This window comes from Bacillus benzoevorans (assembly GCF_014207535.1).
In the GTDB taxonomy this organism is placed as follows: Bacteria; Bacillota; Bacilli; order Bacillales; family Cytobacillaceae; genus Bacillus_BD; species Bacillus_BD benzoevorans.
In genome coordinates this window covers 115,344-158,842 of record NZ_JACHGK010000012.1, presented here as the reverse complement: position 1 = coordinate 158,842, position 43,499 = coordinate 115,344, and the positions used below count along the sequence as shown (strand labels likewise).

At 40.7% G+C, this 43,499-nt stretch carries 39 protein-coding genes and 1 other RNA gene (1 of these 40 only partly in view); 15 read left to right on the top strand and 25 right to left on the bottom strand.

Annotation, left to right across the window (positions count from 1 at the left end):
• Window positions 1-147: 147 nt before the first annotated feature.
• Window positions 148-1,533, bottom strand: a complete 1,386-nt coding sequence (locus HNR53_RS16325; protein WP_184527923.1) for an MDR family MFS transporter — start codon at window positions 1,531-1,533, stop codon at window positions 148-150.
• Between the two features lie 356 nt (window positions 1,534-1,889).
• On the opposite strand from HNR53_RS16325, the gene HNR53_RS16320 reads away from it, so the two are divergent.
• A complete protein-coding gene (locus HNR53_RS16320; RefSeq protein WP_184527921.1) occupies window positions 1,890-2,084 on the top strand; it encodes a hypothetical protein in 195 nt (64 codons plus the stop codon).
• 328 nt (window positions 2,085-2,412) lie between these two features.
• Here HNR53_RS16320 and HNR53_RS16315 read toward each other — a convergent pair whose 3' ends face one another.
• From HNR53_RS16315 to HNR53_RS16305, 3 genes are all read right to left on the bottom strand, one after another.
• Window positions 2,413-4,500, bottom strand: a complete 2,088-nt coding sequence (locus HNR53_RS16315; protein WP_246439622.1) for a transglycosylase domain-containing protein — start codon at window positions 4,498-4,500, stop codon at window positions 2,413-2,415.
• A gap of 279 nt (window positions 4,501-4,779) precedes the next feature.
• On the bottom strand, window positions 4,780-5,712 hold the full coding sequence (locus tag HNR53_RS16310; RefSeq protein WP_184527919.1) for a hypothetical protein: 933 nt from the start codon (window positions 5,710-5,712) through the stop codon (window positions 4,780-4,782).
• 340 nt (window positions 5,713-6,052) lie between these two features.
• Window positions 6,053-6,331, bottom strand: coding sequence for a hypothetical protein (locus HNR53_RS16305; RefSeq protein WP_184527917.1), 279 nt, complete (start codon window positions 6,329-6,331; stop codon window positions 6,053-6,055).
• Between the two features lie 294 nt (window positions 6,332-6,625).
• On the opposite strand from HNR53_RS16305, the gene HNR53_RS16300 reads away from it, so the two are divergent.
• The 6 genes from HNR53_RS16300 (at window position 6,626) to HNR53_RS16275 (ending at window position 12,654) form a co-directional block, all read left to right on the top strand.
• On the top strand, window positions 6,626-10,261 hold the full coding sequence (locus tag HNR53_RS16300; protein WP_184527915.1) for a hypothetical protein: 3,636 nt from the start codon (window positions 6,626-6,628) through the stop codon (window positions 10,259-10,261).
• Between the two features lie 366 nt (window positions 10,262-10,627).
• The gene (locus HNR53_RS16295) at window positions 10,628-10,807 is read left to right on the top strand and encodes a DUF3896 family protein (RefSeq protein WP_184527913.1); all 180 of its coding nucleotides are present in this window, start codon (window positions 10,628-10,630) and stop codon (window positions 10,805-10,807) included.
• A 276-nt stretch (window positions 10,808-11,083) separates the two neighbouring features.
• Window positions 11,084-11,353, top strand: a complete 270-nt coding sequence (locus HNR53_RS16290) for a hypothetical protein (RefSeq protein WP_184527911.1) — start codon at window positions 11,084-11,086, stop codon at window positions 11,351-11,353.
• Between the two features lie 165 nt (window positions 11,354-11,518).
• Complete coding sequence (locus HNR53_RS16285; protein ID WP_184527910.1) at window positions 11,519-12,085, top strand: YitT family protein; 567 nt, start codon at window positions 11,519-11,521, stop codon at window positions 12,083-12,085.
• Window positions 12,086-12,160: 75 nt separating this feature from the next.
• Window positions 12,161-12,376 carry a hypothetical protein gene (locus HNR53_RS16280; protein WP_184527907.1) on the top strand — a complete coding sequence of 72 codons (216 nt, stop codon included), beginning with the start codon at window positions 12,161-12,163 and terminating at the stop codon, window positions 12,374-12,376.
• Between the two features lie 95 nt (window positions 12,377-12,471).
• Complete coding sequence (locus HNR53_RS16275) at window positions 12,472-12,654, top strand: small acid-soluble spore protein H (RefSeq protein ID WP_184527905.1); 183 nt, start codon at window positions 12,472-12,474, stop codon at window positions 12,652-12,654.
• Between the two features lie 106 nt (window positions 12,655-12,760).
• Here HNR53_RS16275 and HNR53_RS16270 read toward each other — a convergent pair whose 3' ends face one another.
• Both HNR53_RS16270 and HNR53_RS16265 read right to left on the bottom strand, forming a co-directional pair.
• On the bottom strand, window positions 12,761-14,410 hold the full coding sequence (locus tag HNR53_RS16270; protein WP_184527903.1) for a flavin-containing monooxygenase: 1,650 nt from the start codon (window positions 14,408-14,410) through the stop codon (window positions 12,761-12,763).
• Window positions 14,411-14,542: 132 nt separating this feature from the next.
• Window positions 14,543-15,484 (bottom strand): alpha/beta hydrolase, encoded by a 942-nt coding sequence (locus HNR53_RS16265; RefSeq protein ID WP_184527901.1) that lies wholly within the window; start codon window positions 15,482-15,484, stop codon window positions 14,543-14,545.
• 266 nt (window positions 15,485-15,750) lie between these two features.
• Here HNR53_RS16265 and HNR53_RS16260 point away from each other — a divergent pair, with 266 nt between their 5' ends.
• The 3 genes from HNR53_RS16260 (at window position 15,751) to proB (ending at window position 19,334) form a co-directional block, all read left to right on the top strand.
• Window positions 15,751-16,323, top strand: a complete 573-nt coding sequence (locus HNR53_RS16260) for a response regulator transcription factor (protein WP_221452360.1) — start codon at window positions 15,751-15,753, stop codon at window positions 16,321-16,323.
• A 156-nt stretch (window positions 16,324-16,479) separates the two neighbouring features.
• Complete coding sequence (locus HNR53_RS16255; RefSeq protein ID WP_184527897.1) at window positions 16,480-17,910, top strand: Na+/H+ antiporter NhaC family protein; 1,431 nt, start codon at window positions 16,480-16,482, stop codon at window positions 17,908-17,910.
• A gap of 299 nt (window positions 17,911-18,209) precedes the next feature.
• Window positions 18,210-19,334: a glutamate 5-kinase gene (gene proB, locus HNR53_RS16250; RefSeq protein WP_184527895.1), complete on the top strand. Its 1,125-nt coding sequence runs from the start codon at window positions 18,210-18,212 to the stop codon at window positions 19,332-19,334.
• Between the two features lie 133 nt (window positions 19,335-19,467).
• On the opposite strand, the gene HNR53_RS16245 is transcribed toward proB, so the two are convergent.
• Window positions 19,468-20,082, bottom strand: a complete 615-nt coding sequence (locus HNR53_RS16245) for an acetate uptake transporter (RefSeq protein WP_184527944.1) — start codon at window positions 20,080-20,082, stop codon at window positions 19,468-19,470.
• Window positions 20,083-20,587: 505 nt separating this feature from the next.
• Here HNR53_RS16245 and HNR53_RS16240 point away from each other — a divergent pair.
• Window positions 20,588-21,580 carry an NADPH:quinone oxidoreductase family protein gene (locus HNR53_RS16240; RefSeq protein ID WP_184527892.1) on the top strand — a complete coding sequence of 331 codons (993 nt, stop codon included), beginning with the start codon at window positions 20,588-20,590 and terminating at the stop codon, window positions 21,578-21,580.
• A 102-nt stretch (window positions 21,581-21,682) separates the two neighbouring features.
• Here HNR53_RS16240 and HNR53_RS16235 read toward each other — a convergent pair whose 3' ends face one another.
• Window positions 21,683-22,381, bottom strand: a complete 699-nt coding sequence (locus tag HNR53_RS16235) for a uracil-DNA glycosylase (protein WP_184527890.1) — start codon at window positions 22,379-22,381, stop codon at window positions 21,683-21,685.
• A 418-nt stretch (window positions 22,382-22,799) separates the two neighbouring features.
• Between HNR53_RS16235 and HNR53_RS16230 the strand changes: the two genes are divergently transcribed.
• Window positions 22,800-23,438 carry a nitrous oxide reductase accessory protein NosL gene (locus tag HNR53_RS16230; protein WP_184527887.1) on the top strand — a complete coding sequence of 213 codons (639 nt, stop codon included), beginning with the start codon at window positions 22,800-22,802 and terminating at the stop codon, window positions 23,436-23,438.
• A 76-nt stretch (window positions 23,439-23,514) separates the two neighbouring features.
• On the opposite strand, the gene HNR53_RS16225 is transcribed toward HNR53_RS16230, so the two are convergent.
• The 11 genes from HNR53_RS16225 to HNR53_RS16175 form a co-directional block, all read right to left on the bottom strand.
• Complete coding sequence (locus HNR53_RS16225) at window positions 23,515-23,979, bottom strand: hypothetical protein (RefSeq protein WP_184527885.1); 465 nt, start codon at window positions 23,977-23,979, stop codon at window positions 23,515-23,517.
• Between the two features lie 127 nt (window positions 23,980-24,106).
• Window positions 24,107-25,108, bottom strand: coding sequence for an LLM class flavin-dependent oxidoreductase (locus HNR53_RS16220; RefSeq protein WP_184527883.1), 1,002 nt, complete (start codon window positions 25,106-25,108; stop codon window positions 24,107-24,109).
• Between the two features lie 369 nt (window positions 25,109-25,477).
• Complete coding sequence (locus HNR53_RS16215; protein WP_184527881.1) at window positions 25,478-26,308, bottom strand: phosphate/phosphite/phosphonate ABC transporter substrate-binding protein; 831 nt, start codon at window positions 26,306-26,308, stop codon at window positions 25,478-25,480.
• Between the two features lie 263 nt (window positions 26,309-26,571).
• Window positions 26,572-27,687 carry an ABC transporter permease gene (locus HNR53_RS16210; protein ID WP_184527879.1) on the bottom strand — a complete coding sequence of 372 codons (1,116 nt, stop codon included), beginning with the start codon at window positions 27,685-27,687 and terminating at the stop codon, window positions 26,572-26,574.
• Complete coding sequence (locus HNR53_RS16205) at window positions 27,684-28,952, bottom strand: ABC transporter permease (protein ID WP_184527877.1); 1,269 nt, start codon at window positions 28,950-28,952, stop codon at window positions 27,684-27,686. The genes HNR53_RS16210 and HNR53_RS16205 overlap by 4 nt, the downstream gene beginning before the upstream one ends.
• A gap of 12 nt (window positions 28,953-28,964) precedes the next feature.
• Window positions 28,965-29,897: an ABC transporter ATP-binding protein gene (locus HNR53_RS16200; RefSeq protein ID WP_184527875.1), complete on the bottom strand. Its 933-nt coding sequence runs from the start codon at window positions 29,895-29,897 to the stop codon at window positions 28,965-28,967.
• A 152-nt stretch (window positions 29,898-30,049) separates the two neighbouring features.
• The gene (locus tag HNR53_RS16195) at window positions 30,050-30,682 is read right to left on the bottom strand and encodes a response regulator transcription factor (RefSeq protein ID WP_184527873.1); all 633 of its coding nucleotides are present in this window, start codon (window positions 30,680-30,682) and stop codon (window positions 30,050-30,052) included.
• 3 nt (window positions 30,683-30,685) lie between these two features.
• Complete coding sequence (locus tag HNR53_RS16190; RefSeq protein WP_184527871.1) at window positions 30,686-31,678, bottom strand: histidine kinase; 993 nt, start codon at window positions 31,676-31,678, stop codon at window positions 30,686-30,688.
• Between the two features lie 258 nt (window positions 31,679-31,936).
• On the bottom strand, window positions 31,937-32,158 hold the full coding sequence (locus HNR53_RS16185) for a hypothetical protein (RefSeq protein ID WP_184527869.1): 222 nt from the start codon (window positions 32,156-32,158) through the stop codon (window positions 31,937-31,939).
• 4 nt (window positions 32,159-32,162) lie between these two features.
• The gene (locus HNR53_RS16180) at window positions 32,163-33,092 is read right to left on the bottom strand and encodes a 4Fe-4S binding protein (RefSeq protein ID WP_184527867.1); all 930 of its coding nucleotides are present in this window, start codon (window positions 33,090-33,092) and stop codon (window positions 32,163-32,165) included.
• On the bottom strand, window positions 33,092-33,685 hold the full coding sequence (locus HNR53_RS16175; protein WP_184527865.1) for a hypothetical protein: 594 nt from the start codon (window positions 33,683-33,685) through the stop codon (window positions 33,092-33,094). The genes HNR53_RS16180 and HNR53_RS16175 overlap by 1 nt, the downstream gene beginning before the upstream one ends.
• 250 nt (window positions 33,686-33,935) lie before the next feature.
• On the opposite strand from HNR53_RS16175, the gene HNR53_RS16170 reads away from it, so the two are divergent.
• Window positions 33,936-35,219, top strand: a complete 1,284-nt coding sequence (locus tag HNR53_RS16170; protein WP_184527863.1) for an ATP-binding protein — start codon at window positions 33,936-33,938, stop codon at window positions 35,217-35,219.
• Window positions 35,220-35,340: 121 nt separating this feature from the next.
• Here HNR53_RS16170 and ssrS read toward each other — a convergent pair.
• The 3 genes from ssrS to HNR53_RS23480 form a co-directional block, all read right to left on the bottom strand.
• Window positions 35,341-35,538: non-coding RNA, 6S RNA (gene ssrS, locus HNR53_RS16165), on the bottom strand.
• Window positions 35,539-35,677: 139 nt separating this feature from the next.
• Window positions 35,678-36,523 (bottom strand): tyrosine-type recombinase/integrase, encoded by an 846-nt coding sequence (locus HNR53_RS16160; protein ID WP_184527861.1) that lies wholly within the window; start codon window positions 36,521-36,523, stop codon window positions 35,678-35,680.
• Window positions 36,524-36,949: 426 nt separating this feature from the next.
• Window positions 36,950-37,078 (bottom strand): hypothetical protein, encoded by a 129-nt coding sequence (locus tag HNR53_RS23480; protein WP_281391848.1) that lies wholly within the window; start codon window positions 37,076-37,078, stop codon window positions 36,950-36,952.
• Between the two features lie 420 nt (window positions 37,079-37,498).
• Between HNR53_RS23480 and HNR53_RS16155 the strand changes: the two genes are divergently transcribed.
• A complete protein-coding gene (locus HNR53_RS16155) occupies window positions 37,499-38,878 on the top strand; it encodes an amino acid permease (RefSeq protein ID WP_184527859.1) in 1,380 nt (459 codons plus the stop codon).
• A gap of 44 nt (window positions 38,879-38,922) precedes the next feature.
• On the opposite strand, the gene HNR53_RS16150 is transcribed toward HNR53_RS16155, so the two are convergent.
• Together HNR53_RS16150 and HNR53_RS16145 are read right to left on the bottom strand one after the other, a co-directional pair.
• On the bottom strand, window positions 38,923-40,182 hold the full coding sequence (locus HNR53_RS16150; protein WP_221452359.1) for a DUF445 domain-containing protein: 1,260 nt from the start codon (window positions 40,180-40,182) through the stop codon (window positions 38,923-38,925).
• Window positions 40,183-40,288: 106 nt separating this feature from the next.
• Window positions 40,289-42,526: a DEAD/DEAH box helicase gene (locus HNR53_RS16145; RefSeq protein WP_184527855.1), complete on the bottom strand. Its 2,238-nt coding sequence runs from the start codon at window positions 42,524-42,526 to the stop codon at window positions 40,289-40,291.
• A gap of 220 nt (window positions 42,527-42,746) precedes the next feature.
• On the opposite strand from HNR53_RS16145, the gene HNR53_RS16140 reads away from it, so the two are divergent.
• Window positions 42,747-43,361: a YitT family protein gene (locus tag HNR53_RS16140; RefSeq protein ID WP_184527853.1), complete on the top strand. Its 615-nt coding sequence runs from the start codon at window positions 42,747-42,749 to the stop codon at window positions 43,359-43,361.
• Window positions 43,362-43,368: 7 nt separating this feature from the next.
• Here HNR53_RS16140 and cysC read toward each other — a convergent pair whose 3' ends face one another.
• Window positions 43,369-43,499, bottom strand: the 3' end of a protein-coding gene (gene cysC / locus HNR53_RS16135) for an adenylyl-sulfate kinase (protein WP_184527851.1). 472 nt of this gene lie beyond the right edge of the window; 131 of the gene's 603 nt are visible here — the last part of the coding sequence; its start codon lies beyond the right edge, outside the window — the gene reads right to left on this strand; the stop codon is at window positions 43,369-43,371.

The window sequence follows — 43,499 nt, the reverse complement described above, 5'->3', positions numbered from 1 at the left end:
CGGCAATGCACTACCTGTCAGCTATACACTTCCGCCACTGCGGCGTGTTCGGGACTTTCACCCGTTAGTCCGATGCGCTGCCAAGCGCACAAAGGGACAGTGATTGAAAACTGTCCCTTTTAGATCCTATGCTAAAAATTCTTGTCTTTAATTTTCGGTAGAATGACGGATAGCATTCTTTTCCTTGTTCACCGCTAAAAAACAAGTTACGGAAAAAGCCAGAACAGCCAGTACCACCAGAAACATAAAGACAGTGTGCAAACTAACTTCGAGTTCATGTCCATAGAGCCTATCGCTGAGCCAAAGACCCGAAACGGCGATACCAATGGTCTGCCCGAGGCTTTTCATTAAATTATGTGCACCCATTGCCGCTCCCCGTAAAGACCAATCTACAGCCGATTGAACGGCGACGGTAAAGGTTGTGATCACTAACCCGAAACCAAACCCGAGTACCGCAGATAAAAACATCATCCATGGTATCCCTGTTTCTGTAACCATTGCTGCTAACCCCATGCTTCCAGCGATGACAATGACCGTACCAACTAGCGCAAGTCTGGCAAAGGAAGTTTTCACTAACCATCTCCCTGTTAAAATCCCGGCAAGCGGCCAAGCTAGCGACATCGGCAGCATCGCCATACCGGAAGACGTTGCGTTTAAACCGGCAACTCCCTGGACCCATAATGGAATATAAAAGGTGGATACAACTAGAATAAAGCCCAGCAAAAATCCAGCAAGATTGGCGATATTAAGGATTCGAACCTTAAATAAAGTTAGCGGCAGCATGGGCTCTTTTGCCTTCTTTTCAATCCAAATAAATAAGACCATTCCAAAGAGAGCAATCATAAACAACAATAAAACAGTGGACGTCAGCTGTTTTTCATCTTTCAATAAAGTTAGTCCATACAATAACGACGTCATGCTGATAGCAAAAACAAAAATCCCGCCATAATCGATGCTGTGTTTTTTCTTTTCAATCTGTTCAAATAAAGAAACCCATAAAATCAATACGGAGACGATTCCAAAAGGAATATTCATGAAGAAAATCCAGTGCCAGGAAATCGTATCTACAATGAAGCCGCCAACAAGCGGACCGATAATGCCTGAGATCCCCCAGACACTTCCAATCAAGCCCTGGACCTTTCCCCGCTGTTCGAATGAAAAAATATCACCAATAATCGTAAACGGCAGCGTCGTCAACGCTCCTCCTCCGATTCCTTGCAGCAAGCGGAACAAGACAAGCTGTTCCATTGTCTGTGATAAACCGGACAAGGCAGAACCGGCTAGAAAAATAATAACCCCCGCCGTAAACATAATTTTTCTCCCATATAAATCGGCTAGTTTGCCAAATATCGGGATACTAATGACAGTTGCTAACAAATAAATAGATATGACCCATGTATATAACTGGCTTCCATGCAAATCGTCAGCTATTTTTGGCATCGCTGTGCTGACAATCGTTCCTTCAATGGCTGTTAAAAAAGTGGCAATCAATAACGATATGATGACCACATTCTGTTTTGTTTTCCTTTCCATACGTTCACCTTTCTTTATTTCAATTAATTCCTAAAACAATAGATGTTCTTCATTATAATAGATAAAGCTCTATAAGAATAGCAGATTGATTCTGTCGACCATTATTTACCTGATAAACTTTCCATCTGCAGATTAGAGCGTTGAGAAAGACAGCTGCCTCCGGTTCGGCTGCCGTCTGCATTCATTTATATTCATTGTGCAAACATAACAAACTTTTTGTATTTCATGAACTTTTTCTGACTTTTCCCTACCGTTTTGGGGATGAATTTCTCCTAATGTGTATTTACTATTGAATTTTCATTCAAGCTGGTTTACGCTAATTAAGATTTGAAAATTTCTTTTTTAGGTGAGATGCGATGGCTTTAACTAATCAGGAACTAGCAAATATGTACGTTAAATACAAACAGCAGCTTAAATATCATAAACAACGAGATTCATTTTATGACCTAAATAAATATATCGAAAGCAAAAAGTGCCTTTCGTTATTGAAAATGGAAATGAAAAAGCGTGGTATGAAGAAAAAGGTCGTAAAAAAATTAAGCAATTATTAGGTTTAGCCCCTTTGTTATACCTCTTTTTGTGTATGTAAATCTTTCACGGAAAGCACCATTAGAGTCGGCATTTGAGGAGATGAGTTTTTTTTGAAAGCACTGCTCAATCTCTCAAGCGATTCAAATGGTGCTATTATTAGTTTACATAATTATTTTATAGTGAATATATGTTTTCATTACTTATTTTAAATACAATGATGTGCATACAAAAAAACACTTGGAGCATTTTAGTATGAACTCCAAGCGTTAATCAGAATAGACAACCACTAATTATCCATGATTAATCCTACGACAACTATTTGGTCATCACGGCTGCTTGTCGATTTTGTTAGTCTTCTTCTTTCCCTTTCTTCTTTTCTTCTTTTTGTTTCTCTTCTTTTTCTTTTTGTTTCTCTTCTTTTTTCCGTTCTTTTTCTACTTCCTTCTGTTCTTTCCAGCTATCCCACCAATTGCTGCGTTCTTCTTTTTTCTTGGCATCTTCCTGTTTTTTCTTTTCTTCTTCTGCTTTCTTCTTCGCTTCTTCCTGACGTTTTTTCTCTGCGGCAAGCTGTTTATTCAAGTCTTTCTCAACCGCTGAAAGGTCAAACTCTTTTTGCGAAAATTCCTTAATCGACTGTGAGAAAACTTGCTGAAAGATTTTTGTAACCGTTGCTCCACTGGAGTCTGGCATAAAGTGATTTTCATCCGTTTTATCATAGCCCATCCAAACAGCCCCGACAATTTCCGGTGAGTAGCCAACGAACCAGTGATCTTTCGCTCCATTCTGTACAGCAAATGGAAGCTGTGTTGTACCTGTTTTGCCGGCAATTTCCCAGCCATCGACTTTCGCCTTTATTCCCGTTCCTTCTTCCACGACCCCTCTTAACATAAAGGTGATTTTCTGTGCCACTTGAGCGTCTGTGACCTTCACTGCATTAGTGTGCCATTTTCCAACCACTTCCCCGGCGGGATTTTCAATTCGCGTGATCGTATGCGCCTCTACTCTTAATCCATGATTGGGAAACACTGAATATGCCTGCGCCATTTGCAAGGGAGATACACCTTCGCTCATACCTCCAAGTGCTAATGCATATGTATAGTCCGCTTCCGTCAATGGAATTCCAAAACGCTTCACTGCATTTGTCCCTGATTGCAGCCCGATTTTATCCAACAGCCATACTGGCGGAACATTATAGGAGCGAATCAGGGCCTCATACATGGTCACTTCACCGCGGAAACGGCGGTCAAAGTTCATTGGCTCATAGCCATCGATATTAAGCGGTGAGTCCTGCAAACGATCAAATACCTCATAACCCTGTTCCAGCGCAGGTGTATAAACGGCCAGCGGTTTCATCGTTGAACCCGGCTGCCGCTTCAATTGTGTCGCCCGGTTAAAACCTCTGAAGGTATGCTCTCCTCGTCCGCCGACCAACGCGCTGATTCCGCCATCAGCTGGATCCAGGAAAACCGCACCTGCCTGAACGGTTTGGCCTGATGGGCTCGCTGGAAACATTTCCCCTTCTGCAAACACTTTTTCAGCAGCCTCTTGAATGACGGGATTTAATTCTGTATAAATTTTTAAACCGCCAGAGAGAATCTCATTTTCCGTCAGGTCATATTTTTCAATTGCTTCCGTGATAATATGATCGACATAATATGGATACTGTCCTTTATAATCATCCATCTCCCTTCCTTCTAAGACAACCGCCTCGGCCTCGGCCTCTTTTCTCTCACTAGCTGTAATGTAGCCTTCTTTTTCCATCAAGGAAAGAACAAGATTTCTTCGCTCAATCGCCTTATCCATATTTTTAAATGGCGAGAAAATACTCGGAGCTTTAATGATTCCGGCAATTAGCGCGGATTCCCCTAGTGTCAGTTCTTCGGCATCTTTGCCAAAGTAGGTTTGTGCGGCGCGCTGAATGCCCCAGGCCCCTTCACCAAGATAAATTTGATTTAAATAACGTTCCATGATCTCGTCCTTTGTATAGGTCCGTTCGATTTTTTTTGTGATAATGAGTTCTTTGATTTTTCGTTTATAGGTACGTTCATGAGTTAAAAACACGTTTTTTGCCAGCTGCTGCGTGATTGTACTTCCGCCTGCGACAATGTCCCCGCTCGTCATATTTTGAAACAAGGCTCTCATGATGCCAAAATAGTTAATTCCATGATGCTTATAAAAGAGCTGATCCTCTGTTGAAATGACCGCATGAATCATATCTTCTGGAATCTGCTTGATACCAACACCTTCGATTTTCGAACCTGTAATCTTGCTGGCCGCTTTCCCGTGTTGGTCATAAATGATCGTTGGCTGCGGCACCGCTTCCTCCAGCTTGCTGACATCAGTCCGCCAGATAAAGATATTTACTACGAGAAGTCCGACTATGAATAGTGCGGCACAGGCGGCGAATATCTTCACCCATAGACTTTTACTACTCATAGCCCCCCAAATTTTCTTCGCTGATTTTCGCTGTTGTCTTCTATCCATTCTGCCCACTATTGTTCCTACTTTCTTATTCATTACATGGATACATATTAAAAGCTTACATTCTTTCAACCTATCTATATTTTCGCAAAAAAAATAAACACCTAGCCATTTGGATAGACGTTTAAATATATTGATCAATCACACTCTTGTTTTCATATTCTATATACTACTTTAAATAGTTCGCAATGATCAATCATTTTATGGGGGTGCAAAACATCTCACCCAATTTTTTCATTTATTCAAGATGGTGCCATCAGTGCCAAGAACAGAAATAGAAATGGGTCCGGTGAATGATTTTTTAATTTTTTCATATTGCAGGAACTCATTCACTAATTTTTCAATCCGCTTCACCGTCTCTCTAGAGGATGTATCCGTACTGCTGAACGAAGTATTAATGATAATCGGATCCTTTTCACTTACGATTGTCACGGATGTGACAGGAAGTTCTTCCGTTTCCTTTAACCCTTTAACGACAGCCGGAATGAATTTTGTTCTCCAATCTACATTCCCATTATTGAGAAAATAAACGTCTGCTTTATCGGCTCTGAACCCTTTTTCAGCGGAAAGGCGATAAAACTCTTTCGCATATTGATTGATTTGATACGGGTCAGTAATTTGCGCCCCATTTACCGTAAAAGTCAAATCAAGAACCGCGATGCGGCCATCAGTAGCAGCAAATTGAATTCCGGGCTGAACAATCATTTGCTGGCTGCTGTTCATCTCTTGAAACACTGCTTTTGTGATATTGTCCTCCTCAATAAGTCTTGAAGTGTTATTGGTTTTATTCCAAAGTGGAATCACTTTAACAGTATATTCTGAATATTCACTTCCCTGTAGTGCCTCATACAGTGCTTTTTCAAGTTCAATCGCCATAGTGCTATACTTTTTCTCCGAAATCGGACGAATGACTAGAACTGCTTCCTTTGCTGTCCGATTAATGTTGAATTCATAGCCGTCTGGTTCTCCATATTTCTTGAACACTTTCTTGATAACAGAGGATTCAATCTTTTCCTTTAGTTCAAGTGTTTCATAATAGGAAATCAAATGATTTTCCCCGCTTGCTTTTGCCATTTGTTCAAAAGGTTTACTATTGGTTTGCTGCGAACTGCACGCCGTTACGAAAAAGAACAGACATAATCCAATTAATGCGGTTAATTTTCTCAAAAAATCATCCCCTATAGTTTTTCATAAAACCATTCATTTTATGTACTTCCTACAGAATTTCAGTTATCAGGAAAGAATAGAAGTAAATATTATGTCAAAGGCATCCCTCCTTCTTTACATGTAACTTACAAAATTTTCTATTCACAACTAAATTATAACATGTTATTTGTATAATTATTTAAATTTTTAGACAATTCTTATTTATTTCCGTTTATAAAACAAAACTGGTCCCTCCTGCTTTGGACATTCTGGGTAAATAAAAAGGGAAAAGTAACAGTCATCCTATTACTCCCCCCTTTTCAAATATCTCTGCTTCATCCTAATGAAAGAAGACAAACGACTATTTAATGCGCCACGCACTCCTCGGTTTATTCAACTCTGCAACTAAGTGATTTAATCTTTCTAAAGATGTTTTGATCTCATTTAACACAACTGTATGGTTTTCAATTGTTTCTTTCATCATGTTCAGTTCTTCTGAATGGTGGTCAATGGTTAATTTTAAGCTTTCCCAATCAATCGGATGAATTTGTACCTGCCCGCCTAAGGCTTCCTTTATCTTTTCGTTAACGTCTTTAACGAATTGTTGCTGAAAAATATTTTCAATTTCAATAATATCCATTTTGCTATGCTCCTTCCTTTTTCAAACAAGACATAATAGTATACGGAAAGGCATGTGTCCTGGTGAGGGCATTCTTTAAATAGGTACTACCTGTATTTATTTTTTTGTTCTGAATGATAACATGAAAAGAGACCAAATCATCCAAAAATTTAGCAAAGAACTACTTGAAAGAAAAAGGGGAAGGAATATAGATGAGTTGTCACTATTGCCTGTCGAAGTTTACGGAATTATATGATATCTTTTTCTTAGAAGGTTGGAAATTTTTATACAAAAATAACAAAGGGGGGTGCTTTTATGGTGGAGAGGGATTCACATTCACATGAACGCCGGAAGATCTTTAAGGAGGAACTAAAAGCGCTAAAGCATGAAAAGTATATTGATGAACTTGACTATAATCGGATGAAATACGCCTATAATCTTTATGTGCAGAACTTAGATAAAAATAAAGCTTCCATTGAAGTACCGGAAACAAGCGAAACAACAAAAGTGCTGCAGAATCCAGAACAATCCGAACTGCTAGTTATGGATCCGTTGAAGGAACTAATCCAAAAGTTGAAGGACAGCCAGCAGCAGGAAGCTGAAACTACTGCCATGAAAAAGCAGGCTGCTTTTTCTCAGATGGACAATGGACAAGGGGATGAAACGGTACCGGAATCATTCATACCTGAAGCAGAACAAGACAATCCAATTTCGGCGCCTGTCCAGGAAAAGCTAAGACCAGCTTTCACGAAGCAAGAGAAAAGCGCCGATCAGACGAGAGAAAGAAATATTACATGGGGTCTGATTTTAGGGGTGATCCTTCTCTTTATCGGCGGACTTGTATTTGGCACAAGCAACTGGAGTTCCATGAACAATCTGGTAAAAGTGATTATGGTGTCATTGGTATCGGTGGTTTTCTTTACCATCAGTTTTGTGGCCGGCAAATACTTCAAAATTACGAAAACAGCTTTTGCCTTTCTGACACTGGGCAGCCTTTTCTTACCGATCTCGCTCATTTCCATCGCTTATTTTGAATTGCTTGGACCGACGTTCTCCATGTATGGCGAAGGAAAATATCTGTTTGGTTTCGTTAGCAGCATGATCTGTCTTTCGTTATACTCCTATATTGCGGCCAAATATAGACACCGGTTATTCGTTTGGTTCTCATACTTAACGGCTACCATCGCTGCTGCCTATTTATTAGCACTTACTTATTTACCAAGTGACTTCTTCTATCTCGGAATGATGCTGTATAATGCCATGCTATTATTTGCCTATTACAAACTGAAAAACCACGAAAAATGGTCTGTTTTTACAAAAGAATTACCCGTTTATACCCAATTAAATTTAATTGTCAGTACGCTGCTGATGTTATTATTCTTTGAAAATGAAATCTTCTACAGCGTGAATATTCTATTGACGGCTGTTCTCTATATTTCAATGGTTTTTGTCAATAAAACAAAGCATTATCATATTGTTTTTACCCTGCTGTTTGTTTACGGCATCTATCAATTAATCGAAAACTCTGTGCTGCAGGATTTTGATTACCTCGGTTTTGCCTTGATTGGGATGCTGTACTTAGTTTTTCAGAAATATACGGGCAAGGAAGATGAGTTGACGAAAATTTTCCGCCTCACCAGCGGAATCATATCATTCTGCGCCTTCATTTTCATCAGTTATCAAGGATTGCTTCTGCGCTCTGATGAAGATTCATTCGTGTTATTGGCGGCCTATCTCATGATCGCGGTTAACTACCTTATCTTGGCCAATATGGCAAAAAAGGCCATCTTCCGTTATTTGGCGCCGGTATTCCTGATGGCAGCATGTTGGCAAAGCTATTATGTGTTACTGCCGGGTCTTGATGGCGGGGGCTTGGAAATATACTTATTTGCTTTTGCCGCTGGTTTGTTCTCCGGACTCTATCTTTTGAACAACTTTAAATATTTCACTATCATTAAGAATAGCAGTTTCATTGTTTCCATCGGCACAATGGCGCTCACGATCATCTCAACTCTTATTAATGAAGAATTAACTCAGACTACATTCCTATTATTTGCCTTCGGGGTGATTACTTTCCTCACCTACCGTCATACCGCGGACGACACGTTACAAAAGATTGCGGCATGGGTGAATCCGCTCAGCTGGGGCTTTGCTGTTATTACTTTATTTGATTATTTAAACAAAAGTTTCACTTTTTACCAGAGCCAAGTAGAAATCATTGGCCACCTGGCACTTGGCGGACTTCTTTTACTAGGCGTTAGTTATGTATGGAAAAAAAGAAACGAGACCGCACTTGATGTCAACACATTCTTAACAGGTGTTGCTCTTTATACATTGAGTATCCTCTCGACTCCGCTTGAGGGATATGATCATCCTTATTTAATATCAAGTATCTATTTCATCGGAATTGCGGTATATGTCTTGCTTGTGTATAAAATCAAGCAGCAGTTTCTGTGGATTTTTGTCAGTCTTACATCCCTCTTCTTTTTCATTTCCTTGACAGCAATCCTTGATAGGCAGATAAACTTAGTGCAGCAATGGCTGGTACTGTATAGTCTATTGATTCCGCTCTTTCTGCTGGCAGTTTATGAATTTATTGGGAGAAAAATTGATGCGTTAAAGCCTTACTTTTTCTGGACGGCACATGTTTATTTAGTTCCGGCATTCCTAATCTCGGTATTCTATTTATCATATGCTTCCTATCATCCGGTCATTCTATTACCAGCCTTAACTGTTTACATTTACAGTACACTGAGGCAAACAAAAGAATGGGAAATTAGATTATTCCTATATGCAGCCTTTACCGCTCTCCCGGTCATCTTTTATCTCCATTTCATCTATTACCGGATGGAAGATGTTCTGACCGGTGATTACTTATTCTTGATTGTGACCGGAATGATCACGATTGTATGGGCAGCGGCGGGTCTCACATGGAAAAGGCGGATAGACTGGTATTTGATCCCACAGGCTGTCATGGGGCTAGTAACTTTTCAACTTTTTTACGATGACGATGGTCTCATTCATCTAGGTCTATTTGCTGTTTATACCATCTTTACTTTATTCCTGCTGCACAAAAGAAACTGGAGAATCTATCAATGTATTCCATTATTAATGGCTGTCATTTACATGGTGGAATTCCTGCCGTCACTTGAAAAAATGATGCAGATTGCTTTAGTCGTCCTCGTATTTTTTGCCCATCATTTGTTTGGCAAGTTTACTTATAAAGAGATTGTGAAGAATGAAGGAAAACTGGCAATCGATTGGTATACTATCCTATCAGCGGCCTATATCCTCATTCTGTTCATGATCATTCCAGGATGGGAAATGCTGTGGCTGAAGTTAATTCCGGCATTACTCGTGGTGTATTATTTATTTATGCTGATAATCCGCTTCACAGAAGTTACAGCAAAACGGATCGTCAAAACACTGGCGGCCATTTCACTTTTATTGCCGTACTATACGATCTTATTTGAATTTGAATGGAACCAATATATTGTAACCGAACTGTTTGTCCTCCCGTACATTGCTTTAACCATTTTCTTAAGCAGGCGTACATGGCAGGATTATAAACAGGTGATGACTTTGGCGCAGACGATTGTCTTAGTGATCGTTACAATAATTTTGGTATTAGATGCGCTGAAAAGTAATACGATTTACGATGCGATCATTATCGGAGTCCTTTCTTTAGCATCTATCATCGGAGGTATGCAATACCGGATAAAATCTTATTTCTTTGTTGGTATCGCTGTCTTGCTGTTAAATGTCCTCCTGCAAACAAGGCCGTTCTGGGGTAATTTCCCATGGTGGGGATACCTCGTTATTGCAGGACTGACCCTAATCGGCTTTGCCGGCTTCAATGAATTACAGAAGCAGAAAAAAGACACGGATAGTAAATCCTTTTTTCAAAAGAAAAAGGAACAATGGATCAAGAAATTCAAAGATTGGGATTAAACAAAGAATTAATGCTTATCTTTATCATAATAAGAGGAAGTGCGGGTTTACCGTGCTTCTTTTTTTCGGCAAAAATGGGCATTCAGCAGCCATTTCGCTCATCATTCACTTTTTATAGGAATATGGCATTACTATTCTGCTATTCAAAGGAAATAAAGGTTCGTTTGCGCTATTTTTCACAATCTTTTTGCGAACTTTGCCATATATATGTCACAGATTTGCTACAACTAAGGTGCGCAAAACCTTTATTATCGAGTAAAATAAACATATAGAAATATTGTAAGCGTTTACAAGTGTTTTTATATATCATTCTCATTTCACAAACGTAATACCACCTAACTTTTGAAAAGAAAGGAATGTTGATCGATGGACTATCTAAATGTTATTGCCAAACTTGAAGAAAATAAAAGAAAATTAACAGAAAAACTAGAAGACAATACTCTTCCTAAAGAAGAATACGAATTGATTATGCACTCGATTGAAAACTATGACTATATTATTCAATTAACGGAAATGAATCACTTTGAACGTGGCTTTGCAGAGTAAAAGGAGTATTCATTTTGCTGATAACTAAATCAAATTTCCTTAAATTATAGTGGACCGTACATGAATCATTATGTAATGGACGGTCTATTTTAATGCTTAATAAAAGCATTCTTCCAACATACTCCCACCATCCTATCATATTTTAATGCGCTGCTAATTCAAAATAATCCCACACAGCAAAACATTGCCAGCATGCCAGAACACTCACTTGCAAATAATAAATTCAGAAGGTAACGATGGTTACTTTCCAAATTCCTCTTTATGGGAGTGTTTACATTGAATAATTGGGCGGATGCTCTTTTCAAATTATTTGGCAGAAGAAAAAAGAGCCGCGGGTTCTTATGGGCATCTTTAATTGGTTTGGGTGTCAGTGCTGCTGCTTACGGTTTCAAGCGAAAAGGAAATCGGAGAACAGACACTTCACTGGAAAATGTTTTGGATACTTTCCGCATGCAAAACAGCAGATTTACACCAGCTGCGGCTGGCACGGCTGAAATCGCAAACGAATATGTCCCCGTCGTACAGGATTTATTAGAAAAGAAATAAAAAGCATTCAGAGGCTTTGCATAAAAAGAGAAACTTCTCAAATGCAAGGTCTCTTTTAACTGGCATTAGAAAAAATATTTCCCTGCTCTTCTAAAATGCATGGCCTGTCACATATATTAGGACATCTCTAATTAGATTAAGGTGGTCCCTATTTTACATAAAACAATGGTGATTTTTATCGGCAGCCTGTTATTAGGCATTGGTATCAATGGATTTTTGGTGCCCTATCACTTAATTGACGGGGGCATTATTGGAATTGCCCTCATTATTCATTATTATTTTCATTTACCAGTCGGATTATTAATGGTGATTCTGAGTACCCCTTTAGGAATCTATACTTGGCTTCGCGAACCGGCCTATTTTTATAACAGTGTGATCGGTTTGTTCGTTTCTGCGCTGTTCATTGATTGGCTCGCCCCTTTAAAAGAGCAATTACAGATCCCTATTTTAGTCAGTGCGCTGCTGGGCGGCATTTTAATTGGCTTAGGCACGGGGCTGATGCTGCGTTATAAAACAAGTACAGGCGGCACTGATTTGCTGGCCCAATTCGTAGCTAAAGCTCTCTCGTTAAATATTGGTATTGTCATTTTCCTTATTGACGGCCTTATCGTAACAGCAGGACTCAGCTTTTTAGGGATGATAACCTTTATTTTCTCCTCTCTAACCATTTTAACTGTTGGTGTGACAAGCTCTCTTATTATCGGACGTCCGGACATGCGATTTAAAGCTTAGAAACGGTACATAAAAAGTACAGATTTCGAGAAGATATAACGGTGGTCAAAAATAATGTTTAAAAGGAGGATAAAAATGACACCACAAATTGATACAAACCAATTAAAGAGAGCAGAAGCAGCAATGGCACTTGGTAAAGGCCTCATTACAACAGCCATTCAGCAATCCGCGGCAGATCAATTACAATGTGAGGAAGCATTAAAACAAGCATCTGCTGAGATAGCGCAGGCCCAAACATTGATCAGCCAGGTTCAGTCATCCCTACAAACTCAACAACGGCCCACAGATTAATCATTAACATGAAAATAAGCAAACGGTACCTCAGCCAATATAATGAGATCGAGGATGAACAAAATGTTTTACCATAATAAAAGGAGCCTAGACCGATGAACATACAGCGGGCAAAAGAAATTACCGCTTCACCAGAAATGATCCATGTTACTTATAATGGAAAACCGATTTATATTCAAAATGTCGATGAAAATAACGATACAGCCAGAATTTATCCGCTCGATGATCCTTCACGGGAAAAATCAGTATCTGTATCGCAGTTAACAGAACAGCATTAAATTTATGGCAGGACCAATACAAATATGTATACCTTTTTAGACATAAAAAATCGAAAGAGCCTCATTCGCTCTCTCGATTTTTTATTAACGTAAACTTTCCATTAAATTAAACAACCGTATTTGAACCGGACGCCAACGCAAACCCTTCGTATCCTTTTTCCGCGATTTCATCACATAGCTCTCGGTATGGTCCATATCCGCCGAGATACATTAAGAACCCGCGCGGCTTGCCTTCAATATTGGCTCCTGTGTACCACGATTCCGTTTTCGTATAGAGCGTTGCTTCAGCCATCTCACGGCATTTTCTGCTCCATTCCTCTTCCGCTTCTTGTGTGGCTTCAATCGTATCCATGCCGGTTTCACGCATATGTTTAAGACAATCTGCCGTCCATTCCACATGCTGTTCAATGGCAACGGGCACATTGCCCAGTACAGATGGACTTTCCGGACCGGTAATCATGAACATATTCGGAAATCCCGCTGTTGTTAAACCTAAATAGGTCCGTACATGTGCACCATTTTCCCATTTTTGTTTCAGCGTTTCCCCGTCACGACCGCGGATATCCATTTTTAACAACGGTCCTGTCATCCCGTCATAGCCCGTCGCAAACACAAGAACATCGAGTTCATATTCCCTGTCCTCCGTCCGCACTCCTTTAGCCGTAATCTCTGCAATTGGTGCTTTTTTTACATCGACAAGGCTGACATTGTCCCGATTATATGTTTCAAAATAATTCGTATCCATTATCGCCCGCTTGGTACCGTAGTAATACGTTGGCATCAGTTTTTCCGCCGTCTCTGGATCCTTTACAATCTCCTTGATTTTGGAACGGATAAATTCAGATGCAGTAGTGTTTGATTCTTCGTTTGTCAACAGGTCTGGATAAGTAAAGAATAAAGCGGATCCTCCTTTTTCCCATGCTTCCTCATACACTTTTCGGCGCTCCTCGGGGGTATCATCTAAAGCGGAACGCTCAAAAGGTGCGAACGGGAGCCCTCCCAAAGACTCTCGCATTTTTCCGCGGATTTCCGGCAAATGATTCTTAACATACTGAATAAACTCCTCCTCTAATGGATGATTATTCGCTGGTACGGAGTATTGCGGTGTTCTTTGGAAAACGGTTAGATGTTCTGCCTCCTGGGCTATAACTGGAATCGTTTGTACACCGCTGGAACCTGTCCCGATTACCCCCACTCTTTTTCCTCTAAAATTCACCTTATGATGCGGCCAAGCCCCGGTGTGATACCAATCTCCTTCAAACTGCTCAAGACCCTTGAAATTCGGGATATTGGTCGCATTAATGGAAAGACAGCCTACTCCGGAAATAAAGTATGTTGCTGTTACACTCGTACCATCACTCAAGTGAAGGCGCCAGATATTCTCGTCCTCATCGAAATGCGCCGCTCTAACCTCAGTATTAAACTGGATGTCACGCCGCAGGTCGAGCCTATCCGCTGCAAAATTAAGATAGCGGAGGATTTCTGGCTGCTCCGGGAATCTCGAAGACCATGTCCATTCATTGTATAGTTCTTCCGAAAAAGTATAATTATAATAGACGCTCTCCGAATCACAGCGTGCACCGGGATAACGGCTCCAGTACCAGGCACCGCCTACCCCGTCCCCTTTTTCAATAACACGGGTTGAAAAACCTGCTTCACGAAGTAGATGGAGCATATACATTCCTGAAAATCCCGCTCCAATTACCAAACAATCAAAATCAGTCCCTGTTTTTATTGGCTGCTGTGAAAATGACATACCGCTATTCCCCCTTGATTATTAATAAAGCCTTGACTCAGAACCATTATCATTCATGACCATTTTTAAAACTTCATTAGCCGTTCGTGTAAAGGAAGTACAGCTGTTCTTCCTTTGTTTTTTCGGAATCCCTTATCGGACTGCCTGTCCCGCTTTTGTGAGAAATAAGGCAATATTCTCAATCGTGCCTTTTACCCGCTCTGGAAACACAGCCATATTGGTAAAATAGCCGTGGACCATTCCGGATTCTAAAGTGGATTTCACTTTTACCCCTGCCTCTATCAGCCTCTTCGCATAGGCAAGTCCCTCATCACGCAGAACATCATTTTCACAGACGATAACATAGGCACGCGGCAGGTTCGATAAATCCTCGGTCCTCAATGGAGAAACGTACGGATTTTTCGTATCTTCTTCATTGTCGATATAATAGTTGCCGAACCAAATCATTAAGTCTTTGTCGAGACCAAACCCGGTTTCAAACTCCCGATAAGATTTGCTATCATAGCTTAAATCTGTAACCGGGTAAATCAATACCTGTGCCGCAATAGGAGGTCCTTTTCGCTCTCTCGCCATTAAGGAAACGACTGCTGATAGATTCCCGCCGGCACTGTCGCCGCCAACCACAATAGCAGAAGCACTGCCGCCGATCTCTTCAGCATGTTCACTGACCCATTTCAAGGCATCATAGGAATCCTCAACCGGGATAGGAAACTTATATTCCGGTGCCAGCCGGTAATCAACAGAAACGACAATATGATTCGTTCTGTTTGCCAGCATCCGGCAGCTGGCGTCCGCTAGTTCGAGGTCACCAATGACCCAGCCTCCGCCGTGATAATAAATAAAGATCGGGAAAGGTCCTTGACCATTAGGCGTGTAGATTCGAATTTGGATTTCCTCATCATGGCTGACCGGGATCATTCTGTCCTCGATATTAGCCAAAGGCGCCAATTCTACTTCTACAAGCGGCATGGAAGCAAACATATCCCTTACTGTCTGCGGTTCTAATGACTGGAGAGCCGGTCCTTGATTAAACATCTCTAAATACGCTTTTGCCTGCGGGTCTAAATGAGCCATCAAACATCTCCCTTTCTTGAAAAAATTTTATTGATTTCAGAAGAAACTTCTTCTCAAATTCACAACCTTATCTTATAATTTTTAGTATATTTTGAATATTCCTAATTTTGTGTATACTATTCCCCCAAAAGGAGATGATCTGTATTTATTCAATGCATATGATTCAGGATGAACTTCGCAAGTTAGAATCTTTATCGAACCAAAAAGAAAAAATTTATCAAATGCTGAAGGTGTATCGGGAGCTCTTCCCCGTTGGTGACGCCTTTTTGTTTAGATATTCTCCTTTAGAACATTTAGGTGAAGGCATTATTGCTCTATCAGACTCCGGTTTCACCAATATTCGCGAAATACGCGATGATATCGAAACACTTCCTCTCATTTATTCCGCGATTCGCAATCGGAGGGCACAGTACAGCAGCGGAATGGAATACTTTTTAAACCACTCAAGTATCAGATATACAAGCCAATTTCCCATCGATTCATTATTAATTACGCCTATTTGCACCGGAAGTTATTGTATCGGCTATATTTGCAGCACGCAATTCCCACTGGATATGGAAATAGATGAAAGCGTTCTCTCCGCCATCACTTTATACGGCAGACAAGCAGGTCGACTGTTTCAGGAACACGGCATGGAAGAAGACAATGGATTGCTGCTAAGTAATCGGGAATTAGAAGTGATGAGACGAATTGCCCGTGGAGAGAGCACAAAGGAAATGGCAGGGAATATGAAGATCAGTGAAGTAACGGTTAAACAGTATGTAAAATCAGCGATGAAAAAACTGGGTGCGCTAAATCGCGCCCATGCAGTGGCGATTATTTTACAAAAAAATACATAATCAGATTGGGATGAACTCTTTAGCGGAGTTCATCTTGTTTATCCATCACTTCATCTGGAAATAGAACCATTATAAATTGGAAATACTAGAAAGATGAATATCAAATAATCGATTCATTTTAACAATAAAAATGATCCGTTTCAGGGGGAAGAGATTTTGGAACAAACATGGCTTTCACTGATCCCATTTGTTATCGTTATCGCAATGTCGATCTGGTTAAAGGATATCCTGCCCGGTCTGGTTGTCGGTCTGCTTGTTGGTTCGATCATTGTCACAGCAGACTTTTTAACGGGCACACAGCAGTCTATTACCTATATGGTCACCACTTTAGCAGATGAAACGAATATTAAAATTGTCAGTTTCCTCTATTTATTTGGCGGATTAGTCGGAATGATGAATATTGCCGGAGGGATTAAAGGATTCTCCGACTGGGTAGGAAACAAAGTGAAATCTGAACGCGGGCTTTTAGGGCTGATTTGGCTCACCCTCCCCTTTACCTTTATGATGCCAATGTTCCGGATTATGATGATTGGACCGATTATCAAATCACTGATAAAAAAGATGAATCTGCCAAAACAAAAGGTCGGAATGATGATGGATATTTCCACGGAGTCCGTTATTGTCCTCCTCCCGGTCGCGACAGCCTTTGTCGGCTTTATGGTAGCACTTGTTGCGGGAGGGATCCGCGGTCTCGATTTAGGAATGAGCGCATATGAAGTATTTCTATTAAGTATTTTGTTCGACATCTATGCGATTGTCATGCTCCTCATTGGCATTGGGCAAACCTTTTGGCCTTCCCGTAAAGCTAGGAACAAAGCCGGCGCAAAAACTGATCCTATACCCGATGAGGAACAGGAACATGAATTCCATCGCAGCGGCATTAACAAGGAATTATCCTTAGTAAAAGCACAGCCGTGGCATTTGATTGTTCCCGTCTTTTTGCTGCTTAGTTTAACCTTGTTATTATTATGGGAAGACGGGACTTCCCGTGGGGCGAAAACCATTTTTGCCGCTTTTTCCATGGCGGATGCCACCTTTGTGATGCTTTTAACCGTTTTCATTACTCTTATTTTCACGTTTATTTTTTATATCATCCGCAAACAGAAATTAAATGAAATTTTGTACCATTTTTATGACGGCGGAAATCAAATGATGCAGGCCATCAGCCTTCTCATCCTCATCTGGTCCCTCACGCTAGTCGCAGAGGATTTAGGATTCTCCGAATTTATCAGTACATCCCTAGGGGCGTTTTTACCGGCAAAGATGACACCGGCTGTGATTTTTCTTATCGGGTCTGTGGTCGGCTATTTTATTGGATCCTCTTGGGGAACGTGGGGGTTGTTTATGCCGTTGGGAATTGCTTTAGCCGTTTCAACCGGCGCCTCTATTCCGTTAACCATTGGGGCTGTTTTTGCCAGCGGTGCCTTTGGCGCCTTAACCTCTCCTTTAGGTGATACCACGATTACTACGGCATCAATTTTGGACATGGAACTAGTCGACTATGCCCAGTATAAACTAAAAGTCTCTGCTATCGGCGGAGTGATTTCGATTATTTTATATCTGGTGTGCGGTTTCTTCTTAATCTGAAGCTGGAGAAAGTCTCTGGCTTCATCATTTCTCCATTTGTCTTGGTTCCAAAAAAACAGGCAAACACCCGCTCTAACCTTGCTTGTCCGCTTGTCCTGAAAAACGGCATATATCGTCCTGAGCCATGATATTCTGGCCTGAGAGTTCATTACTACTACCTAATCCGCTAATTAATCTCATATCCTCACTAATTGGCTCATATACACATAATTTTCCTAATTTTCCTTGAATTCATTTTTGTTCATTGTTAGTATAGAAACTATGAAAATAAGAACACAAATACGAACAGGAGTGATGTGATGACTCCCAAAATAAAGAAACTGAGACTCGTCATTAAAATTGGCAGCAGTTCTTTAACCAGCCGAAGCGGTGAAATCAGCTGCAAAAAGATGGAAAAATTAGTGGATGAAGTCGTTTTTTTAAAGGATGCCGGTCATGAAGTGGTGCTTGTCTCCTCCGGTGCTGTGGCGGCAGGCTATCGCAAACTTGGCTGCCTCAATCGGCCTGATTCCCTTCCGGAAAAACAGGCAGCGGCATCAATCGGTCAGGGTTTATTGATGGAATCCTATTCAAAGCTGTTTATGTCCAATGGGTATGTGGCCTCGCAAATCTTAATTACAAGAAGTGATTTTTTAGATGAGGAGCGCTACACGAATGTCCGAAATACATTGAATATCCTGTTAGAACGTGGAATGATCCCGATTGTCAATGAAAATGATACCGTTACGGTGGATCGCTTAAAATTCGGGGATAACGATACCCTTTCCGCTAAGGTTGGCGGTTTGGTAGAGGCTGATCAATTAATCATATTATCGGATATAGATGGACTGTATAATGCAGAGCCATTTAAAAATCCTGATGCCGAATTACTAAAAAAAGTGACAGAGATAACGCCGGAAATCGAAGAGGCTGCCGGCGGATCCGGTTCTTCTGTTGGCACGGGCGGCATGAAGTCAAAAATTGAAGCGGCGAAAATTGCCTTTGCTTCAGGGGTCGCTTTGTTTTTAGGCAATGCCGGAACAAAGAACATTGTCAGAGATGCCGTATACGGCAGAGCAAGAGGTACTTATTTTGTCAAAGAGGAACCATGTTTAAATTTAAATCAAAAGAAAAAGTGGATTGCCTTTCACTCCTGCCCTGAAGGAGAAATTATGATTGATCATCCTGCTAAAAAAAGTATCGTAGAAAATGGTCAAGGCTTAAAACCCGCAGGGATTATCAATGTTTCGGGTCCTTTTGAGAAAGGTGCAGTCGTCCGCATCCATGATCTGTGTGGAAATGAAATTGGCTGCGGCGTTGTGAATATTTCTTCTGATGAATTGATGCAGATTGTTCTGCAGACATCAAACGGGGAAAATGGCACAACAAACGTCATCGACAGCAGCCAGATTGTCTGCCATGTCAATGTGCCTATCACCGTATAAACCAGCTGTTGAGAGACTTTTTGCGGAGAAACCGGATAATTATGTCCTTCATCAGGGCTCTGAATGAAAAAGCCAGGTACGCTATGTCACGGCCTGGCTTGACTTTTTTATTCACTTTTTACAGTCTCCATCATTACCCTTTTTTGATTATGCCGAGCGGTTTTCCCAGTGATAAAATCGTGCGTCCAAAGAAGCCATTTAAGAAAATAGCGCCGCATGCATAGAATCCCAAAAGAGCGATGGCAAACTCAGAATAAGCGCCAATCTTAGCAAATAAATCGTGATTAATGTCAAATGTTGCCAGTGCCAATGAAATAAACAATACATCAATTAGTAGTAAAATAGCAAAGAGCACTTTATTGACTTCCATTGCAGCCACTGTGATAAATAACGAAAAGATTAAGTAGCCTAAAAAAGCAAAAGCTAACTGCCGCGGATCAGATACCGGACCAAGATCGCCAAACCAGCCTAATCCAATTGCCCAATGAAAAGCAACTCCTGACCAAAACAAACCGTAAACACCTAAGGCGATCGCACCAAAGTAATTATTGTTTTTAAAATCAACAAGTGATGCCCAAATCTGCGCCAGCGATCCGAGAATAATCGCCCATGGAATGATATATGCCGTCCCTTCTGTCCAACCTAATTTTTGTGAAGATGCAACCAAAGTAACCATCGCTAATCCAAAAATACCCAGTGCCGTAGCATCTGACATGACTATTTTCGCATTAACCGAAACCGCTTTCATTTCTGAAATAGAAGTAACTTGAGACCGTGCCTTTAATTCTTTAGCTTCTGCCATCCATTCCAACCCCTAACGAAAGTAAAGTGTGCATCATACTGCTTATCTGTTTTTTCTGCAAAAAATGTTTTTTAGCCCCCTTTTTTTACAAAATGATGCAATATTCTGCCACTTCAGTATAGCTTAAATTTGTCAGATTTGGATGAATATTTTGTAATATTATTTATAATGTAAATTTTATGAATATTATACCGTCAATACTGATAAAACTTGTTCATATTCCAGTAGAAATAGGTATTTATCACTGAATTCGATATGATCGTTTCGAATACAATCATATGTTCACTTATCATTACTTAGTCAAATGCACTATACAAACTGCCAATTATCAGTAATAGATATTCTCATCCCCTTTCAAGGCGAACATCATTTAGGGATCGAAATGGCAAACAAAATTTGCTATATTTACATGTAGGCTTATTACTCTTATTTATGGTTTGGGGGTTCTTTCATGCAGGAAAAATTTAATGCATTAGTCGTTAATAAAACAGAAACAGATTTCTCCGTTCAGGTACAGCCGCTTTATTTCAATGATTTACCGAATGGAAATGTTCTCATCAAAGTGGTCTATTCCAGCATTAATTACAAAGACGGTCTCGCTGCGGCAGCAAACGGGAAAATTGTCCGCAGTTATCCATTTGTACCGGGGATTGATTTAGCCGGAACGGTCGTTTCATCTAATGATGCACGCTTTCGAGAGGGCGATAAAGTCATTGCAACCAGTTATGAAATCGGGGTAACCCATTTCGGCGGTTACAGTGAATACGCGCAAATTCCGGCAGATTGGATTGTCCCATTACCGGAAAATCTCAGCTTAAGAGAAGCGATGATCTATGGTACAGCCGGTTTCACCGCGGCACTTTCCATCGTTCGTCTTGAAGAAAATGGTTTAACCCCTGATAAAGGAAAAGTTCTCGTTACTGGAGCGACTGGCGGTGTTGGAAGTCTTGCCGCCGCTATGCTGGCAAAGCTCGGCTATCAAGTGACAGCGAGCACTGGTAAGGATTCGGAACATACATTTCTGACAGGATTAGGGGTTTCCGAAATCATTTCCCGTGATGAAGTGTTCGATGGAAAAATCAAAGCTCTGGATAAGCAAGTATGGGCTGCGGCAGTAGACCCAGTCGGGGGACAGACACTGGCAGCGATTTTAAGCAAAATAACCTATGGCGGCTCCGTAGCTGTCAGCGGACTGGCAGGCGGAACCGATGTCCCGGCAACTGTCTTCCCATTTATTCTTAGAGGCGTAAACCTGCTTGGCATTGATTCCGTCTACTGTCCGATGGAAATCCGGCAAAAGGTATGGCTGCGGATGGCAGCGGAATTCAAACCAGACAAACTGTCTAATCTGGTGCAAAAAGAAATTTCGCTGCCACAATTGCCTGAAGCACTGCCAACTCTTTTAAAAGGACAGGCTAGAGGACGCATCATTGTGAAGCTTTAAATCTCGGTGCCTGGCACCGAAAAAAGACAGATGTTCATCTCGGGTGGACAATAAGAGAAAGACTGTGCTGGCAGCAGCACAGTCTTTCTCTTATGTACGATTTTATTTTTGATACGCAAACCTTTCGGAGAAACCTGCCCTAAATTTGCGGACCCCGCCTTTTGCGGGATGTTCTAAATGCGAATTCGCTACTCCTATACGATCGAGCATATTCTTAGAATGCTGCCCGATACAGATAATTTCAATATTATCCTGGCACAAGTTTAATAGTTTTTTCAAATAATAAACTCCTTCTTCGAGTTCATTGGAACGAGGTGTACGATTGCTCAGCAATCCTTTTGCCTCATCGAAAGGATGAAAGGGAAAGATATTCCAAAGAATCATTTCAAATGGGTTCATATCATGCTCCAGAATGGCCTTCCACACAATCGTGGCCGTCTGTTCACTGAACCCAAGTTCACTCTGTGCTTTTTTGAATTCCGAGCACTCCGGATTACTGGTTCTAACACCTGTATTACCGGCAAAAACAGAATTGGAATGAATATCAGGATGATAACCGGTTACAATTCTTTCCGAAGTCATTGGAATCCCCGAGAATCGGCCTCCCTGGTACCCCATTGCTTCCGCTACAAAGAGAAAACGGGCACTTTTTATCCTTTGCTCAAGAAATCTTTGCAGCTGCTCTCTCCTGATTTTCGGCGCACTTATCCCAATATCATATTCATCGGTATATTCTCCCCATGGATTAAATACATCCACTGCCGCCATATAATCTTTTAATTCATCTATAAAATTTTTCACTGTCAACATCATCCCTCCCATTCTCATAACTTAAGACCATTACTCCAACAGCTCTTGGGCAAATTTGTGCAAGAAACATGGACTATGAGAATAATATTTTGAAAAATATAATGAAAACTCTACAGTTATTAAGTCAAAAATGAAAAATTTTCTTTTCAGACATGTATGCATAAGAAATTAAAATCATACTTTTCCATTTTATCATAATATTTTAAATTTTCATTATCAAATTCTTTTTTTCATTGATTAAACAGATAAAAATCTTCTGTTGTCATCTGCTATGCAACAACTTCGCCCATACTTCACAAAATCGTAACAGTTATCTCGCTTTTTCTAATACTATTGCAAGAAAAATTTCATTTTTATTACACAACTATTTGCTATATTTTTAGTGAAATAATCTAAGGGGGATACTTAAATGAAAAAATTTCTTCTTTTTTGCTTATCAGCCATGTTAGTAGCATTCTTTGCCGGATGCAGTGCTAAGGATTCAGCCACTGAGGATAAAAACGAAAAGACGGCAGCGACAACTGAAACGAAAACAGCAAAAACGGGGGAAAATAAAGAAGCTGTCACTGAAGCTGAACACAGCCCGCTTGAAGTACAGGCCGATACAGTCTGCGACTCTTGCAACATGAAGGTATATGAAAAAGACCATAAATTCGGTGTGTTCTCAGCACAAGGTGTGACACAGGATGGAAAGAACGTTTTCTTTGACGATATTGGATGTCTGTTAAACTACGAAAGAAAGAATGGAGAGGCACTAGCTGCTGAATGGATTCGTGACTATGAAACACTTGAATGGACTGAACAAGACAAGTCTGTCCCTGTTAAAACGAATTTAGAATCTCCGATGAAATGGGGCTATATTATGTTTGACACGAAGGAAAAAGCAGAAGCATTTGCTGCAGATGAAGCAAACAGTGCCCTAGTTCCTGAAATTACAGAATGGACTGTAGTGGATAATGCTGCAAACGGAAGATTCCAAATGAAAATGCAGGCGCAAAAACAAGCACAGCAAGGACAGGAAATGGACCAAATGCAAATGGGACATTAATCTTTTTAAAATGAGAAAGAACAGGACGTTTAAAGGTACTGAAAACAATTACCTTGAAACGTCCTTTTCCTTCTGGTTAATCCAAACGGATTCTCGGCTTTTGCAAACTTTCTTTAATGAACTGAAAAGCATACAGTACTAAAGCCCGTAACATATGTGTAATCCAGTACTGGAAATTTGATAATTTTTTTAATGAAAATATTTTATATCTCCCCATAAACTGAAGTCCAAAGAGAATAAATAAAAAATGAAGGATTTTATTGGAAATAAAGTAAGTTAAGAATTTGCCATAAGTCATTTTGAGGATCCAAATACTAGCCACCATATAAGGACCGAGAATCAAAAAATCCATACTATTAAAAAAAATCCCATGATAAAACTTCCACCACTTCCTCTTTTCACCAAAACTGTCCATTATTTTCGTAACAAGTGCAATAAATATTGCTGCCGGCATGAATCGTTTTAATGATTCTCGACCCACGAAGGGAATGGTTAACCAAGGTACTATCAATAATAGCAATAATATTTTTACATTTCTCATTTACACACCTCCGATAGTTTAGTATCTGTTTATTAATAATAATTATGCAAATTGTACCCAAAATAAAAAGCAGCTACCTTTTCATTACCTGGTAACTACTTTCGTTATTATTCGGTGAATGACCGCTTTATTTCCCTTCCGCCACTTCTTTTAATATTTCATAGGAGCGTTTTTGTTTTTCAGGATCATAAATGTAAGTGACCGCCATGATTTCATCCACATTATACTTGTCCAGAAATCTGGTCACCTGTTCCTGAATGGAAGTCTTGCTGCCCCGCAATGTCATACTGGACATTGACTGTGCCATTTCTTTTTCTGCCGGACTCCAAATTTGGTCCATGTTTTCCACAGGTGGACTTAACGGCATTTGTGAGCCACGGACAACATTGAGGAAAAATTGCTGCATCGTCGTTGATTCAAATTCAGCCTCTTCATCGCTTTCCGCACCAATCACATTCAGGCAGACAATGAAGTATGGCTTGTCAAGATATTGCGAAGGCTGAAAACGGCTGCGGTAAATCGAAATCGCTTCACCCATATACCGTGGAGCAAAGTGGGACGCAAAAACATACGGCAGCCCCAATTGAGCAGCTAAATAAGCAGAATCCGTTGATGAACCAAGAATATATATCGGAACATGGGTGCCGAGACCCGGATATGCCTTAACATAACCTTGTGCCTCATCAGGTCCGAAATACGTCAGCAGCTCCTTGACGTCATTGGGAAATGCATAAACAGAATCATGCTTTGACCTTCTCAGAGCACTTGCTGTCATCATGTCTGTACCCGGTGCTCTGCCCAGACCCAGTTCTACCCGGTTTGGATAAATCGTCTCCAACGTACCGAATTGTTCGGCCACTGCAAGCGGCGCATGGTTCGGCAGCATAATCCCTCCGGAACCAACTTTTATGCTTGTTGTATGCTCTAAAACATGTTTAATTAATATCGCTGTAGCCGAGCTGACTAGCGTCGGGGTATTATGGTGCTCCGCTACCCAGTATCGCGTATACCCCATTTTCTCAACAGTCTGTGCCAAATCAACCATCGCATCAATGGCTTCCTTTGCCCCCTGATGTTTTCGGATCGGTGCCAAATTCAGCACAGATAGGGGGATTTGTAATCTTGTCATGGTGCCTTTCCCCTTTCTTAAATCAAATCTTATTACTATTGTACCTGTTGCGAGAGGAGAAAAAAATGAATTTGCCTGCAAAGGACTGCCACATATAAAGAAGACTTCCATTAATAGGGGTTTTCCTGCTTCTCCCACTGATGGTTAGTCGCACTTATCACGCAGAGCCTGACTGATTTTTCTCAGTGCTAAAGCGCTATGAAAAGGTCTTGTCGGACCTTTACGGGCAGTTGATCTCCCCCCTATCTTCTTCGCATTTATTTCTCATAAGCCTGAGGTGGGTGTCTTACTGCCCGTAAGGGTGGGATAAATAAAAAAGAACAAGCAGATGAATTTGTATCATCCCTTGCTCTTTTTTCTATAAAAAAATCAAACCAGCTGCGGGTCTCTTTCGATCATTTTCAAAATCCGCATTGCTTTGGCCAAATCGTGATAGCCTTCATTCCCGGATAATACCCACTCGTTTAAGCCTTCCAGATCCATCATTTGTTTAATATCAGGCTGCTGCGGATCCATATTAAGCAGAATTTGTGTAAACTGTTCAGCCAGCTGACTATTAAAATTTGGAAGACACGTAAAATTACAGTTTGAATAACCCGGTGAAGTCCAAATGGACTTTAAGTTTTTCTTCCTAATTAGTCCTGTTTCTAACAGACGGATCCAGGTCGAGCAGCCGATCGCCCCGGCATCGGCCTCTCCTTTTTCAATCGCTTCAAGGACTGCCATTTCACTCGTTCCTGTATCTCCATGTTTGCCTATCTCGGTATCAAAACGGATAAGCGACAAATCGAGTTTCAAATTATATCCTTCTTTTGCCAAGTAGTACGAAGGCAGGATCGCTGCCTGCGCCGAATCCCGGCTTCCCAGCGCCACTCTTTTCCCTTTTAAATTTCTAATCGATTGGATCGTAGAATCCTCTCTGACAACCAGTTTCGATGTAAAATCCAGATCCGTATCCCGCATTCCCAGGTTTCTTGCTTTTCCTTTCGCTTTTTCCTGGACTTTAACATAAGCAACATTCGTATTCCAGGCAATATCGATAGATCCGTTCATTAAAGCTTCCACCAGTGCCTCATAATTAGAAAACAGTACATAATCCAAGGCATAGTTTTCTTTTTGAAAAGTCTCACGCATGATCTCCCAAATCGTAACGACCTTTGGTTCATAAGCGACCGCACCAACCATAACCGTTTCTATCATCTATTTTCTCCTTTCCTGATTGCAGACTAGAACATTATATTTGAGAAAAGTAAAATTATTACCAAATGATCGAACTCTTTCATTCATTGCAAAAGGCCTGACCCCGCGCTTACAAAACGCAAAGTCAGACCTTATTGATTCAATCAACAGAATTTAGTTGATTCAATGAAAAAAGCACCAAAACCCTCATTCCCCTACAAACTCATCCATCCATAGAGTGAAGCAAAGCTTCACGCTCTCCATAAGCACCTGAAATCTCAAAATTAAACATGGCGCCTTTCCATTAAATGGATACCAATACCAGTCATCACAACTCCCATCAAAAACAGAATGCTCATCGGAAAGAGGAGATCCTCAAATGGATAACGATAGACAACTGCCCCATTTAACAGCTCCATTCCATAGGTGACAGGATTGATTTTCGACAGTACCATCAGAAATTTTGATTCCACAATTTCAATTGGCCAGTACGCACCGCCGATCATGGCAGAGCTGACAGCCACAATGGGTAAAACCCCATTGAACTGCTGCGCATTTTTTACAACAGCCGTGATTAAAATCGAGAGTGCGACAATCGAGAACACATATGGAAGGAGCAGCAGACATACCTCGAATAACTTTCCGTTAAAATCCTCGCCCATGATAAAGCGGAAAATAATTAGGATTATCAGGATCTGCACATATCCGCTGAGAAAGCTAAAAATAAAATTCCCGAGGTACATTTCCCACTTCTTTACGGGTGATAAAATAATACGATCCCATAACCCGTCCCTTTTCTCTATTAATATCGATAAGACATTATAGGCAATCGTATAGATGACGAAAAATAAAGTAAATCCGAATAGCGTATGGTATCTTTGATCATATACAAAAGCCTCTGCCCCTTTAAAACTGTTTTTATCAATCTTAAACAGGGGTGAATCCTTTAAATTCTCCATTTCCCTATGGATCTCAGCCTTTTCATCTTTAGTCTTCGCGTTAGCAGCCTTTTTTATCAGTTCCTCTTGCATCGTTTCCATATAAGCTTCTCTTACCGTTTGCTGAATCATTTTCAAATTCGGTGTATCAACACCGACAACTATTTGAAAATGATCCTTTTGTAAATAGACGCCTGCCTCCGCCTTCCCGGTTTCAATCCGATCCCGCATCTCTTTCTCAGACATCCATTTTAGAATAAAAATGTCTGAGTTTGATAGTTTCTCTCCTACTTTTGATTGGCGGATCGCTTCATTTTCCGCAGAAACAGGAACCTGAATTGTATTTTCACTATGTGAACTTCCCAGCAGGAGGGCAAAGCCGATTGACATGACCGTCATGGAAATAAAAACCCATGGATGACGGACAAACATTTTACATTTGGCTAACAGGATCCCAATCATCCTTGAGCCCCCCTTTTCGGAAAGCTAAGTGCCGCCACAATCATTGCAGCGAGGGCAAATAGGATAAGAAAGATCATATATTGACTCAATTCAGCTATTCCGTCCCCTCTTAATATCTTTAAATAAGCTGACATGGTCGCACCATTTGGCGTAAAATCTCCTAAACGCTGAATCGGTTTAGAAAAATCCCCTATCGGATAAAAACTCCCGCCAACAAAGGACAGCAGCGTGACGATGATACTAGAAAAGAAGTTTGAAATCATTTCCGAATTTAAACGATAATTAATTGCCGTCAGCAGCACGGTAATCCCGCCAATCGCAACTGCGTAAGAAATCGTGATTGTAATGAATGATAGTAAATCATTCCAGCTTACGCCAAAAGCCAGCCAGGAAAAAGCAAAAATAAGCAAAAGCTGCAGCAGTGCAAAGATGGTACCAGAAAGAAAGACACCGAAGAAATAGACCCATCTTGACAAATTCCCTAATATCATTCGATCAAAAACATGGAGTTTTTTCTCCGTATAGGCAATTGTGCTAATGGCAGATGCAATGAAAAAGACATTCATGACAGCCATCCCGATCGCATAGTAACTTTTCGTGGAGACCGGTTCTTTTTGGTTGATTGTGATCATTTCGTCTGTAATTGCCGCAGCGGCCTTTTGCTGAATTTCTTCAAAATGAATTCCCTTCTGTCCAAGGTATGCTGACATGGTTAACTGCTTTTGAAACTGCTCAAGGATGGTGCTGACAACACTTGAACCAATCGGTGCCCCCTCATTTTGATAGATGGTTAATTCAGGGCGTGTACCTTTTTGCAGAATAATGGCCTGCAATGTTTCGTACGTAAAATTCTTCGGCACTTCGATTATTGCCGTATAACTATCATCCTGCAGAAGCCCTTCTTTTTCAGAAGCCTTTGCCTCTACAATTTCGATCATCTCTGCTAAATCGTCACTGCTAAAAACATCCTTTAATAGGCCGATTGGAGCAATCTTATCTGCATTCTTTTTTATTTCCTGAAGAACCTCAGCGGGCAGTCCGCTGTGATCAATCCTAGCAATAAATGACTCTATTTCCTCCGGTTCGTTACCATGCTCAATAAACGCAAGCTTGACATGGATCTCAGGACTCCCTCCGTCCATCGTTGAACTTAGTGCCGTGCCCAGTATGGCAATTAGCACAATGGGCAAACCAAGCAAAAGGAACAGTTGTACCGGATTGCGCCACAACATAAGGGCTTGTTTTTTTACAATCTGCCAAATCATCCTTTCTCCCCCTTAATCCCGCAATGCCCTGCCAGTAAGATGAAGGAAGACATCCTCAAGCGTCGGCGTCTTCACATTTACAGTAGTCAGTTCAACCCCTGTCTCTTCAGCTAGTTTGATGATCTGCGAAAAGAGGTTGATTTCCTTTGCGGTCATGATCGTCATTTCCTTCTCATCTATGTTCATTCGATTCACCATTGGCTGTTCTTTTAACGATTGAATAAAAGCGTCATTCCAGCGTTCCGCTTTAATGGTGATCGCTTTTTCTGAAGAAAGAATTCGTTTGATTTCCTCCTTCGTTCCCGAGGCAATTAAATTACCTTTATCCATGATGTAGATCCGGTTACAGAGGAATTCCACTTCTTCCATGTAATGGCTGGTATAAAGAACCGTCATTTGCTTTTCCGCGTTCAGCTTTTTCACTGTTTCTAAAATATAATTTCGCGACTGCGGGTCAATTCCGACGGTGGGCTCATCCATAATGATAAATTCCGGGTCATGCAAAAGTGCAACGCCAATATTGAGACGCCGCTTCATCCCGCCGGAGAAGGTCTTCACGATATCTTTCCTTCTATCTGTTAAACCAATCTGATCCAGTACTTCAGCGATTTTCCGGTTGAGCTGCTCCCCCTTTATGCGGTAGATTCGCCCAAAAAAGCGCAAATTTTCTTCAGCTGTTAAATCTGTGTACAAGGCGATTTCCTGCGGGACCACCCCGATGACCTTGCGGAGCGGCGCCGGATTTTTCAGGATACTTTTATTGTTAAAACGGACATCGCCGCTAGTTGGTTCTACTAAAGAAGTCATCATCGAAATCGCCGTTGATTTTCCCGCCCCATTTGGTCCAAGAAGCCCAACAATCTCGCCTTTTTCAATAAACATATTTAAATTCTTCACCGCAGAAATCTGTTTAAATGTTTTCGTTAAATCGACTAATTCAAGCATTCTTATTTCGCCTCCTAATCCTATCATACGATTTTATAATCCATGCACATACTGTCTGCAGTCATTTAATCACGAAAAAGATGTGACCTGCGTCACTTTTTCTATTTTGCAAAAGAAAAGCCCCCAAGAGGCTGGAAGGCTGTTACGTATGATTATTGAATATCATGTTTGACCGCATAAATAGCCAGCTGCGTTCGATCGCGCAGGTCTGTTTTATGCAGAATTTGCGTAATATGGTTTTTTACGGTACCAATGGACAAATGGAGAGTTTCAGAAATCTCCTTATTTGTCAGCCCTTCCCCGACAAGTCTTGTAATCTCCAACTCTCTTGGAGAAAGATCGACATCAATAGTTGGTTTTTCACTCTGTTGCAGCAGCCTGGGCATCACTTTGGCTGCTACTTCATCATGCAGCGTTAAACCGCCTTTCATACAGCTATATACCGCTTCCATTAATTTCGCCGCTTCAGACGTTTTTAACAAAAATCCATTGGCTCCATCCTTTAAGGCCTGCAGCGCATATTCATCATCGTTAAAGGTGGTTAGGATTAAAATTTTCGTATTCGGCCAGCGTTCTTTAATGATCCGGGTTGCTTCTATTCCGTTCATGACCGGCATCCGCACATCCATCATAATAAAATCAATGATATGCTTTTCCATGATCTCGAGCGCCTGTCTCCCATTTTCGGCTTCATGTGCGACCGTTATATTTGGGTCCTGCTCTAGGATCATTTTTAACCCTTGTCTAACGATGGATTGGTCCTCCACCAGCAGCACTTGCCACATTTCTTATCCCTCCCTGTTTGGAATGGTACCAGTCAAGACAAATTGATCCTCTGTTTGATACACTTCCAATGTTCCCTTTATTCCTTCAATCCGTGCTTTCATATTTTTTAAACCAAAGCCAAATGTAAAAGGCTTTGGCATGAATACACGATTGCTAATCATAAATTGGATGTCTCCAATTGCTGATTTTCCCAGTGTCACCTGTACCTCCCTTGAACCTGCATGGCGCATCGCATTGGTCAAGCCCTCCTGGATGACACGATAAAGCACAACACTTTTTTCATTATTTAAGGGCACTGAAAGGATTCCCTGTTTCATCGTAAACTGAACGGAAATATGGCTTTCCGCCTCCAGCTTGCGAATTAACTGGACGACGGTGGCAATCCCTTCATTTTCTTCCGTCTGCAGCGTTTTAACAGAGTGCCTGATTTCTTCGAGGCTTTCTTTTGCCATTCTTTTTAAATCATCGTAATCGGAATTTGGATGCTGCATGCTCAATATTTCCAGCTTCATTAACAAAGCGGTTAAACGATGACCAACGGAATCGTGGATATCGCGTGCCATCATGGTTCGCTCCTGAATCCGGGCGTCCCGCTCCCTTTCAAGATTCATCCGCTTTAGTTTGCGATATTCGCCTAACAATTCTCCATAGATTTCTTTTTGCTCCATCCGTTCATTTGCCATAGAATTGCTTTTCAGAACCAAGAACGAAACGAATAAGCTGATGAATGCCCATGGCAGCCATTGATTCGGGTCTTTCCATAATAAGAGAATAATGCAGAATACGTTTATAGCGGCATAAAATTGAAACCTTTTTTCATTAAGCGAATAAGTGGAATCAATCAATAAATAGAGCAAAATGAGCATTGTAAAGAAAACACTCTCTGTGAACAACAAACCAGTTGCTAAAGATATAATCGATAATAATAAATATAATAGCAGGGGTAATTCTTTTAACGATAATAAAAAATAAAAAGCGAGTGCCAGGGAAAACACGATGATTCCCCATGAAAGGCTGCTGCTATCAAGTCTTATCAAACATATCCATAAAACACAAAACACGCTAAAGCGAAGCCAAAAAATCTTCACAATATACTCCTCTCCGCTAATGCACAGCTTATTGCCAATTTAAAGTATATCATGAGTTGCAGGGGTGGAGGGAAGTTCTGTAAAAGTGAAGTTTGCCGCACTTTCGGAAGAGTCTTCCTAGTTGAAAAAATAGGGGGACAGCTCATCTGCTGTCCCCCATCATTTTCACTTTTTCTTTCCGAGACGTTTTCTGCTTGCTACAACAACAAAACCGGCAGCGGCAACAGCGGCAATCGAGCCGCATCCAAGACCGCAGGAACCGCATGCACCTGTACATGCAGCGCTTGCCGTTCCAGTCAAAGATGTGCCGACTGTTAACCCGGCTGCTCCAATTCCGGTAGAAATCGCTGCGATTTTTTTCTTAGTCTTAGAAATAGCCTCTTTCATCCTCTTAAACTCCTTTTTCTGCAGGATTTTGCTTGATAGGAACCTGCGGCACGATACTGCTGTCCCAGCCTCTCTCGCCAGTACCATAAGTAATGGCCTTTGTCGGGCAAGCTGCTGTACATTGGCGGCATGTTAGACAATGATCAATACTGTAGTTAATTTTATCTTCCTCTTTACGCAGCGCACCCATCGGACATGCTTTGACGCAGGATTGGCACTTCGTACATTTTTCACTGCTGTATTTGATTTTATATGTGAAGCCAAACATCGCTCCGAAACGATGAATGAAGCTTTGGAAGGCTCCTACCGGGCACATATAATTACAGTAACCGCGTCCTCCTTTGGCAAAAATCCCAAACAGGAAGAGCCAAAAGAAGGCGGTTAAAATTGCGGTTGAACTTAAGATCCCGACTTCGCCCCAAAAACCGCCCGTCAGCATCCGTTCAAAAAAACTATAACTGCAGTAAGAACATCCAAGCGAACCTGTTAATACTGGAGCAATGATAAATCCAGCGAGAAATCCATAGCGGATCGGCACCGGATTAACAAATCTCGTCCAATCAATTTTCCATTTATCCGGCCATAGCTTGCCTAAATATTCCGTAAACGCACCTGCTGCACATAATCGCCCGCAAAAGAAGGGACCAATGAGGAAAGCGGTTACCACCAACAGCAGCAAACTGATTCCTCTGGTTGTGAATAAATCTATTCCTTTTCCGCTCAATAGATCTGTGATCGGCATCCGTAAACATGTATCATGGATCGCTCCCTCCGTTCCATTTCCTAACAACCAGTTCAAACCCCGGTTAAAGACCGCAAATGGAGCATAAAATAAGAACACACCAAATAAATACCAGCCGCCCCGGCGAAGAAAAAAGTTCCGGGAATTCTTTTCCACTTTGCTTCGTTTTTTCTTTTTCCATAATTTCTTCATTAATGATGCCCCCCATGATTGCCGTATCCGGAACTCTTCTGAACATTCAGCTGCTTATAAGGATCTCCATACTCTGAGTTCACCACATGCACAGGTACACTGCTTAACAGCATCCCATCCTTCGGATCGATAAATTGAATTTCGCCGGAAAAGGCGACCGGTTTTTTTCTTAATTCTTTTGGAATTTCAGCTAGGAGCTCCATTTTAAAGCTTTCCCCCGGCTTCAGTTTATCTTTTAGTTTAAAGGTATTTTCGTCATACTCTACTTCTGACAATGTAAGCTCCACATCCCCTGGAAAACCCTCTAAGACCACTTGCACATCCAAGTCTGCTTTACAGTTGTTCAGAATGCCTGTTGGTCCGTGCCCATTAGCGATTTGCACCATTCCCGGCTGTACGAGACTTTTCGGCATCCCCTGCGCAGCTAAATCAAGCACAATCGGAGCATTATTCTTATCAGGAATCTTCGCTTCAAACTGTGCCTTCTCCGCAGAAACCGTATTTTTATACATCCCTGCTCCTAATGCAAAAATAATGGCTAAAACAAAGAGAAAGCTTGCTGTAATGATGGATATTGCTCTTTTCTTTTTCAACTTTTATCCCCCATTTATTGATCTATGAATTCATTTTGAGTTTACATAAGACATGTGATATCCGAATGGAAAATTTATGGGATTTGTATGAAGTAGTTGAAAAATTTTAACTATTTTTTCATGGAAGGAGAAACCCTGCTGCACAAGGCAAAAGGGTTGAAGTTTGTCGAAAATAGAAGAATCATTCATTCTCTTAATTGTGTCGGATCTGTGATAAAATACATCTATTATTTCACTTAGGAGTTTTCAAATGAATGAGATTTTGATCAATGTTTTAATTCTATTGGTCGTACTGCTGATCACACAGCATTTATTAGAGGTATATCCGAAAAAACTATCCTGTAGACACGTGAGTATATACACTTTTTTTGCCGGTTTAGTGGCGATCTTTTTTTGTATGACATTTCCTTTTACTGTAAATGAAGGCTTTAATGTCGATATCCGGATTGTCCCCTTTATCATTGCCGGCTTGTATGGCGGTCCCATTGCCAGTGTTGGATTGTACTTATTTATCGTTTTTTACCGATACTTATTAGGCATCGATATGGGATTTTGGGGAACCATCATTAATTATGGATTAATCCCGTTTTGGACACTGCTTTTTTATAAGAAATTTACCCACTCTGGAAAAAGTGCAAAACTGCTGATCGCATCCGGTTTCGTCCTATTCAATTTCGGATTCAGTTTTTATATCTACCATTATGTCTTTCTTTCCAATACTCCTTTCCATATCACTTTATTTGGTGCAATCTATAAAATTACCTGTATCGTGATTAGTATTCTGACAATTGAAAGAATCCGGACGAATCACCAAATCAGAAGAAAAGTCATTGATGTGGAGAAAATGGAAATGGTCAGCCATTTAAGTGCCTCTATTTCCCATGAGATTCGCAATGGACTAACCGGAGCAAAAGGGTTTATGCAGCTTTTAAAGGAAAATGAAGAGGATCTGCTTAAGAAAAAATATATCGGAATTGCTTTAAAGGAATTAGAAAGATCGGAGACAATCATCCGGGATTTCCTTACTTTTGCCAAACCGGCACCAGAAAAAATTGAAACAATCAATATGGAACACCTTATTGAATATGTAATAGAATTAATCAGTCCCCTTGCCCGCATGAACTCTATTGTCGTGAATAAAAGTCTCTCCCCCTTTTGGATTTATGGTGAAAAGAAAATCATCCAGCAGGCCTTTTTAAATTTTATGAAAAATGCGATTGAAGCGATGCCTGACGGTGGAACATTAGAAATCGGAATGAGAAAACATGATGATTTAATGGAGATTAAAATTAAAGATACCGGTATTGGAATGGACCAAGATCAAATGGAGAGATTAGGGAAACCTTACTTCACGACAAAAGGACAAAAAGGTACAGGTCTAGGGATGATGGTGGCCTACCGGGTGATTGAGGATATAAAAGGGAAAATTTCCGTTATGAGTGAAAAAGGAAAAGGCACTACTTTTACCATTGATCTTCCTATTTCAGCGGAAAATAGCGAAATTGATACAAATATTACTCATATAGCACTTTAATCATAATCTAGTATTCTAAACAATGAACCCCGCTCAAAAGCGGGGTTCATTGTTCCAGTCTATCATCAAATCCAATACAAAAAAACCAGCCCCCGTTTGGAAACTGGCTTGGTATCAGTTTGAAAGAGCCGCTTTTGCCGTATCATTATACTAAGAAAGTTTTAAACCACCACTCCTAAAAGTGGGTGTTCTCAAGAAACACTCCTGCATGCCCTCCCTGACTATAGTCAGAGGTTTGTCATTCATGTTCCGATGTTAAACTCCCTGTTACAGCTTAAAGGTTAAAACTTAATTATCGTTACGTACAACGCAGCTTGTATTCTTATATTAATAAATTATCACGATGCTTTCAACGGTAATCGTTTCCAACCTTATTGGTTACTATATCCAAGTTTCCATTGCGACCGCTTTTTTGGTCAATGGTCAGAGAGATCTTTCACTTCTATCTACACAGAAAACTATTTTGTCATTTTAAAAGCATCATTAATTGCATTTTCTATTTTATGTTTGTTCATCTGGGCTTTAACATATTTTTTTGTCACATTGATGTCCCTGTGACCAGCGAGGCGGGATACCGTTTCGATATCGACATGATTATCAATCAGTCTTTGACAAAATGTATGTCTTAATTTTTGCGGATTTACATCATATTTTTTGAGCATATATTGCACAGCCCTTTCGGTTAAACGCTCTCCTACATTTGAAATAAATACGGCTTCATGTGAATGAGACTCGAGATACAATTCCAAATACTTTCTGGCCTCTTCTGACAGAGGAACAATCCGATCTTCCTCATTCATTTTGCGGATTCGCAATTCATGCTTCTCTATATCAATATCCGATCGGTTTAGATTGCACAACTCCGAAATTCGAACCCCTGTATGCAGCAGCACGTATACAATCGTGATATTACGAAGGTCTCCGTCTGCTTGCACACTTTTAAATAACTGCGTATATTCTTTAGCAGACAGTGTTTCAATTTCATTGTTTTTTTCAACAGGTTTCATATCTAGGGCAAAAGTAAGCTCGGGTCTTTTTAAAAATTTGGCAAACGTCCGGATGACACCAATCGTCTTATCGATAGTTGTCACACTCTTTTGCTGCTCTTCTAAATAATAGATATAGGATTGGATATCCGACTTTTGTAATTGCTCAATCCCTGATCCCTTCTCTTGAAGCCACTCTTGATACTTCTCTAACTCACGTCCATACGTTTTTACCGTATTGGGTGATTTCTTTTGCTCTTCTAACCAAATGCAAAAATCAAGAATCAGCGGAATAGCTTCAGAAGAATTTTTTTTCAATTTTGAAACCTCCTAATTATCAATTGGCAATATAATTATAACTAATTTCCTATAAGAAGTAAACTTCGACGAAATCTCCAGAATCTGGGCATAAAGTTCTTCTTTTCACCTAACAAATCCTATCGTCCCAACTGCCGCCACTCCTGAAGTCTAATGATAAACATGGCGGATGAGGACAAATCTTTTTACTATTATAGCTTATTTCCACTGTATTTTTCAAATATTTAGAATAATATAAAATTATTTTTGATTTTTAGCGATATTAAAAAATTATTTTTTGAGTAGTGATATTTTCTCTGCTGCGAGAAATCCCTTGCACACGTTCTATATGTAGTTAATAAGGAAATCCTTTTTTAGCCAGCTTTCGATGAAAAATAAAAACCATACGTGATTTTTCAACGTATGGTTTCGCCGAACTTCCTTTTATTATTTAATTCTTTGCAGCTTTTTTCTTACTTTGTCTTGATCCGGCTGTGTCGATCCATCTAACCAAAAACCAAAGACCGCAACAAAAAGGATCGGAATCAAGAAATTGAGAATATAAATGAAATTCATTTTACCCACCTCCAAATAATGAAAACAATGTCTTAAAACCATTATTGCCCCAGAATCTTTATGATAAACTTGCATGTTAGTAGTATTGTTTGAATATTCTAATAATTATATCTATCATAGCACAACCTATGAAATCTTTGCATCTATTTTGTTCACAAAACGTTCAAAATTTTATTTCATTATCCTCTTTAACTTAATTTGATAGATCTGCTAGTTTGTCTCCTCCATTACTTCCAGATATTCTAAAATAATTCATTTAAAGCTGCCATTTCCCTTTCCGTTTCACATTGACACAGAGATAAAATATGATATATTGAGATAGTAATTCTTCACTACTTAAAAGCGTTTAATTACATTAGTAAATGAGATTTTTTATTGTCACAGTTTAATAGTAGATAAAAATAACAGGGTGTGAAGCTCATGAGTGAAAATCAGCATGATTTAAAAAGAGGTTTAAAACCTAGGCATGTTCAGTTCATTGCCTTAGCAGGGATGATCGGAACGGGTATTTTTAAAGGAAGTTCAGAGACATTGAATATGGCCGGCCCAAGTGTTGTGATCGCTTATATGATTGGCGGTCTGCTGCTGTTTATTGTTATGGCGGCATTAGGCGAGATGGCCACTGTTTATCCTAATTTAAATGTGCAGCATCTTATTCATAAAGCATTTGGATTTCAGCCATCCTTTATTGTCGGTTGGCTTTATTGGATCAACTGGGTCGTGGTAACCGTGGTCGAATTAATCGCCGCCGGAAGCTTTTTGCAATATTGGTTTTCTGATGTTCCGTTATGGCTATTAAGTGTCCTTTGTGCAGCAGTGATCATAGGCATTAATCTCTTTGAAGTAAAAAACTATGGAGAGATGGAGTTTTGGTTTGCCAGCATTAAAATCTTTACTTTAATTGCCTTTATTATTTTAGGAGCTCTGATTCTTTCGGGTGTATTCCCGGCATCCTCTACTGTCTCTGTGTCGAATTACACAGCACATGGCGGCTTTTTCCCAAATGGAATCGGCGGTATGCTGGGTGCCTTTTTAGTTGTGATGTTTTCATATGGCGGGGCTGAATTAATCGGAGTAGCGGCAACGGAAACGAAAGACAGCGAAAAGGTCATCCCTAAAGTCATTAAAAGCACCGTATTGCGTGTCATTCTCTTTTACGTTTTGCCTATTCTCATTATCTGCGGGATTATTCCTTGGGATCAAGTGAACGGACAAGATAGTCCTTTTGTACAAGTCTTTAGTTTATCTGGAATTCCGGCCGCGGCACACATGATGAATTTCGTCCTATTAACTGCCGTTTTATCAGCAGCGAATTCCGGTATTTATGCAACTTCTCGAACATTGTTTACGATGGCGCAAAACAAAGAAGCACCAGCGATGTTTATGCAGACAAGCAAAAAAGGTATCCCGCTTAATGGCATTATTTTAACCACTTTATTCATCTTGTGCGGCGTATTCTTAGCCTATATCACACCGGATCAAGTAATTGGCTACTTGATGTCGATACCAGGATTTACAGTTTTAGTTATCTGGATCGGAATCTGCTGTGCCCAGATAAAACTTCGCCCGTATTACCCGCTTAAACCTACTTTTCAGGTGAAGTGGTTCCCATACGTCACGATATTTGGAGCTTTGTCTTTAACTGGAATCTTTGTTGCTTTTATCTTTAATAAAAATAATCTTATTGGAACCATTGTTTGTCTTTCAACATTAGCCGTCTTGTTCATTCTTTCTTTTATTGTCAAGAAAGGGAAGGCGCAAAACCTTAAAAGTACTTCTGTCGCATCAAATGAAGTCTAGGAGAATCTCCTAGACTTTTTCTTATACCTATGATTTGAACAACGCTACATCAGCCTTGTTACCATTTGTATCGTTGTCAGGACCATTCCGATCGCAAAACCGCAAACGGCACCATTTACCCGGATCCACTGCAGATCCTTGCCAATATTATTTTCCACCATATCAATGAGTGTTTCATTATCTAATTTATCTAAATTCTCTTGCACAAGGTCACCGATTTTGTCGTGATTATTTTCAATAAGAATGGCAATTTGCTGCTGGAACCACTGATCGATCGCATCTTGTTGTCCTTTCAGCTTTTCTAATAAATGGTAGATCAATGGGATAATATTGTTCTCATAAAACCCATCGGTTTCGACAAGCTCGATTGCGTTTTCTTTCAGCTGATTCAAGCTAGCGGTTATCATTTGCTCAGGCTCCCAATTTGCCAGGAGCAGCGACTTCCAATGCTCTACCGATTGCAGCAGTTTCTCGTTGCTTCCAATCCCGCTTATCTCGTTCTGGATGTAAGCAAGCAATGCCTCTCGGTTTGGATCTCCCTCCTGCTTTAGGCTTCTTAATATGCTTAAGAGCAGGTTTTGTATAATCCCTCCTAGTTTTTCCTCGTTCAAAATACTTTGCAGCGATTTGATGGCAAATTGCAGAAAACCATCCACTTCAATTTTATTAAGGACATTCATCGAAACAGTCCCTAGTTTTAAAGCAGTTTCGTCCAGCTTCAGCCATGCTTCCGCTTTATCAAGAATATGGTTCAAAGCCTTTTTATCGCACTCTTCGTTTAGTAATGTATCACTGATGGTAACAAGAATTTTACGCATGTCCACCTTAGAAACAGCAGAAAGAAGCTGGTTTTTGACATAGGGAGTAATCCTATCCGCGTCAATATAGTGGAGCATTTCCTTGATAAGCTTGATAACGGCTTTTTTTGCATAATCTGACTCTATTTCTTTTTCAATACTGATGATCATCTTTTCCGAAAAATGGATCGCTTTCACTTTCTCTTGAATGCTTTCCTTCGAAAGCCAGTCATTTTTAATGATTTTTACAATTGCATTCGTCATTCGCTCCCGGTTATTTGGCAGCAACGCTGTATGCGGAATCTTGATGCCAAGCGGATGACGAAATAAAGCCGTAACGGCAAACCAATCTGCTAAACCTCCGACAACTCCGGCCTCAAATCCGCCATGCAATAGTTCTACCCAAGTTACCTCTTGAAATGGCGCTGTAGCAAGAAAGCCTGCCCCCATAATCATGAGTGAATACCTGGCAATTTTCCTTGTCCCTTTCGATTTTTCCAATTTCATTTTCCTCACCCTTACCTGTTATCCAACTGCAGTATATCATTTTAGCCAGTGCAGCAGCGGCATGACTATTACCATCATAAGTATATCAGTCTCTTGAAAAATTTCATCAAAATTGATCGGCTAAATATTCACAAATCCTTTCCGAGATGAGTCGAACAGCGACAAATGGCGGCTGTACGCCCTTCATCCCTTCGAAAGGCAGTCCGAGCCAGAGGATCTGTTCATCAATCATAACAAATGGGAAAGGAAAAGCCTCTTCCTTTCGTTCATTTACCCGAAGACCGCTCCATTCACCGTTCGATATAACCGTCAAATGTACCCGATGACCTCTATTGTTCAATCTTTCCATCCATTGTGCCGATAATACCATGTCCCCCGGTAAGGAAACGATAATAACTTGTTGTGCAGAATCAATGTCATGAAATACAGGTGTTAATTTTCGTGCATGGATCCAGCGCAGCTTTTGCTGCTGGTGCTTGATCCATGTTCCAATTTCTTTCAGTGCCGCCGTCTGTTTCTGCCTTTGTTGGTGTTCAATGAGCTGTCTTAATGTTTTGCTGCGATAGACATGTTTTTGGAAAAAATCCACATGGCTGACATGGAGGAATTTCCCTTTTGTTCTTGTAATCGCCACATTAATCAACCGTTCACTGTCTTTACCCGTCAAGAGCATTCCGGCACGGTTCTGCCCTTCGCTGTCCACCGTATCAAAAATCATCACATCCCGTTCACTGCCCTGGAATTTGTGGACAGTTGCCGCAATCATATCCGTTTCGAGCCGCTCTTTCCCATACAGTTCCTCGATTAGCAGTCCCATTAAATCCGCCTGCGCGCGGTATGGTGTTACATATCCGATTGACTTAGCCCCGGCGAGATACGATTCATGAATCAATTGCAAAGAAATGAGCAGCTGCCAGAGATTATAGCGCGAATTCGATCTTCTGTCACTTAAGCCGTACACTCCTGTTCCGCTCATATCCAAGAGGACGGATGCCCGTCCGGGGAACGGTTCCCTTTGTACCATTTCATTTCGGTTCAACCTCACACTTTCATGATCTCCGACAAGCGAATGATAGATGCAGCGATTGGTGAAGGCTGAAATTTCAGGATGCATGCGCCGCTGTTCTTTTAATAAAAAGAGATGGGGATGCAAACTCCCGCTGGTTAACGAATCGACCACTCCTGAACGGTGAAAGACATCCTCCTTAAGCCATTTAACCGCTAACGGGTCCCGGCTTGAGGCAATGGGCGGCAGTTGTTTAAAATCACCGCAAACAATCATTCTCCTGCCCAGCCCTGCAGCAAATGCCACCTGCGGTACATAGGCCATGCTTGCCTCATCGAGAATGACAACGTCATATTCCTTTTCATAGATGGCACTGTCGCTTGCAGCCTTGGCCAAGGTGGTCCCGATAATAAAAGCTTCTTGTAAATACTTTAATTCTTTTTGCCGGTATTTTTCCAGCAGTCTGGCGATTTTATGTTCAAGATCCAGCAAATCGGCTGAATCTCTTTTACTAAAAGAACGATTAAGATCCATTTTTAACAGACGTCTTTCGTCAAGCAGCTTATTTTTGCTTTGCGAAAGTACCGGATCCCGCTTTTCAATCAGTCCATTTGTTGTGACTGCTTCATAAGGTGACAGCACTTCTCCTGTATTCGAACCATAGCGGAGAATATCTCCTTCCGAAAACCGGCCTTTCTTTTTCACAAAAGCCGTCAATTCCGCAACAAGAACATCGACCGCTTGGTTGCTGTGTGATAGGATCAGAACGCGCTTTTTCTGAAAATATTTATTCGCCGCCGTTCTTGCCAGCGTATATGTTTTTCCGGTTCCCGGCGGACCCCAGACGAAAGTAATCGGATTGTATTTTGACCTTAGGATCAACTCATGAACACCGCTTTTAATTTTTTCAACAGGGTGTTTCGCTTCCATGGAAGGATGCATCAGCCTTTTTATCCTTGCTCTCTTGCGTTTGCTTTTCTTGCTTTCGTCGAGGCGATCGATTAACTGCTGCAGCAGTTCCCATGGATCGTGCGCTAAGATGGCTTCAGAGATCAGATCTCCAAACGATTGTTCCAGGGAGAGGAGGACCCCTTTGCCTTCGGAGGAAAGCACCCTCCCGCAAGCTTCCAGTCCTCCCCATTTGAGCTTAATAGATGATCCTACCGGTATTTTTAAGGGAAATGCCGTATCAAAATAATAGGAGGCCTGCCCATCGTGGGATAACAGCCTTCCATTGGTTATCGTCCACCGGCTTCCCCCGCCAAATTTTTTCAAATGAACGATCTCATGCTGCAGCGCCTGCTGCCATTCTTTTATATACGTTTGCGTGGACATCATGGTTTCCCCTTATTTTCAATTCAAAAAACTTTTTCTGCTTTCATGATTTCTAGAACATATCATATTTGCACCTAAATCTTCAATGAGTTTTGGTATGCAGATGTACAAGCGTGACATATATCGCCTCTTCTTTTCATAAAATGGACAAGACAAGGGAGTTTGGGGAGGAAAAGAATTTGGGACTAACAAATAGATTAATGAAGATTTATGACCATGAACCATGAGATCTCTGTTCACCTTTTGTTGTTTATTGACCGGAGCCTTTTTACAAGGATTGTCCATGTCCCTGTTCTTGTTTCCCCACTCGATACCCTCAGGCGGTGCGGCCGGATTAGCAATTTTATTGAACCACTGGTTTCATTTATCTCTTGGCTTTTCCTTGTGGCTCGCCAATATTGTGTTTTTGATATTTGCCCTCCAGTATTTCGGTTTCACCTGGACGATTCGGACTATATTTTCTGTTGCCGTCACATCCACAACGGTGACGCTTGTTACTTCTCAATTCACTTTACCGCATGTACATATAGGGATCGATATGATCGCCGGCAGTCTGTTATTCGGTATTGGCGTCGGGCTGTTAATCCGCTCAGGCGCATCAAGCGGCGGAATGGTGATTCCCGCTTTAATGATTGCCAAATATAAAAAATGGAGTCCTGGTAAAGTCATGATGATGATTAATATGCTGATCTTTTTGCTGACGGCACTTATTATCGATTATAAAATTGTTATCTTTGCTATCATCTGTCAATTGATTTCAACGAATATCATTGACTACCTTTATACCTTGAAATTTCATCATCTCACCTTCTTATCAGCTAATTGGCGGAAAAAATAAGAAGATCCTAATCAATCAGGATCTTCTTTTCTTTTAGATATTGGTAGATTTCACCAACTGATTCTACAATCGAACATTCATTTGAATCAATGACGATTTCGGGAGTCGATGGGGGCTCATATGGAGAAGAAATCCCAG

What these genes read in the sequence shown, in the direction of transcription:
- HNR53_RS16205 (WP_184527877.1), bottom strand. Translation starts at nt 28,952, where the DNA reads ATGATTTGGCAGATTGTAAAAAAACAAGCCCTTATGTTGTGGCGCAAT.
- HNR53_RS16275 (WP_184527905.1), top strand. Translation starts at nt 12,472, where the DNA reads ATGAACATACAGCGGGCAAAAGAAATTACCGCTTCACCAGAAATGATC.
- HNR53_RS16300 (WP_184527915.1), top strand. Translation starts at nt 6,626, where the DNA reads ATGGTGGAGAGGGATTCACATTCACATGAACGCCGGAAGATCTTTAAG.
- HNR53_RS16295 (WP_184527913.1), top strand. Translation starts at nt 10,628, where the DNA reads ATGGACTATCTAAATGTTATTGCCAAACTTGAAGAAAATAAAAGAAAA.
- HNR53_RS16320 (WP_184527921.1), top strand. Translation starts at nt 1,890, where the DNA reads ATGGCTTTAACTAATCAGGAACTAGCAAATATGTACGTTAAATACAAA.
- HNR53_RS16265 (WP_184527901.1), bottom strand. Translation starts at nt 15,484, where the DNA reads ATGGCTCATTTAGACCCGCAGGCAAAAGCGTATTTAGAGATGTTTAAT.
- HNR53_RS16315 (WP_246439622.1), bottom strand. Translation starts at nt 4,500, where the DNA reads ATGAGTAGTAAAAGTCTATGGGTGAAGATATTCGCCGCCTGTGCCGCA.
- HNR53_RS16150 (WP_221452359.1), bottom strand. Translation starts at nt 40,182, where the DNA reads ATGAAATTGGAAAAATCGAAAGGGACAAGGAAAATTGCCAGGTATTCA.
- HNR53_RS16270 (WP_184527903.1), bottom strand. Translation starts at nt 14,410, where the DNA reads ATGTCATTTTCACAGCAGCCAATAAAAACAGGGACTGATTTTGATTGT.
- HNR53_RS16180 (WP_184527867.1), bottom strand. Translation starts at nt 33,092, where the DNA reads ATGAAGAAATTATGGAAAAAGAAAAAACGAAGCAAAGTGGAAAAGAAT.
- HNR53_RS16145 (WP_184527855.1), bottom strand. Translation starts at nt 42,526, where the DNA reads ATGATGTCCACGCAAACGTATATAAAAGAATGGCAGCAGGCGCTGCAG.
- HNR53_RS16170 (WP_184527863.1), top strand. Translation starts at nt 33,936, where the DNA reads ATGAATGAGATTTTGATCAATGTTTTAATTCTATTGGTCGTACTGCTG.
- HNR53_RS16220 (WP_184527883.1), bottom strand. Translation starts at nt 25,108, where the DNA reads ATGACAAGATTACAAATCCCCCTATCTGTGCTGAATTTGGCACCGATC.
- HNR53_RS16140 (WP_184527853.1), top strand. Translation starts at nt 42,747, where the DNA reads ATGAGATCTCTGTTCACCTTTTGTTGTTTATTGACCGGAGCCTTTTTA.
- HNR53_RS16185 (WP_184527869.1), bottom strand. Translation starts at nt 32,158, where the DNA reads ATGAAAGAGGCTATTTCTAAGACTAAGAAAAAAATCGCAGCGATTTCT.
- HNR53_RS16210 (WP_184527879.1), bottom strand. Translation starts at nt 27,687, where the DNA reads ATGATTGGGATCCTGTTAGCCAAATGTAAAATGTTTGTCCGTCATCCA.
- HNR53_RS16285 (WP_184527910.1), top strand. Translation starts at nt 11,519, where the DNA reads ATGGTGATTTTTATCGGCAGCCTGTTATTAGGCATTGGTATCAATGGA.
- proB (WP_184527895.1), top strand. Translation starts at nt 18,210, where the DNA reads ATGACTCCCAAAATAAAGAAACTGAGACTCGTCATTAAAATTGGCAGC.
- HNR53_RS16230 (WP_184527887.1), top strand. Translation starts at nt 22,800, where the DNA reads ATGAAAAAATTTCTTCTTTTTTGCTTATCAGCCATGTTAGTAGCATTC.
- HNR53_RS23480 (WP_281391848.1), bottom strand. Translation starts at nt 37,078, where the DNA reads ATGAATTTCATTTATATTCTCAATTTCTTGATTCCGATCCTTTTTGTT.
- HNR53_RS16240 (WP_184527892.1), top strand. Translation starts at nt 20,588, where the DNA reads ATGCAGGAAAAATTTAATGCATTAGTCGTTAATAAAACAGAAACAGAT.
- HNR53_RS16280 (WP_184527907.1), top strand. Translation starts at nt 12,161, where the DNA reads ATGACACCACAAATTGATACAAACCAATTAAAGAGAGCAGAAGCAGCA.
- HNR53_RS16325 (WP_184527923.1), bottom strand. Translation starts at nt 1,533, where the DNA reads ATGGAAAGGAAAACAAAACAGAATGTGGTCATCATATCGTTATTGATT.
- HNR53_RS16305 (WP_184527917.1), bottom strand. Translation starts at nt 6,331, where the DNA reads ATGGATATTATTGAAATTGAAAATATTTTTCAGCAACAATTCGTTAAA.
- HNR53_RS16200 (WP_184527875.1), bottom strand. Translation starts at nt 29,897, where the DNA reads ATGCTTGAATTAGTCGATTTAACGAAAACATTTAAACAGATTTCTGCG.
- HNR53_RS16155 (WP_184527859.1), top strand. Translation starts at nt 37,499, where the DNA reads ATGAGTGAAAATCAGCATGATTTAAAAAGAGGTTTAAAACCTAGGCAT.
- HNR53_RS16215 (WP_184527881.1), bottom strand. Translation starts at nt 26,308, where the DNA reads ATGATAGAAACGGTTATGGTTGGTGCGGTCGCTTATGAACCAAAGGTC.
- HNR53_RS16195 (WP_184527873.1), bottom strand. Translation starts at nt 30,682, where the DNA reads ATGTGGCAAGTGCTGCTGGTGGAGGACCAATCCATCGTTAGACAAGGG.
- HNR53_RS16225 (WP_184527885.1), bottom strand. Translation starts at nt 23,979, where the DNA reads ATGAGAAATGTAAAAATATTATTGCTATTATTGATAGTACCTTGGTTA.
- HNR53_RS16245 (WP_184527944.1), bottom strand. Translation starts at nt 20,082, where the DNA reads ATGAAAGCGGTTTCGGTTAATGCGAAAATAGTCATGTCAGATGCTACG.